At 41.7% G+C, this 57,671-nt stretch carries 49 protein-coding genes and 1 tRNA gene (1 of these 50 running past the window's edge); 25 read left to right on the top strand and 25 right to left on the bottom strand.

What is annotated here, in order from left to right; all coding sequences use genetic code 11:
- Positions 1-1,474 carry the 5' portion of an excinuclease ABC subunit UvrC gene (gene uvrC / locus AC5JM2_RS00250; protein WP_495832914.1) on the bottom strand. It extends 404 nt beyond the left edge of the window, so 1,474 of the gene's 1,878 nt are visible here — the first part of the coding sequence; it begins with the start codon at positions 1,472-1,474; the stop codon falls past the left edge of the window.
- 442 nt (positions 1,475-1,916) lie between these two features.
- Here uvrC and AC5JM2_RS00245 point away from each other — a divergent pair, with 442 nt between their 5' ends.
- The 6 genes from AC5JM2_RS00245 to AC5JM2_RS00220 all read left to right on the top strand — a co-directional run bounded on the left by AC5JM2_RS00245 (position 1,917) and on the right by AC5JM2_RS00220 (position 11,841).
- On the top strand, positions 1,917-2,114 hold the full coding sequence (locus AC5JM2_RS00245) for a hypothetical protein (RefSeq protein ID WP_495832913.1): 198 nt from the start codon (positions 1,917-1,919) through the stop codon (positions 2,112-2,114).
- Positions 2,115-2,621: 507 nt separating this feature from the next.
- The gene (locus tag AC5JM2_RS00240; RefSeq protein ID WP_495832912.1) at positions 2,622-4,361 is read left to right on the top strand and encodes a DUF1565 domain-containing protein; all 1,740 of its coding nucleotides are present in this window, start codon (positions 2,622-2,624) and stop codon (positions 4,359-4,361) included.
- A gap of 1,493 nt (positions 4,362-5,854) precedes the next feature.
- Positions 5,855-6,454, top strand: coding sequence for a GUN4 domain-containing protein (locus AC5JM2_RS00235; RefSeq protein ID WP_210613910.1), 600 nt, complete (start codon positions 5,855-5,857; stop codon positions 6,452-6,454).
- A 141-nt stretch (positions 6,455-6,595) separates the two neighbouring features.
- Positions 6,596-7,840 carry an efflux RND transporter periplasmic adaptor subunit gene (locus tag AC5JM2_RS00230; RefSeq protein WP_495832911.1) on the top strand — a complete coding sequence of 415 codons (1,245 nt, stop codon included), beginning with the start codon at positions 6,596-6,598 and terminating at the stop codon, positions 7,838-7,840.
- A 121-nt stretch (positions 7,841-7,961) separates the two neighbouring features.
- Positions 7,962-11,318 (top strand): efflux RND transporter permease subunit, encoded by a 3,357-nt coding sequence (locus tag AC5JM2_RS00225; RefSeq protein ID WP_495832910.1) that lies wholly within the window; start codon positions 7,962-7,964, stop codon positions 11,316-11,318.
- A 289-nt stretch (positions 11,319-11,607) separates the two neighbouring features.
- On the top strand, positions 11,608-11,841 hold the full coding sequence (locus AC5JM2_RS00220) for a hypothetical protein (RefSeq protein WP_495832909.1): 234 nt from the start codon (positions 11,608-11,610) through the stop codon (positions 11,839-11,841).
- Between the two features lie 419 nt (positions 11,842-12,260).
- Here AC5JM2_RS00220 and AC5JM2_RS00215 read toward each other — a convergent pair whose 3' ends face one another.
- Positions 12,261-12,533 carry a DUF3493 domain-containing protein gene (locus AC5JM2_RS00215; protein ID WP_495832908.1) on the bottom strand — a complete coding sequence of 91 codons (273 nt, stop codon included), beginning with the start codon at positions 12,531-12,533 and terminating at the stop codon, positions 12,261-12,263.
- A 24-nt stretch (positions 12,534-12,557) separates the two neighbouring features.
- On the opposite strand from AC5JM2_RS00215, the gene AC5JM2_RS00210 reads away from it, so the two are divergent.
- Positions 12,558-12,629: transfer RNA gene (locus AC5JM2_RS00210), tRNA-Thr, on the top strand.
- Positions 12,630-12,717: 88 nt separating this feature from the next.
- Here AC5JM2_RS00210 and AC5JM2_RS00205 read toward each other — a convergent pair.
- Entirely contained in the window at positions 12,718-13,752 is a 1,035-nt protein-coding gene (locus AC5JM2_RS00205) for a GGDEF domain-containing response regulator (protein ID WP_495832907.1), read from the bottom strand.
- Between the two features lie 751 nt (positions 13,753-14,503).
- Between AC5JM2_RS00205 and AC5JM2_RS00200 the strand changes: the two genes are divergently transcribed.
- Positions 14,504-14,764 (top strand): CRR7 family NDH-1 assembly protein, encoded by a 261-nt coding sequence (locus AC5JM2_RS00200; protein WP_495832906.1) that lies wholly within the window; start codon positions 14,504-14,506, stop codon positions 14,762-14,764.
- A 56-nt stretch (positions 14,765-14,820) separates the two neighbouring features.
- On the opposite strand, the gene AC5JM2_RS00195 is transcribed toward AC5JM2_RS00200, so the two are convergent.
- Positions 14,821-15,369, bottom strand: a complete 549-nt coding sequence (locus AC5JM2_RS00195) for a DUF2854 domain-containing protein (RefSeq protein WP_495832905.1) — start codon at positions 15,367-15,369, stop codon at positions 14,821-14,823.
- Positions 15,370-15,816: 447 nt separating this feature from the next.
- Between AC5JM2_RS00195 and AC5JM2_RS00190 the strand changes: the two genes are divergently transcribed.
- Positions 15,817-15,996 (top strand): hypothetical protein, encoded by a 180-nt coding sequence (locus AC5JM2_RS00190; RefSeq protein WP_495832904.1) that lies wholly within the window; start codon positions 15,817-15,819, stop codon positions 15,994-15,996.
- A 153-nt stretch (positions 15,997-16,149) separates the two neighbouring features.
- Here the strand turns inward: AC5JM2_RS00190 and AC5JM2_RS00185 are convergent, their stop codons facing one another.
- The 4 genes from AC5JM2_RS00185 to mgtE form a co-directional block, all read right to left on the bottom strand.
- Entirely contained in the window at positions 16,150-16,557 is a 408-nt protein-coding gene (locus AC5JM2_RS00185) for a response regulator (RefSeq protein ID WP_495832903.1), read from the bottom strand.
- Between the two features lie 557 nt (positions 16,558-17,114).
- Positions 17,115-17,453: a photosystem II reaction center protein Psb28 gene (gene psb28 / locus AC5JM2_RS00180; protein ID WP_495832902.1), complete on the bottom strand. Its 339-nt coding sequence runs from the start codon at positions 17,451-17,453 to the stop codon at positions 17,115-17,117.
- A gap of 104 nt (positions 17,454-17,557) precedes the next feature.
- On the bottom strand, positions 17,558-18,010 hold the full coding sequence (dtd, locus tag AC5JM2_RS00175) for a D-aminoacyl-tRNA deacylase (RefSeq protein ID WP_495832901.1): 453 nt from the start codon (positions 18,008-18,010) through the stop codon (positions 17,558-17,560).
- 101 nt (positions 18,011-18,111) lie between these two features.
- Positions 18,112-19,512 carry a magnesium transporter gene (gene mgtE, locus AC5JM2_RS00170; protein ID WP_495832900.1) on the bottom strand — a complete coding sequence of 467 codons (1,401 nt, stop codon included), beginning with the start codon at positions 19,510-19,512 and terminating at the stop codon, positions 18,112-18,114.
- Between the two features lie 543 nt (positions 19,513-20,055).
- Between mgtE and AC5JM2_RS00165 the strand changes: the two genes are divergently transcribed.
- On the top strand, positions 20,056-21,255 hold the full coding sequence (locus tag AC5JM2_RS00165; protein WP_495832899.1) for a PAS domain S-box protein: 1,200 nt from the start codon (positions 20,056-20,058) through the stop codon (positions 21,253-21,255).
- Between the two features lie 2 nt (positions 21,256-21,257).
- Here AC5JM2_RS00165 and AC5JM2_RS00160 read toward each other — a convergent pair whose 3' ends face one another.
- Positions 21,258-22,802 (bottom strand): mercuric reductase, encoded by a 1,545-nt coding sequence (locus tag AC5JM2_RS00160; RefSeq protein ID WP_495832898.1) that lies wholly within the window; start codon positions 22,800-22,802, stop codon positions 21,258-21,260.
- Between the two features lie 1,072 nt (positions 22,803-23,874).
- Here AC5JM2_RS00160 and AC5JM2_RS00155 point away from each other — a divergent pair.
- Positions 23,875-24,063, top strand: coding sequence for a DDE transposase family protein (locus AC5JM2_RS00155; RefSeq protein WP_495832897.1), 189 nt, complete (start codon positions 23,875-23,877; stop codon positions 24,061-24,063).
- 179 nt (positions 24,064-24,242) lie between these two features.
- Here AC5JM2_RS00155 and ctpC read toward each other — a convergent pair whose 3' ends face one another.
- Both ctpC and ispG read right to left on the bottom strand, forming a co-directional pair.
- Complete coding sequence (gene ctpC, locus AC5JM2_RS00150; RefSeq protein ID WP_495832896.1) at positions 24,243-25,529, bottom strand: carboxyl-terminal processing protease CtpC; 1,287 nt, start codon at positions 25,527-25,529, stop codon at positions 24,243-24,245.
- A 163-nt stretch (positions 25,530-25,692) separates the two neighbouring features.
- The gene (gene ispG, locus AC5JM2_RS00145) at positions 25,693-26,919 is read right to left on the bottom strand and encodes a (E)-4-hydroxy-3-methylbut-2-enyl-diphosphate synthase (RefSeq protein ID WP_495832895.1); all 1,227 of its coding nucleotides are present in this window, start codon (positions 26,917-26,919) and stop codon (positions 25,693-25,695) included.
- Between the two features lie 89 nt (positions 26,920-27,008).
- Here ispG and AC5JM2_RS00140 point away from each other — a divergent pair, with 89 nt between their 5' ends.
- Both AC5JM2_RS00140 and AC5JM2_RS00135 read left to right on the top strand, forming a co-directional pair.
- Positions 27,009-27,152, top strand: a complete 144-nt coding sequence (locus tag AC5JM2_RS00140; protein ID WP_495832894.1) for a hypothetical protein — start codon at positions 27,009-27,011, stop codon at positions 27,150-27,152.
- Between the two features lie 16 nt (positions 27,153-27,168).
- Positions 27,169-27,687: a phosphotransferase gene (locus tag AC5JM2_RS00135; protein WP_495832893.1), complete on the top strand. Its 519-nt coding sequence runs from the start codon at positions 27,169-27,171 to the stop codon at positions 27,685-27,687.
- Between the two features lie 374 nt (positions 27,688-28,061).
- Here AC5JM2_RS00135 and AC5JM2_RS00130 read toward each other — a convergent pair whose 3' ends face one another.
- Positions 28,062-28,442 carry an SNF2-related protein gene (locus AC5JM2_RS00130; protein ID WP_495832892.1) on the bottom strand — a complete coding sequence of 127 codons (381 nt, stop codon included), beginning with the start codon at positions 28,440-28,442 and terminating at the stop codon, positions 28,062-28,064.
- Here AC5JM2_RS00130 and AC5JM2_RS00125 point away from each other — a divergent pair.
- The 3 genes from AC5JM2_RS00125 to AC5JM2_RS00115 all read left to right on the top strand — a co-directional run bounded on the left by AC5JM2_RS00125 (position 28,403) and on the right by AC5JM2_RS00115 (position 32,464).
- Positions 28,403-28,744, top strand: coding sequence for an aromatic-ring hydroxylase C-terminal domain-containing protein (locus AC5JM2_RS00125; RefSeq protein ID WP_495832891.1), 342 nt, complete (start codon positions 28,403-28,405; stop codon positions 28,742-28,744). The genes AC5JM2_RS00130 and AC5JM2_RS00125 overlap by 40 nt on opposite strands.
- A 1,050-nt stretch (positions 28,745-29,794) precedes the next feature.
- Positions 29,795-31,237 (top strand): hypothetical protein, encoded by a 1,443-nt coding sequence (locus AC5JM2_RS00120; protein WP_495832890.1) that lies wholly within the window; start codon positions 29,795-29,797, stop codon positions 31,235-31,237.
- A gap of 114 nt (positions 31,238-31,351) precedes the next feature.
- Positions 31,352-32,464, top strand: a complete 1,113-nt coding sequence (locus AC5JM2_RS00115) for a cysteine hydrolase family protein (RefSeq protein WP_495832889.1) — start codon at positions 31,352-31,354, stop codon at positions 32,462-32,464.
- 134 nt (positions 32,465-32,598) lie between these two features.
- Here AC5JM2_RS00115 and AC5JM2_RS00110 read toward each other — a convergent pair whose 3' ends face one another.
- Positions 32,599-33,483: a peptidoglycan DD-metalloendopeptidase family protein gene (locus AC5JM2_RS00110; protein ID WP_495832888.1), complete on the bottom strand. Its 885-nt coding sequence runs from the start codon at positions 33,481-33,483 to the stop codon at positions 32,599-32,601.
- Positions 33,484-33,883: 400 nt separating this feature from the next.
- Between AC5JM2_RS00110 and AC5JM2_RS00105 the strand changes: the two genes are divergently transcribed.
- A complete protein-coding gene (locus AC5JM2_RS00105; RefSeq protein ID WP_495832887.1) occupies positions 33,884-35,101 on the top strand; it encodes an HhoA/HhoB/HtrA family serine endopeptidase in 1,218 nt (405 codons plus the stop codon).
- A gap of 45 nt (positions 35,102-35,146) precedes the next feature.
- On the opposite strand, the gene AC5JM2_RS00100 is transcribed toward AC5JM2_RS00105, so the two are convergent.
- The 3 genes from AC5JM2_RS00100 to ispD all read right to left on the bottom strand — a co-directional run bounded on the left by AC5JM2_RS00100 (position 35,147) and on the right by ispD (position 37,119).
- The gene (locus AC5JM2_RS00100) at positions 35,147-35,494 is read right to left on the bottom strand and encodes a DUF760 domain-containing protein (protein WP_495832886.1); all 348 of its coding nucleotides are present in this window, start codon (positions 35,492-35,494) and stop codon (positions 35,147-35,149) included.
- An 83-nt stretch (positions 35,495-35,577) separates the two neighbouring features.
- Entirely contained in the window at positions 35,578-36,132 is a 555-nt protein-coding gene (scpB, locus tag AC5JM2_RS00095) for an SMC-Scp complex subunit ScpB (protein ID WP_495832938.1), read from the bottom strand.
- Between the two features lie 297 nt (positions 36,133-36,429).
- Positions 36,430-37,119, bottom strand: coding sequence for a 2-C-methyl-D-erythritol 4-phosphate cytidylyltransferase (ispD, locus tag AC5JM2_RS00090; protein ID WP_495832885.1), 690 nt, complete (start codon positions 37,117-37,119; stop codon positions 36,430-36,432).
- A 286-nt stretch (positions 37,120-37,405) separates the two neighbouring features.
- Between ispD and AC5JM2_RS00085 the strand changes: the two genes are divergently transcribed.
- The 3 genes from AC5JM2_RS00085 to AC5JM2_RS00075 all read left to right on the top strand — a co-directional run bounded on the left by AC5JM2_RS00085 (position 37,406) and on the right by AC5JM2_RS00075 (position 40,353).
- Entirely contained in the window at positions 37,406-38,365 is a 960-nt protein-coding gene (locus AC5JM2_RS00085) for a glycosyltransferase family 9 protein (protein ID WP_495832884.1), read from the top strand.
- A complete protein-coding gene (locus tag AC5JM2_RS00080; RefSeq protein ID WP_495832883.1) occupies positions 38,358-38,939 on the top strand; it encodes a D-glycero-alpha-D-manno-heptose-1,7-bisphosphate 7-phosphatase in 582 nt (193 codons plus the stop codon). Before AC5JM2_RS00085 ends, AC5JM2_RS00080 begins: the two co-directional genes overlap by 8 nt.
- A 646-nt stretch (positions 38,940-39,585) precedes the next feature.
- Positions 39,586-40,353 (top strand): hypothetical protein, encoded by a 768-nt coding sequence (locus AC5JM2_RS00075; protein ID WP_495832882.1) that lies wholly within the window; start codon positions 39,586-39,588, stop codon positions 40,351-40,353.
- 615 nt (positions 40,354-40,968) lie between these two features.
- Here the strand turns inward: AC5JM2_RS00075 and AC5JM2_RS00070 are convergent.
- Entirely contained in the window at positions 40,969-41,442 is a 474-nt protein-coding gene (locus AC5JM2_RS00070) for a CRR6 family NdhI maturation factor (RefSeq protein ID WP_495832881.1), read from the bottom strand.
- Between the two features lie 433 nt (positions 41,443-41,875).
- Here AC5JM2_RS00070 and AC5JM2_RS00065 point away from each other — a divergent pair, with 433 nt between their 5' ends.
- The 3 genes from AC5JM2_RS00065 to AC5JM2_RS00055 all read left to right on the top strand — a co-directional run bounded on the left by AC5JM2_RS00065 (position 41,876) and on the right by AC5JM2_RS00055 (position 45,437).
- Positions 41,876-42,325 carry a Fur family transcriptional regulator gene (locus AC5JM2_RS00065; RefSeq protein WP_169268337.1) on the top strand — a complete coding sequence of 150 codons (450 nt, stop codon included), beginning with the start codon at positions 41,876-41,878 and terminating at the stop codon, positions 42,323-42,325.
- A 187-nt stretch (positions 42,326-42,512) separates the two neighbouring features.
- Positions 42,513-44,312 carry a DUF3685 domain-containing protein gene (locus AC5JM2_RS00060; RefSeq protein ID WP_495832880.1) on the top strand — a complete coding sequence of 600 codons (1,800 nt, stop codon included), beginning with the start codon at positions 42,513-42,515 and terminating at the stop codon, positions 44,310-44,312.
- Positions 44,313-44,621: 309 nt separating this feature from the next.
- Positions 44,622-45,437 carry a class I SAM-dependent methyltransferase gene (locus AC5JM2_RS00055; RefSeq protein WP_495832879.1) on the top strand — a complete coding sequence of 272 codons (816 nt, stop codon included), beginning with the start codon at positions 44,622-44,624 and terminating at the stop codon, positions 45,435-45,437.
- Between the two features lie 103 nt (positions 45,438-45,540).
- On the opposite strand, the gene AC5JM2_RS00050 is transcribed toward AC5JM2_RS00055, so the two are convergent.
- From AC5JM2_RS00050 to hpsA, 7 genes are all read right to left on the bottom strand, one after another.
- Entirely contained in the window at positions 45,541-46,422 is an 882-nt protein-coding gene (locus AC5JM2_RS00050) for a glycosyltransferase family 2 protein (protein ID WP_495832878.1), read from the bottom strand.
- 145 nt (positions 46,423-46,567) lie between these two features.
- The gene (hpsJ-B, locus tag AC5JM2_RS00045) at positions 46,568-47,401 is read right to left on the bottom strand and encodes a hormogonium polysaccharide biosynthesis protein HpsJ (protein WP_495832877.1); all 834 of its coding nucleotides are present in this window, start codon (positions 47,399-47,401) and stop codon (positions 46,568-46,570) included.
- 329 nt (positions 47,402-47,730) lie between these two features.
- Positions 47,731-48,372 carry a TIGR04282 family arsenosugar biosynthesis glycosyltransferase gene (locus AC5JM2_RS00040; RefSeq protein WP_495832876.1) on the bottom strand — a complete coding sequence of 214 codons (642 nt, stop codon included), beginning with the start codon at positions 48,370-48,372 and terminating at the stop codon, positions 47,731-47,733.
- Positions 48,373-48,404: 32 nt separating this feature from the next.
- Positions 48,405-48,956: a GspH/FimT family pseudopilin gene (locus AC5JM2_RS00035; protein WP_495832875.1), complete on the bottom strand. Its 552-nt coding sequence runs from the start codon at positions 48,954-48,956 to the stop codon at positions 48,405-48,407.
- The gene (gene hpsC / locus AC5JM2_RS00030; protein WP_495832874.1) at positions 48,934-49,863 is read right to left on the bottom strand and encodes a hormogonium polysaccharide secretion pseudopilin HpsC; all 930 of its coding nucleotides are present in this window, start codon (positions 49,861-49,863) and stop codon (positions 48,934-48,936) included. Before hpsC ends, AC5JM2_RS00035 begins: the two co-directional genes overlap by 23 nt.
- A 32-nt stretch (positions 49,864-49,895) precedes the next feature.
- Positions 49,896-50,603 carry a hormogonium polysaccharide secretion pseudopilin HpsB gene (gene hpsB, locus AC5JM2_RS00025; protein WP_495832873.1) on the bottom strand — a complete coding sequence of 236 codons (708 nt, stop codon included), beginning with the start codon at positions 50,601-50,603 and terminating at the stop codon, positions 49,896-49,898.
- A 36-nt stretch (positions 50,604-50,639) separates the two neighbouring features.
- Positions 50,640-54,260: a hormogonium polysaccharide biosynthesis protein HpsA gene (hpsA, locus tag AC5JM2_RS00020; RefSeq protein ID WP_495832872.1), complete on the bottom strand. Its 3,621-nt coding sequence runs from the start codon at positions 54,258-54,260 to the stop codon at positions 50,640-50,642.
- 1,050 nt (positions 54,261-55,310) lie between these two features.
- Here hpsA and AC5JM2_RS00015 point away from each other — a divergent pair.
- Both AC5JM2_RS00015 and AC5JM2_RS00010 read left to right on the top strand, forming a co-directional pair.
- Complete coding sequence (locus tag AC5JM2_RS00015) at positions 55,311-56,231, top strand: hypothetical protein (RefSeq protein WP_495832871.1); 921 nt, start codon at positions 55,311-55,313, stop codon at positions 56,229-56,231.
- A 695-nt stretch (positions 56,232-56,926) separates the two neighbouring features.
- Complete coding sequence (locus tag AC5JM2_RS00010; RefSeq protein WP_495832870.1) at positions 56,927-57,481, top strand: hypothetical protein; 555 nt, start codon at positions 56,927-56,929, stop codon at positions 57,479-57,481.
- On the opposite strand, the gene AC5JM2_RS00005 is transcribed toward AC5JM2_RS00010, so the two are convergent.
- Positions 57,478-57,671: hypothetical protein (locus AC5JM2_RS00005; RefSeq protein ID WP_495832869.1), on the bottom strand; the 194-nt coding region annotated here is incomplete at its 5' end. The two genes, AC5JM2_RS00010 and AC5JM2_RS00005, sit on opposite strands and share 4 nt — an antisense overlap.

The following is a 57,671-nucleotide window of genomic DNA, read 5'->3' as shown; positions in this document are numbered from 1 at the left end:
TACCACCATCTATCATGATAAGGTCGGGCCAATCAGGATTTCCCATTCGCGCTAAGTGCGGCTCTTCGATATACTTGCGAAAGCGACGCTGGATCACTTCAGCAAGACTGGCAAAATCGTCTGAGTGTCCTGTTGTGACTGTAGGATTTTTGATTTTGTAATGGCGATAGTGCTGCTTGGCGGGTAAACCGTCAATAAACACAACTTGGGAAGCAACGGCGTTTGAACCTTGGATATGGGAAATGTCGTAACCTTCGATGCGGTGAGGTAACTCGGGTAAATCAAGGATGGTGGCTAAATCGTGCATCGCTTGTTGGTTGCGATCGCTTAATTTTTGCGTTCGTTGCAACTCATATTGAGCATTTCGCTCCACCATATCAATCAATTCTGCCTTGACTTGTCGCTGTGGATTAAAAATCGTGACTTTTCTTCCCTTACGCGTAGTCAGGACATCCGCTAATATCTCCCCATCTGGCAATTCGTGTTGTACCAAAATCTCTGTGGGAATTTCTACAGAGTCAGCAGTTTGATAATGCTCTTCCAACACTCTTTGTAAGATAGCACCTGATTCCGCGTGAGCATCCGCGACAAATGCTAAACGTCCTACCAATTGTCCAGCGCGAATCTGAAATAATTGAATGCAGGCGAGTTGTTCGTCACTAAAGAGCGCAATCGCATCACGGGAAACTGTATCATCTGGTAGAGACACTTTTTGATCAGCACTCAGGGACTTTAATCCAGTGATTTGATCGCGAATCCGTGCTGCTGACTCAAAGTTTTCATATTCAGCGGCTTTGTACATTTGCTCAGTTAAAGTCTCGATCAGTTCTTGACTTCGACCTTGAAAAACCATCGCCACTTTTTGCACAGTTTTGCGGTATTCTTCTGGTGAAACCAGCAACTGACATACACCCGGACAGCGTCCTAAATCGTAATTCAAGCAAGGACGATCTTTAAACAATGGCTGAGGACGTTGTCGCAAAGGAAAGATACGCTTACACAAGCGCAATATCTCCCGCAATAAGCCAGAATCAGTATAAGGTCCGTAGAATTTATCTTTTTCTTTCCCTATTTGGCGTTTGCGAGTGATAAAAATACGCGGATAATCTTCTGACCATGTAATACACACGTAAGGATATTTTTTATCATCCTTGAGTAATACGTTGAAATAGGGTAGGTGCTGCTTGATCAGGTTGGCTTCTAACGCCAAAGCTTCAGTTTCGGTATCGGTGACAATGAATTCAATTTCTGTCACCTGCTTAACCATTGTAGCGATGCGTTCGCTCAGTCTTTGTGAGTCTCGAAAATAAGAACGAACACGCGATCGCAACTTCCGCGATTTGCCTATATAGATGATGCGATCGCTTGCATCTCGCATCAAATAAACTCCAGGTTCTGGCGGAATTTCTTGTAGTCGGAGTTCTAGGCGTTCAGGTTCTCTGACGAGTGGTACTATTTGAGCAGATGTTGTCACAACCAGTGTTTGGTCATTCTACGAATTTATCTATCTCTATTTTAAGTAAAATTACTGTTTGTTTTCTAAATTTAAGATTGAATAAACAAGATTTACGACTTCTGGTGAAAAGTCGGGGATCGGAATCTAAGTTAATTTTTACAATACTTTTTGATCCAAATCAGCGTTACACAGAATTGGTATTAACCCAAAGACTGATTTGCGCCGCTATCATCAAGATAACTAGGTTTCGCCTTTGCCATAGCCACTTGAATTTTTTCTATAATCTTTTGGGCTATTTCCGTGAGTATAACTCAATCTTTTAGTGTCGAATAACACAGAATTTGCTGCAAGATAGATACTACCCTGATAAAGAATTAGTAAAATGTAACAGTTACAAGAGCTACAGCTTAATTAAACTTAGCTCTAAAGATTCATATTTGAAACTAAGGAACAAGGAATTATGGCTGGAATGAAAACTTCTAAGGATTACCAATCTAGTCCTAATACTGAAATTTGGAATAACTTAAAGTCGGCGATCGCAGCAAGTTCTGGTTTCAAGCGCTGGCTACTAGAACGCGATACTCAATTTCAGAAGCTACGCCTTGAGGAACAAGTACAAGGTTATTTGCGCGAAACCTTAGAAACATTAGCTTACTAATACAGGGGACGCATCAATAAACATACCATTTAAGGAGAAGCGAAAAGCTTGCGATATAACCTAGGTTTTTGACTTTTGCTCCTTACGGGTATGCTTATTGATAACGCCCCTACACCCTTATACCCTTACACCCTTACACCCTGCCCGTAGGGCATTGACTTGCACCTTTGTTTTTACAATACATAACTTAACCTCAAAAATCAGGTTTCTTGAAGAAATCTGATTTCTTTTTGATCTGTATACGGATGAGTGGTATTAAGTGTAGAAGAAAGAATGTAGGATAAGAGTTGCTTGGTGTAGGGAAGTATGAAATACCCCGACACCGCAAAATTCGCATCGATGTGCAAACTATATGTAAAAGAATGTAAAAATTTCTGTTTTTAACGCAGGAACCCAGATGTCAATATACAGGTCTTCAGCTATAGTTTGCATGAGTTTTACAGCAACGCCTGCTGTTAGAGACACCTTATTCAACTAACACTATTTCCGCAGATCATTAATAATAAAATGGCACCTCAGGGATTTGATACTCGGCAAAGGCAAAATTTTCGCATTCAAACTGGTAAATCCCTTGCATTTACCTTGTCTTTTCCAGCAAGACTAACCGCTTTATTAGTCGTTTCTGGTGGGTTCATAATACCAGTATCTGAGGTTAACGCTGGTGCGATCGACACTAAAGGTATCGCCTCAACTGTTACGGCGCAAGCTCCTTCAGTGCAAGATCCTTCAGTGCAAACTCCTCCAGTGCAAGCCCCAACTACCGCGAGCGTTATTTACGTCAATCCACAAACTGGTACAGACAGCACTAGTGCTAGTAACTCGGAAGCTGCTCCATATAAAACCATTACTTACGCTCTTAATCAAGCCCAGCCAGGTACAGTTATTCAACTTGCTCCTGGTACTTATAACCAAGAAAGTGGAGAAACTTTTCCACTTTTGATCAAACAAAGCGTGACGTTGCGCGGTGATGAATCGACAAAAGGTCAGGGAGTATTAATTACAGGTAGTGGCGTTTACATTAGTCCTACCTTTGCCCGTCAGAATATGACGATTCGTGCTGATAAAGATAGCACGATCACAGGAGTAACAGTAACCAACCCACAACAACGTGGTACTGGTATATGGGTGGAATCGACTAATCCTATAATCACAAATAGTACGTTTACCAATAGTATACGAGATGGTGTTTTTGTTACAGGTCAAGGTAATCCAAAAATAGAAAATAATGTCTTTGTTCAAAACAAAGGCAATGGGATTTCAGTTGCTAAGTCGGCGACTGGAGAGATTCGGAATAATTTATTTCAGGACACAGGTTTTGGTTTAGCGATCGGTGGTACTTCCACACCCCTAGTAGAAGGAAACCAGATTATTGGAAACCAAGATGGTCTGTTTATTTCCGAATCAGCAAAACCAGTACTCCGTAAAAATGTCATTCAAAAGAATAAACGTGATGGCATAATCGTGATAATGAATGCTTCACCTGATCTTGGCACCGCTGAAAGTCCTGGCGGTAACTTGATCCGCAGTAATACTGCCCATGACGTGAACAACAGCAAGGGTAAGAATACTATTGTTGCGGTCGGCAATGATATTGACCCCAAGCGCATTCTTGGTCAAGTCGAATTTGTCGCCGCCAAGGTTGAACCGTCAGCAGGTGGTCCAGTTGCGTTTAAGGATTTGCCAGCAAATTATTGGGCAAAAAGCTACATCGAAGCTCTAGCCTCTAAGAATATTATTGCTGGATTTCCCGATGGCACTTTTAAACCTGATGAACCTGTCACCCGTGCCCAATTTGCCGCCATTGTGACCAAAGCCTTTGCACCCACAGCTAAGCGCCAACTCACAAACTTCAGCGACGTCGCCAACAATTTCTGGGGTTTCCAAGTCATTCAATCTGCGTACCAAGGTGGCTTTGTTTCTGGGTATCCTGATCGTACCTTTAAACCACAGCAACAAATTCCGCGAGTGCAGGTACTAGTCTCCTTAGCAAGCGGTATGAACTTATCTGTGAATAATCAGAATGTCCTTTCCATATATAACGATGCTTCCCAGATTCCCAACTATGCCACCAATTCAGTAGCCGCAGCCACTGCACAGCAACTGGTGATAAATTACCCCACAGTTAAGGAGTTAAATCCTAATCGTCAAGCTACCAGGGCAGAAGTTGCTGCCTTTGTTTACCAAGCACTAGTTAGTAAAGGAAGCGCTAAAGCAATTCCTTCTCCGTATTTGGTAAGAACCCCATAAGTTGAAAGTTAAAAGCGCCATGACTGACAAGTTGTTCGTCTGGCGCTTTGCATATTGTTATTTAAACTAACATTGGGGTCTTTAAATCTACATGACCCCTTTTTAAAAAACATTTAAAATGTATATTCAGGGTCTTTATATAAGCTGACCCCGTTTGAACTATACTTAGTCTCTCAGTAAATTCGCCCCGTTTGATATTTTCTAATAATTTTTTTATTTTTTATGGTTTTGTGTTTCGCAAAGTGAAGAAAGATTAATCCAACTTAATATTATCTACTAGTCTCTAAAAAGACAGAAAAATATAGGGTGAAAGTGAAAACACACATTTTTTAGCAGAATTTTTGTTGTTCGCCAAGGTCAAAAGGGGACGCTATGGCTAACGCCACGCTCCGCTATCAAATCTGTAACGCCCAAAATTTTCCCAAAGAAATAGCAAGAATCTGAGAAGAACCACAAGAATAGACAAGACAACGAAACACCAAACCTCTACTTTTTAGGGAGAATCAAAAAATAATATAGCAGGGAGCAGGGAGCAGGCGTGTGATTGTCCCGTGGTTTCCGTGTTTTATCATTAGTTGATGTCCTAATCTACCTGGCAACTGCTATACCAATTTGAAAAAAGAATGCGATAGATACACACTCCCAAACCCTTGTGATGTCTGACTTTCTTCATTTTGCGAAAAGTTTGCGCGTCCGGTGAGACCAGTGCTGCGGAGGGAAACCCTACCAAGAGCGCTGGTCTCACCGTAAGGCGTGGCGTTAGCCATAGGGGTTTCCCGGCGCAAAACTTTTCAAGACGAATTTTTAATTTTGAATTGGTATAAAATGTCCCGCCGTAGTCGTTAATCGGTGTGCAAACCCGTTGATAGTGTAGATGCCGAGCCTTTCAGGCGCTTGTGACGGTGGGACATTTTATCAGTGGTAAGTGCCTTATGTTTAGGTATGGAGCGCCCAAGGGGCGCGACTACACACCCCCAACGAATGAAAGAAACACCATTTCCCTGTTAAGCGTTCCCTGTTCCCTGTGTTTCTTGAAAGCGTCCGACTGGCGGCATTCGCCACCCGTTATGGATGAAAGAAACACCTGTTTCCCCTTACAACGCCCTTCGGGTTCGCCAGTCGCCTACGGAGGGAAACCCTCCTGCAGCGCTGGTCTCACCAGATGCCTCAAGTCGGGGAACCCGGACGCCAGATACCTACGGAGGGAGACCCTCATCAAGTACTGGCTCCCCTTACACCCCCACACCCCTACACCCCTGTGTTTCTTGAAAGAAATAAAGTTCCCTTACTCGCCCATAAACACACTACAACCACAACTGAATTCTTAAGGAGTAGTCAACAAACAGGTGCGATCAGGAGTAGACCTCTTGCACGAATAGTGTGAAGATGGAAACAAGTTAATCAAAAAAATTGGTAGTTGACAAGGCTTGTAGCAAAATTCTCTGTACAGGATTGGAAAATTTGAAAATGTTCCCTTTTTAGTGAGGAATTCAATGTCTAATGAAGTGCATGAATCAGAAGTCACGACTCGCTTAAGCGCGATAGAAGTGCAGCTACAACAACTCAATCAGCTGTTATCAAATCTAGGCGATCGCATTGCTCGCTCAGAAGAAAATTTCTTAATGGTTGCTGATATCCATAAATATAAGAAGCTGCGCGAGTTGTTAGCGACAGGAAACCTACGAGAAGCAGACTGGGAAACAATCCGGGTCATCCAAGCCATAACAGGAGAGCCAGAGTTGGGAGATATCACTCCGGATGACATGAGACAGTTTTCTTGTGATGAACTACGAGTGATAGACAACCTGTGGAAAAACTATAGCCAAGGTCGCTTTGGTTTCAGTGTGCAAATACAGATTTATCAAAGTGTTGGTGGTTCACTCGATACCACCATTAATCAAGATACTGGAGTCATTGAGCGATTTGGCGAGCGTGTAGGCTGGCGAGCAGACAATAAATGGATAAAGTGCGATGACCTAGACTACACGCTGGCTGCACCAATTGGTTGTCATCCCTCACGCTGGTGGAATTCTCCTTTTGGTTCAAAAATGACGAATTATTTCTTCAATCGCTTGCTTGTGTGCGGTATTTGAGCAAAACACAGCTATTATGTCAAAATATTGCCAAAAAGCAAGTAGAGTTCTCCTGACAGACTTGAACATTCAGAATTCAAATACTTGTAAGAAATATTCATTTTTTGACTTCATCAGAGTGAAATTCTTCGGTTAGAAATAATGTCTAAAAAAGCTGACGCCCTAATAGCAACTAAACTATTATTTCCAGTGCTTGTTGCCTCTATGTTCACCAGCGCCTGCGGTCGGAGCAAACCCTCTGCCACAGCCACCGAACCGCCACCAACTCCGGTCAAGTTGCAGTTATTGAAATCTAGTCAGGTGCAAGAGGTCTCAGAGTTTTTGGGTAGACTGGAAGCTCAGCAGAGAGTTTCGTTGCAACCAGAAATCCAAGGTCGGATAGAGTCGATCCCCGTTTCCTCAGGAGATCAAGTCAAGCAGGGAACGCCAATTGTGCTGCTGCGTCCTGATCGCACTGGTTCGGATCTCAATAGCGCCATTGCCAAAGTTAACTCATATAAATCTGCTTATGGCACAGCCCGGGCGCAAGTGAAGGCACAAGAGGCACAACGGGCCAAGGATGCGGCAGACGTAGAACTTCAACAGGTTCAGTTCCAAAGGGCGCAGCGACTGGTGTCTGCTGGGGCACAAGCAAAACAGGAGTTAGACATTGCCCGGAAAAACTTAAACCAGGCGATCGCAACGCTGCGCGCCGATGAGGAACAGGTACAAGCTGCCAAAGCTAGCGTAAATCAAGCACAAGCGAACATCCGACAAGGTGAGGCAGATGTAGCTAGTACTCGCGTGTCTTTTCAGTATAAACAGGTACTGGCACCCATTAACGGAGCTGTGGGTGACTTCGCAGTCAAAGTTGGAGACTACGTTAGCACTGGTCAAACGCTAACCACGATTACCCAAAACGACAATCTTTTCCTACGAATTTCAATTCCCACCAACCGCTCTTCACAACTACAACGGGGGTTACCAGTGGAACTCATTGACCCCAAGACAAAAAAACGCTTGGTGACTGGGAGTATCAACTTTATCTCCGCAGAGGCAGATACAGGTACCCAAGCTGTCTTAACCAAAGCTGCGTTTCCCAACTCTAGCGGCAACTTACGCGAGGGACAGTTTGTCAGCGCACGAGTCATTTGGAGTCAACGTCCAGGTGTTTTAATTCCCACAGTTGCTGTATCTCCTATCGGGGCGCAAAACTTTGTCTATGTAGCTCAGACAGTAAGGTCAAAACAAGGGTCAAAACTAACTGTGCGGAAGCAGCCCGTGAATCTAGGAGCCATTCAAGGTCAAAACTACCAGGTAGTTGATGGACTCAAGCCAGGCGATCAAATTGCGGTCACGCAAATTCTTACCCTCAAGGATGGTTCTCCCATTAAACCTGAGTCCTAGTCCACCACAGTAGGGAATTCAAAATTCAAAAATAATTTTGAATTTTGAACTTTAAACTTTGAATTTTGAATGTTTGAGCAGTGAGCACGCACCATCAACTCAATCATCTAACTCCTGGGCTATGAATATTGCCGATCTTTTCATCAAGCGACCAGTCTTAACTACAGTTTGCACGGTACTGATTCTCTTGCTCGGAGGAATCTGCATTCCCCTGTTGGCTTTAGATAAGCTACCAGAATTGGCTCTCAAGCAGGTGAGTGTCACTGCTAACTATCTTGGTACTGATGCCAAAACAGCAGAAGAAAACGTTACCACTGTGCTAGAGCGGGAAATCAACGGCACAGAGCGAGTGGTGTATATGTCGTCGCAGACGACAAATAATGGCGACACCACCGTTAACGTCTCTTTTCCTACAGACATGGATAGGAACACTGCCCAAGTTCTCGTGCAAAATAATGTGGCGGTCGCCAACGCCTCTTTACCAGAACAAGTCACCCGCATTGGCGTGACAACCAAAAAGCAATCTCCAACTATTACTCTTGCCTATAGCTTTTATTCGGAAAAAGACAAGAATGGAAACTTCATCTACGACACTGTGTTCCTCAGCAACTACGTTGACCGACTAATCTTTGATGAAATCAAACGAATTGAGGGCGTAGGTTCAATCAGAATTGTGGGGGAGCGCAAATATGCCATGCGTATTTGGCTTGATCCCGATGCCTTGGCTGCCAGGAATTTGACATCACAGGATGTCATCGATGCCATTTCCGAACAAAATATCCAGGTTGGCGCAGGGAGAATTGGTCAGCAGCCTACTCCCAATGAGCAGCAGTATGAAATTGCTCTACGAGCAAGTGGTCGGTTTACCACTCCTGCAGAAGCAGAAGACATTGTGGTGCAAACAGGCACTGATGGTACGCTCATCCGGTTAAAAGATGTTGGTCGAGCGGTAGTTGGGGCGGAAGATTATAGTGCGACGACGTTATTTGACGGTTCACCAGCAGTCATTTTGTTAGCTTATCAACTCCCAGGTACAAATGCTTGGAATACGGCAAAGGCAATCAAAGAGAAAATGGCGGAGTTACAACCTAATTTTCCGCCAGGATTAAAGGCAGCGATCGGCTTGGACAATACTTTGTTCGTAGCAGCTTCTCTCGATGAAGCCTTCAAAACCCTAACAGAGGCGATCGCCCTGGTATTCCTCGTCATCTTCATCTTTTTACAAGATTGGCGCACCGCAATCATTCCCGCCATTGCCATTCCTGTATCCCTAATTGGCGCGATGGCATTTGCGTTTGTGTTTGGGTTTACTCTCAATCAGTTGACAATATTCGGTATTATCCTGGCAACAGGTTTGGTGGTGGATGATGGGATTGTCGTTGTGGAGGCGATCGCTGCCAAACTCGAACAGGGCATGAAACCACTGCAAGCAGCCCTAGATGCAATGGAAGAACTCACCGGGGCAGTGATTGCGACATCAGTGGTACTGATGGCGGTGTTTATCCCCGTGACTTTCTTCCCTGGCACGACTGGTATCGTTTACAAACAATTCGCCTTAATTATTGCTTTTTCCATTGCCATTTCTGTCTTCAACGCTCTGACTTTCTCTCCCAGTATGTCAGCTATCATCATGCGGCAACAGCAGGAAGTCCACGGCCCATTGGGCATATTTTTTCGCTGGTTTAATAAGATTTTTGATTGGTTCAAGGGAGGATACATCAAAATTGTAGAATTCCTGATCCGGCTTCGATGGATCGTGATTCCAGTGTTTATTGCGGGTTTAGTCTTGACAGGTTGGATTTACCAGACGACTCCCCAAGGGTTTATCCCCGAAGAGGATCAGGGTTATTTCTTTGCAATTGTCGAAGCGCCACCAGGCGTGTCTCTCAACTACAGCCTTGATATCGTCAAGAAGATTACTGAAGAAGTCGTAAAGCCACTGCCAGAAGTTGAGCATGTTGTCGGGAACGCTGGCTTCGGGTTTGAGGGGAACGCGAGTAACAAGTCCCTGTTTTTCGTCAAGCTTAAAGATTGGAAAGAGCGTCCTGGTGTTGACCATTCAGTCTTTGGAATTCTGCAAAAAATTAATAAAGGGTTGCAACAAAAAATTCCTGGAGCGAGGGCGATCGCTGTTAATGCGCCACCCGTCGATGGCTTAGGTAGTACAGGTGGCTTGGAGATGTATATCCAAAACAAACAAGCCCTGCCTATGGAAGTGCTCATTGACAACACCCAAAAGGTGATGGCAGCAGCCCAGAAGCGACCGGAACTAGGAGGTGTCTTTTCTCAATTCACCTTCAATGCCCCGATGATGCAGATTTCCATTGATCGCAACCAAGCCAAGGCACAAAACGTCAAAATCAGTGATATTTTTAACACCATGCAGACCTACCTGGGTGCAAGCTATGTCAACCAATACGTGCTTGGCGGGCGACTGTATCGGGTTTACGCCCAAGCAGAGGGGACAGTGCGCTCTAATCCTGAAGACCTCAGTCGTCTGTACGTACGCTCCCAAAGTAGTAATTCCCAAAGTAGTAATTCCCAAAGTAGTAATTCCCAAAGTAGTAATTCCCAAAATGGTAATTCCCAAAATGGTAATCTGGTTCAACTGAGTTCTTTGGTGCAATTAGAAAGAATTACTTATCCGCCTGTTATCACTCACTACAACGTCTATCCGTCAATCAAAATTCAAGGAGCTCCAGCACCGGGCTATAGTACCGGACAGGCAATTCAAGCAATGGAAGCAGTCGCCAACGAAGTTTTACAACCGGGATTTGGCTTTGCTTGGACAGGAACTGCTCTTCAGGAGAAATCCTCTGGCGGTGCAGCACCCATCATTTTTGGCTTAGCTTTTGTCATGGTTTTCTTGGTGTTAGCGGCGCAGTACGAAAGCTACGTCGATCCCATAATCATCATGATTACCGTACCTCTGGCAATCTTGGGTGCACTTGGTGCAGTTGTGTTTCGTGCCAATGTTTTCCAAGCAGGCGGCGTTTGGCCTGTGGTTAACAATAATATCTATGCTCAAGTCGCGCTCGTCATGCTCATTGGTTTGGCGAGTAAGAACGCAATTCTGATTGTAGAGTTTGCTAACCAATCAGCGGCGTTAGGGATGAATTCCACAAGAGCTGCTATCCGTGCTGCTGAGGAACGCTTGCGACCAATTCTTATGACTGCTTTTGCTGGTTTAGTCGGTTTCTGGCCCCTGGTGATCGCTTCTGGCGCTGGCGCTATGAGCCGTTGGTCTTTGGGAACAGCGCTGTTTGGCGGTTATCTGATTTCAACAATCTTAAGTTTGTTTTTAGTGCCAGTGCTGTACGTTGTTATTAAAAACCTAGAAGAGCGCTTCTTGAAACCAGGTAAACCTAACAAGCCCAGTTCGCCACAGCATCCAGAGCAAAGTCAGCCGCCTCAGGTTCAACCAGACCAAAAAGAACAACCGCTCCCTAGATTTAAGACGACTCCACAAAATGAGTGATCCCAAGTTGCAGTTATAAAGTTTGTCTATAGAGGTTACACAAATGTTCAAACAATGGAATGCAAACGATTGGATAAATCACATTTTGTTTACGATCACTGTTGTGTATCTGTTTTACTCTTTCTTCTTGCACCACTAGTCCAATCAGTTAGCAGTGAGCAGTTACCAGTTATCAGTAAATAACCAGCTGTTCACTGTTTACTGGTAACTGGTAACTGTTTTCCTCAGACAATTTATTCCAGCGCTAGTTGTATAGTTTTATCTGATCACAATCTGAGTTTGAGAAATTATGAATATTAAGCTCATCATCTTCTCAGGTACTATAACTGCTCTCCTCGGCGCAGTTATTGGCTTAGCTGCTGCTCAAATTGGTCAACGTAACTTTAATCAACTTATATATGAAACTCAGTACTACAAAGATTTGCACAACAGATATGCTTTAATTGGTGCCAGCTTAGGATTCATTATCGGTGTTGGGCAAGAATGCGTACGTGAGCTGAAAGCTGATGGAGAGGAGAAATAAAAGCCTATAAAATCAGCCTGAGTTAGGAGGACTTCTCTTTTTAACTCGTGGAGCAAAAGAAAGTTCTCCAAAACGGATTGTTCCTAAAGATGAGTTTAGCCGGAAAAATTTTTAAGATTTGGTTTGTAAAAAGTGAGGATGAATGAAGATTAAATACAGCTTACTCTGCTTGCTACTTATCGGCACTAGTATACTAGCAATGACTAACTGGAACTTAGCTATGATGGAGATATCAACATTTTTATTAGCTTACTTATCTAAAGGTATGAGACGCTATCGCAAAAGCTTGTAATTCATTCTTTTAAAAATAAATTATGATAATTTTGTGCTCATAATATTTTCCAATTGATTTTGAAAAATAATGAATCACCAAGAAAGATAAGCCTCAGACACCAGCAGAAGTAAACTATAATCAATTGCTATTTGGGGCGTTGTTGTCTACGCTGCTCCCAACGCCAAAGAAAAACCATTAAAGCAACCACTCCTATTTGAAGTGCTAAATTCGGCAACGCACTCTCAACATCACGTCCTGCAAGTACCTTAGAAAGAAAGATGACCACACCAATAAAACCAGAAGCACCACAAGTAATGTAGATAAATTGCCTTAAGCCCCGATAGGGTGCTGTGGCTTCTGCCTTGAGACGGGCGTATTGTTCTGAATTAATACGACTTTTGTTATTTTGTTGTGTCATAAGCTATAATAATGCGTGAGGTATGCCGATGTGGCTCAGTGGTAGAGCAGCTGATTCGTAATCAGCAGGCCACGGGTTCAAATCCCGTCATCGGCTTTTGTAGTAAGGAATGTGCAAAATTTTAGTGAAACTAATTGTTATCTTAACCACAGTTTGACTATTTCTAGTGTAAAGCTTAAAGCACTCAACAGTTCAATTGCTTGAGTATAATGCGATTGCGTCCTTCTGCTTTTGCTTGGTAAAGCGCCTTATCTGCTGCAACAACTAAACTTGTTGAAGAAGATTCAAAACTGGGGAGTGTCGTCGCTACCCCTAAGCTCAAAGTGAGGTAACGGCTAACCTCAGATTCAGAATGATCCATTTGTAATTCCCTGACTCCAGCTTGTATGCTAGCTGCAACGTGAACAGCACCAGCAGCATGAGTGTTAGGCATAATCACTGCAAATTCTTCACCACCATAACGCGCTACTAAATCCTCATTTCTCTGAGCCAAACGGTTCAAGACAGCAGCCACCTTTTGCAAACAGGCATCTCCAGCAGGGTGACCATATCTATCGTTATAAAGTTTAAAATAGTCAATATCGCATAAAATCAGTGATAAAGGCAGTTGCTCCTGTGCTAAGTTCAACCACTTAATACTTAAATAGTGGTCAAAGCGGCGACGATTAGCCACTCCAGTTAATCCATCTATATTGGCAAGTTCCTGTAAAGCATGGGTAGCAGCCTCAAACTGTTTGTATAGTTGCGCTTGTTGGAGTAGTCTTCGTACGCGCTGACGCAAAACAGCCCAGTGAATAGGCTTGGTGACATAGTCGCTTGCTCCTGCTTCAAAGGCGCGATCCACTGACTCAGGATCGTCCAAGCCAGTAATCATTAATATGGGAGTACTATTCGAAAGTACTGAAATAGCACTATGGTTCAATGAAGATTCTATCACTGGATTAGCAAGTGTTGAGTTACCAAAATTGCTGGATATTTTGCTCAGTTGCTTACAGCATGTAAAGCCATCCATAATTGGCATAACAGCATCTAGTAAAACTAAATCAGGTTTGACAGATGCGTATACATCTAGACACTGTTTCCCATCACTGACTTCGACTACTCGATAGCCTTCCTTTTCCATAGCATCACGCAACATTATTCGCGTTGACTTGTCGTCATCAGCCACGAGAATCACAGGAGTTTCTTTGGTCATCAAGAATGGGCTTATGCCTGACATGAGTTGCATTCCATAAGAGCCAAAAATACTAAACAACATATACATCACGGTGTGAAATCATTACGCAATTATCCAACACCGTGACTTATATAAGTAAGTCAACATTGAAAAACATAAAATAGAGTCTTTGCGATTACACCAGTCCCAAAAGGACACGCTACGCATGAACGTTGAAGACGTACTATAGGCATGCCCAAAGGTGTCATGACATTTCCCACGGTTGTTTGGATTTGACAAAAATGCAAGAAAAAATCTGGATTTGGTGCGTTGGCAACTAGGGCGATACGTCGAAGGCGTCTGCGCTGAGTTATGTCCCTTGTAGCGTGTCCGGAGGACATAGGGACACGCTACAAGGGACGCGCAATAGCCCTAGTTGGATTTTTAGAGAGGTTTTCCCAGAAGTTAACCCGGTAAACAAGGGCAGACGCGAGGAGCGCGTATTGCACGAGCACTTGTTGCTTAAAATGAGATATTGTTTAGGTGATCATATCCTTCATAGACCTCATACTTTTTTCAAATCTAGATTTTTCCAATGGTTCTGACTTTCCTAAAAAAGAGCGAACCGGGAGTCATTTGTTACGACTTTGGACAAACCATAGCCAAGATCAAAGATTTCACGTGTGCGCTTTGCGCTTACGGCGCAGCCATAATGTTAGCCATAGGGCAAATCAATTAGGATTGTTATATAGAACACTTCTTTGACGAATCTATACCTATCTTTTATCCTATCCTTGATTTGAGTCACCTAGTTATGCCAGATTCATTAATGTATCAACAAGATTATTTTGTCGTTTTAGAAACAAAGCAACCCGAACAATTTCTTTCTGCTTTAGAGTTATTAGAGAAGCTCAAGGAAATTTTACACAAACTTAAATTTGAGGATTTGCCACCCGATTTGCAATCTCTTGATTCAGTAGAAGCACAAGCAAAATATTTAATCGATACGAGTTGCGAGTTAGATGTTGGTTCTGGCCAGTATTTACAGTGGTATGCTGTCCGTTTAGAAAAATAAATATTATTCATTAGCTCTTAGTCATTACCAAAAAACTCAGAACTAATGAATAATCACTATTTTTTCGTAGCAATTAGCGTCAAATCAATTTTCTCAGATTCTGGCTGTGTCACTTTTACTTCTACTCCAGGACCAAAAAAACTAGTCATTTTTTCCTGCTTTTGTTGCCAAACTTCGATTGGTACCGCTGGCGAATCAAATTTCAAAATCAAAGCATAAGCTCCATTGATTTCTGTTTCTTGTAATTCTGTGACAGTTGGTATATCATCATCTCTAGAACCAAGCTTCAGAAACGAGAGCGCTTCGTATAAATGCACGTCTTGACCGTAGCGATATCGAGTAATGTCTTGGCGAATTTTATTCTGAGTAGAAGTTGCTTGATCGTTTCTAAGTGTCAACACTTGTGGCGTCGTGAGTTGACTCAAAGGCACAGGTTTAAGCTCGTTAGCTTTGAGTGCTAATCCTCCTAGTAAAAGAGGAATCCCATAAAAAAATCCGATAAGATTCAGTGTGGCATTGTCAGCAGCGTAGGCAGCAAAACCAATAATAGTCAAAACACCACCGATGCTTATACCTAGCGTTCCCAAGGAAATTTGACGTAACATGATTATAGTTCGTTATGTATTCCTAGTACCTTAGTTTTTCTATCATCGGTGATAATGAACAAGTTAGGGAAGAGTAGCAGTCCATTATCGTAGATTGAAGTAAAACACAGGTGAGATTTGAACGCTAAAAGCTAGCACAAGCGGTAAAAAATGGTATTATAGTTAAAAATTGCAACAAAATGCCTATCTAGCTTGTTAATATGGAATGCGGTCTTATCCCCCAACTCCACTTACACAGCAAAGACAGCTTGGGTTGTAGCTAACTTAAAGATTGAACTGTTTTTCTAGCCCCAAGACTGCAAGGTTTTGGCTTCAAGGTATGAGAACTGTTAAACAACAGATACCTCTTGTGTAACCTGAAACAGTGATAGCGCTATTTGTACCTTTTCAAATGTTGTGCGCAATTGTATTATTGTAAATCTATCAGTTGAAGACAGGAGGATAGCAATGGATACACAAATTATCAAAGAACGAGTGATTAAGGTTCAAAGTCAACGAGACTATTTATTGACTCTGTTGGAACAGCCAAACTTGGGAACTTTAAGAATTGACGTGAATCAGGCTCTCGAAGAAATGGATGAGCTTATTGATGAGTATAGACGCACCTTTCCACAATCAGAAATTTAGTTAAGTCATAACAAGAGATACAAATTACAAAAAATAGCGTCGTAAAACTCTAACTTACAGTTAGATCGACGCTCTTCAAAACCCCCATATTTTTCAGTTTCCATATACGCAGTTTTACATTTCCCAAGTTTGTTTGTTGTATCATTTATCCAGCTACCAATGATTAGGTAGACTTTGTCCCAATTTTCTAACCAGGGCAATAAGTTCGCCTGTTGGTGTCTCTTTTTTACAAAAAGCATCCAAGCAAGCCAATTCCCTTGTTTCCTGAGATTTGTTATCTTCAACTGAGGAGTAAGCAATGATTTGGGTATTTGGAGCAATAGCTTTAATATGACCAGAAGCACGCCAACCATCCATAACTGGCATATGTAAATCTAGTACTATCACATCAGGGTGATAGCGTTTAACCATTTCTACAGCTTCTTGACCATTGCTGGCTAAACCAACAACTTGAAGATTTTTTTGAGCAGAAAAGGCTAATTTTAGGGTTAGACGAGTGAGTTCGTGATCGTCAACCACTAGAACACGCAATGTAGAAGGCTCACAGGACAACATTAACATCCACGTTAAAGTAAAGACGACTTATAATGACCTCTACAGTTTATGAAAATAGTTGGTTACACTTACTCTATCTAATGGTTGAATAACTTCATATTTCTCCATAGCAAAAAATTTAATTATTAAGAAATATAAAAGTTTTTCAGACAATTTAGAATGAGTTATATCAATAAAAAAATAATCCGACACTATCTGCGTTGACTCACAAAAACTTTAGGAAGACATCGATGCACAGTTTTAGATGGTTAAGATGACCAAAAAAGAGCAATTGATGGGGTTGTGGAGTTGAGAACAAGCCCAGAATAGGCATGGGTGATACCAAACTGGGCAGTATCAAGTATTAACAAACAACTCAAGTAGCCCGAAAGTGGATTCCTGCGGTAGACACAAATCCAACACTGATAAGTGGGATTTGAGAACTTTCAAAAAAGGAAAAATGGCTGAAAACCTCTGTGGACAAAGCAAATACGTCCAGAGGGGTAGAAGTGTCTAAAACGCAGTTACGGTATTTTTTCTTCTGGCTTTATTAGAGTCTGAGTTTGTGTTTGACTCATGACAGTTTAAGATTTTCCGCTGAATTCCAGACCCTTTTCTTCAGCATACCTTTCCATAAACCGCATAAAGCGGTCCCACTCATCTTTGGATTTCATTAGATAAATAGCTTCTAATGCTTCTGGCTTACCGTTGACGAATTTACCCTTGACTTCGCGGGTGACGATTTCTCCCTCTTCGTCAATCATGTACATCCCAGTGATTTCTTCAGTACTCTTACTATCCAAAGCTTGGGGATTTTGGAAGATAAACGTTGCTGTTGAACTGTCACCACTCTTTGATCGTGTTAGGCGCACCTCTGGAATGCCTTCTTCGTTTTTACCTCTGGAGAACTGAATTTGAGCCATGATGAGTGAATTTAAACTTTTGTTATCGTTTGTTTAATATTCTCTCATCATTTCGTACATAGGAGTCTAGCGGCTGCTGAGATTTTATTTTTCCGTATAAACTCTTATGCTATTTCTCGCTCTAGTAACAAAGTGACAGGTCCGTCATTTTCTATCGAGACTTGCATCATTGCCCCAAATTCACCTGTTTCGACTCGCAAACCGCTTTCGCGTAACTTTTCAACAAAACGATTATACAATTCTTGAGCGACTTTGGGAGCTGCTGAACGGTCAAAGGAGGGACGGCGACCTTTGCGACAATCACCGTAAAGCGTAAACTGACTAATGACTAGTAACTCGCCGCCTATTTCTTGTACAGATTTTTCCCAGCGCGATCCGTCTTGTTGATCACCAAACAGTCGCAGTTCTAAACATTTACGCACCATCCAATCAAGTTCAGCATCAGTGTCAGTATCGGCAATGCCCACAAGCAAGTTTAACCCTCGACCAATTTTACCAATAATTTCACTGTTAACTGTCACTTGAGATGATTTGACTCGTTGGATAATAACGCGCATATCTATTTTTGATTTTGGAGTTCTCAAAGAAGAATCCAGGAGTCAGAAGCCAGAATATGATATGTTGATTTTTTCTTCTTCTCCTGAGTGCTGACTTATTCTCACATTTTTAAAATAATCCGTGCCAAGTTAAAGTAAATTAACACACCCAAAACATCCACAGCTGTCGTGATAAAGGGTGCTGACATCAATGCTGGATCTAAACGGAGTCGGCGGAACAAAAACGGGAGTGCAGAACCAGAGACGGAGGCTAAAATAGAAATAGCTACAAGACTAGTTCCAACTGCGATCGCCACCTCTAAATTATTTTGCAAAAAGAAAGCCCATACCGTGGCGATCGTTCCCAATATTCCTCCCAGCAACGCACCTGCGAGTGCTTCGCGTCCAACAACTTGCAATGGTCCCAAAGCACCCATTTCATCCGTGTTCATTCCACGAATCACCACTGTTGAAGACTGCGCCCCAACATTCCCACCAGTACCTGTGAGCAAGGGGATAAACGCCGCCAACGTTACCACTTTCGACAAAATATCTTCTTGTGACTTAATAATACTTCCTGTAACAGTGTTGGTTACAAGTAAGACTAACAACCACACAACTCGCTTGCGAGCGACTGAAATTAAATTCGATTGAAAATAGTTGTCGCCTCCAGATTGCACCCCACCACCCAAGGTGTAGATATCTTCAGTTGTTTCCTCTTGTAGGATATCTATGACATCATCAACGGTAATAATACCAACAAGACGCTGTTCTCGATCCACCACAGGCACAGCAAGAAAGTCATATCGTTGTATCAACATAGCGACTTCTTCTTGGTCTGTATCGGTGTAGACAAACACCGCTTCTTGAGTCATAACATTGCCAATCTTTTCCTCTGGTTGAGAAGTCACCAAATCCCGTAAAGACAAAATTCCAGTCAACCGCTTTGCTGCATTAGTAATATAGAGATAATAAATCATCTCGCTCGCATTATTGACGCTGCGAATCCGCTCCAAAGTTTGAGCCACTGTAAAATCTTCTTGGAGCAAGATTAACTCTGGCGTCATGATCCGTCCAGCTGTTCCTGCTTCATAACCCAACAGTAAAGATGTTGCTTGGCGTTCGTTGGGGCTGAGTTGTTCTAGCAATCGATTAACAATTGTTGCTGGTAATTCGTCAAATAACCTCGCTCGGTCATCTGGCGACATTTTGTCAACAATATCAAGAACTTCCTGACTTTTCAATTCCTCGATCAGCCCTTCTTGGACGCTATAGTCAAGATATTCATAAACAACGATCGCTTCTTGTTTAGAAAGCAAGCGAAATGCCAAAGCATGCATTGCTTTTGGTAAGCCTTCAATCGCCTGGGCGATATCTGGAGCCTGTACAGGTATCAAAATCGCTTTTGCTCCCTGCAAGTCCCCCGCTTCCAAGAGCATTTGCAATTGAACTCTCACTATCTCTGGCAATTCTCTGCGTGATACGTCTTGGAAGGTAGATGTCACACCGTTTGGAGTTTGCATAAGATACAACGAGGGTAATGCGAAGTAGTATATTTTACTAATTTTATAAATGACAACAGGTCTTGTATGAATCTCCGATAAGAGAGGTTTACAATTAGGAGTTTAATGAAAAGGTCTTGTCATAAATCTTAGGATGAAGTGGATCAATAAACCGTAAAATCTGTTATTTTTATAATAATACAGTGGAATTTTTTGCGTTTTATCACCAGAGTGTACTACTGTTTTGATTAAAGAATTATATCAATAATGTCTGACCAATTTTTAAAAAATGGGCTTTAGGAAATGCTACAGACCTACACTATTTTTTCAAAATCTTGTCAATGCTTAGGCTCTGCCGAAAATTCTTAACTCTGACTTGAACAAGTAAAATTTAGTAACAATTATCGAATATTAAAATATGATTATATCATTTCGTTAGCGCGACAGAGCAATTTTTAGAAGCAATTGCTCTGTCTATATCTTTGACTAACATTGTGTCCTTTGTATCTTTTACTTCGTTAGATTTTTTGTTTAACCTTGAAAGCTGTGGAGAATAAATTAAGAGTGAATATAGACAAATTAGAAATAGACAAATTTACCAAACGCGTACACGGAATGCACACGCGTTTAACAAATTTATATCAAGATCTAAGTACAGTTCCTGTTATACCAGATGTACTACCGCAAACTCTTGTCGAACTTGGTAGCACCTCGGAAATTGTCAATGTGGCTGTAGAGGAACTTTATCAGCAGAATGAAGAACTGTTGCTAACACGAAACTTGTTAGAAACGGAACGCCAACGCTACCAGGATTTATTTGAGTTTGCACCAGACGCCTATTTAGTGACAGATACCTTAGGCATAATTCTAGAAGCCAACCATACTGCGGCGACACTACTGAACCTCTCACAGCAGTTTATGCTGGGTATACCAATGGCTAACTTCGTAGCGCTTGGAGATCGTCAAAACTTTCGCAGCTACCTCAGCCAACTACGGGAATGCAAAAAACCAAAAGAGTTAGTCCTACATATTCAAAAACACAATGGCGAGTTATTTGACGCCGCCATAACAGTGGCAGTGATCCATAATCAGCAGCATCAGCCAATAGGACTCCGCTGGCTAGTGCGTAACATAAGCGATCGCAAGCAAGTAGAATTAGCACTGTTGAACTATGACTCCGATGTAACTCAAAACAAGCTTTGGCACAATTGTAGCAAAGGAGACTTTCTCCCTCTCAACCAATGCATGATTTGGTATATATGTCAAGGTTATGTTAAGCTAAGTACACTGTATGAAACCGGAGAGGAACTCATCGTTGGGTTGGCAGGAGTTGGAATGGTTTTTGGTTCAAATCTGACCTCGCTACAAACTTACCAAGCAACTGCTCTATCGGATGTAAAATTAGTGTCAATTTCCCTTGCGGAAATTGCAGGTTCACCAACGTTGAGTCATATGCTGTTACCAAAAATCAATCAACGGTTACGGCAAACAGAATCTTTTTTGCTGATTGCTGGTAGACGACGGGTACAAGACCGCTTTGAGCAATTGTTACTGCTTCTAAAACAGGAAATTGGTCAACCAATCCTAGAAGGAACTCGCTTGAATATTCGCCTGACTCATGAAGAACTTGCCAGCGCCTGCTGCACAACCAGGGTAACGATTACACGACTTATGGGTAAGTTACAACAACAAGGCAAGATTGGTTTTGATTCCAAACACCACATTATTTTGAAAGATATATACTTTGAAACTGAAGATGAATAAAGTCAGGAAAACTTTCTCACCCACGCTAATAATCTTTTGGTATTTGGTGTGAATGCAGTGGAGAGATAATAGGCATCTGCAGCCTTCCTAATGGCTTCAGCCTGAGTTGGATAAGGATGAATCACTTGAGCGAGTTTATTCAAGCCAATATTACCGACAATTGCCGTTGTAATTTGTGAAATCATCTCACCTGCATGACGGGCAACAATAGTAGCGCCCAAAATTTTATCAGACCCCTTTCGATGGTGAATTTTGACAAATCCTTCCTCTTCTCCATCCGCAACTGCACGATCTATATCAGTAAAAGGAATTTTAATCGTCGCTACATCAATACCCATCTGTTGCGCCTCATGTTCATACATTCCCACATGGGCAATTTCAGGATCAGTATAAGTCACCCAAGGCATGATTAAACTGCTGAGTTTCTGGCGTCCCAAACCAAACGGAGAAAACAGTGCATTTCTAATTACTATTCGGGCAGCAGCATCAGCAGCATGGGTGAACTTCCAACTCATGCAGATATCACCCGCCGCATAAATTCTAGGATTTGTGGTTTGAAGGTAATCATTCACCTTCACACCCTGGCGCTGATCGTAATCTACCCCGACGACGTCTAAATTCAGACCTTCCACATTTGGGGTGCGTCCCGTACCGACTAAAATTTCATCCACTGTGACAACATCTTGTTTACCATCGCAGGTAAAGTAAATTGTTTTGCCGTCCTCGGTTTTTTCCACCTTTTGTATCTGGCTATTTAGCACCAAGCGAATGCCTTCTTGGATAAAGACTTTTTGGACAATATCGGCGACGTCAGTATCTTCTTTATTCAACAGATGAGAATTTTTGTGGAAAAGTATCACCTCACAACCCAGGCGTCGAAAAGCCTGTGCTAACTCGCAGCCAATTGGACCACCACCAATCACGACTAAACTGAGTGGTTTTTGAATCAAAGAAAAAACTGTTTCATTAGTCAGATAACCCGCCTCTTCAATTCCTGGGATGGAAGGTTGTATGGCTCTGGTTCCTGTTGCAATAACTGCTTTTTTAAAGCGGAGAGTCTGGTCATCAACTTTTATAGTATCACTGCTAGAAAACTCAGCGTTTCCTAAGAAAACATCCACTCCCATGTTTTGGAAACGTTTTGCTGAGTCATTATGGCTGATTTGGGCTCTAACTCGTCGCATCCGTTCCATAACTTCAGAAAAATCAACATCAACATATTTGGGCGCGCGAATTCCATATGTTTTGGCATTCCACATTTCACCAACTACGCGAGAAGACCGGATCAGGCACTTGGATGGTACGCAACCAAAATTCAAACAATCCCCACCCATAAGGTGCTTTTCAATCAAAGCTACTTTTAAACCCCCACCCACAAGCGCTGCACCTCCAGCCGCCACTAATCCGGCTGTACCTGCACCAATAACCACTAAATCATAACAATCAGCAGGTTGAGGATTGACCCAATCCAGTGGATGTACGTAAGAAACTAATGTCTGGTTATACTCATCTACAGGGCGAATTGTCACTCTTTGGAGTTCTGACATTGGTGTATCTCCTTAAACAATCGATCAAGCAAAAGTCTTATGGGTGTTGCTTTTGCGTGGTAAAAATTAGACTGCTAACTTCACAAGGATGACAACCTTTGCAATTGTTTGTCAGTTATAGAATTGACAACCACTTACTAAGCATTTCCCTGCTAGACAAGGGAGGATGCAATTTTAACACTCTGATTCTAATTTAACTGATGGGGAGTTTGAGGGGCTATATAGCAGGGAGCAGGAAGCAGGAAGCAGGAAGCAGGAAGCAGGAAGCAGGAAGCAGGAAGCAGGCGTGTGATTGTCCCGTGGTTTCCGTATTTTCTCATTAGTTGATGTCCTAATCTACCTGGCAACTGCTATAAGTCCCCCACCATAACGGTACACCGGAAAGGTGGTGGTTGTTGGAGCCCTTCTAAGCTAGAGAGTCCAGATCGTCGCAAAATTAACCCGCCTCTCCGGGGCGGGAACAGGGAATAGGGAACAGGCAACAGCAAAAAATTAGCCCCGGATATTGGATTCAAGCCCCTTAATTTATTAATGGAAGAATTCAAAAAAATTGTTGACAGATGCGTAGCACGATTCAACAAGACGTCCTTGTTTAAATCCCCTAATTTTAATTATGGGGATTCCCCTGTTGCCTGTTGCCCGTTCCCTGTTCCCTTTTTAAAGTGCATTTGCTGATGCCGAGGAAGAGGTAACTCATCTCCCGGCTTTTTATGAAATTTTCACTCCGTTTAATTTCATAAAAAGCCGAGATAAATCGAAGTCATTAGTCATTAGTCCTCTGTCATTAGTATGTTTTATGCCTACGGCACGCTAGCCCCCTCCGGGGCTAGCGCAAACGCGAACACGAAAATCGTGCTTTTTCTTACTAATTGACCAATGACTAATAACCAAGACGACGTGGCGACGATTCCTCCCACCCCGCGCGTGGGATGGGAGGATTTGAATTTTGAATTTTGAATTCCCCGAAGGGGCTAGGGGTTGACCTAGCCTCATTGAGATTCACACGACCTACTGCCAAAAAGCTTGTATCATTAGGCATATATAGACTAGACTGGTGATACTCACATCAACCATGACTGATACACAAACTTGGTATATTGTCAAGCTTTCGGCTGGTCATTGCGAAATTATCCCCAGTGACGAAGCGACTGAGGAAAATAATCCAGAAATTATTGAGCAATGGGGGCCGTTTAGTTCCCAAGGAGAAGCCATTGCCCGCCGCGTAGGACTGATTAGATCTCTTAAGTGCCAACCAGTCTGAAGTCAAAAGTTAAAGGTCGAAAAAACTCTTTTGACCCTTGACCCCTTCGGGGGAAGACCTCCGGTCTCGCTGCGCTAACGCCAGTCGCTTTATGCCGGGGAACCCTTTCAGCAGTCGCCTGCGGAGGGAAACCCTCCTGCAGCGCTGCTTCACCCCCGCGCTGGCTCACTTTTGACTTTTTAATTTTTTTCTGCCCTGCTGTTTCCTTTCTGTGCAATTTCTTTGCCGATCACTTCTACAGCTTTGGCAAACTGGGGATCTTGTAAGGTGGCAATTTTATCGCGCTGTTTGAGCCATAGCTCCTCTCGCTGAGCAGTCGTCAACTCCACCTTGACATCTGGGTCAATTCCATGATGATTGATATCACGATTATTAGGAGTGTAGTATTTAGCAATTGTCACGGCCATTCCAGAACCATCGTCCAGAGGACGCACTGATTGCACTAAGCCTTTGCCAAAGGTCTGAGTACCAACTAAAACAGCACGCTTGTTATCCTGTAAAGCTCCGGAGAGGATTTCACTGGCACTTGCTGAACCTTTATCTACTAATACCACGAGCGGTTTGTTTGTCAAAGCACGTCCTTTTGCCACTTCTCGCTCTACTTCTGCAAAGCGGTCTTTCGTGGAGACTATCGTACCATTACTGATCCACATTCGGGCAATTTCGACGCTAGAGAAAAGTAAGCCACCAGGATTATTACGTAAATCCAGGACATAACCAGCGACTTGCTTACTCTCTAAATTTGTGATTGCTTGTTGCATTTCTTTACCAGCGTTGGCGCTAAACTGCTTCAAGCGAATATAACCAAGATTGCCTGCTGGAGTTTGTTTTTGAGAGTACTCTACTGGATGAATTTCAATCTTAGCTCTTGCAATGTTGAATTGTTTTTCCTGACCATTCCGCAGAACTGTCAAGTTGACCGCTGTTCCTGCCTCACCTCGGATTAAGGAAACTGCCTGATTGGTATCCATACCCTCGGTACTTTTTCCGTTGATTTTGGTGATGACATCTTTTGCCAGGACACCAGCTTTTGCAGCAGGTGTATCCTCAATCGGCGCAATCACAGTCAACTTTTTCGTTTTCTCATCTATGCCAATTTGGATACCAATACCTATCAGTTCTCCAGAGGTATCCACTTGCATATTTTTGAACTCCTGTGGATCCATAAACCGAGTGTAAGGATCACCCAGCTTCTTCAACATTTCGCGGATGGACTTGTAAGCCTGCTGCTTGTCGCTGTAGGACTTGTTCAGGTACTCACGACGAACAGCCGCCCAATCTAATTTATTAAAAGTACCATCTACATATTGGCGGTTAATAACTTGCCAAACTTCATCTATTAATTCCTTAGGACTTTCTTTAAATAAAGCCTGTCCTTGTGAGTGAATACCCAGGCCAGTGACTGCTATTGTTGTCAGTGTCACCGCTGTAGCACCCAAAACAAGTCCACTTCTTGTAATCACCATAATGACAGCTGTGCAAGACGCAAAATTTTCTAATCAGTATGCTCAATCTAACACAGGGTTTTGCACTAAAGACTGAGCATATTTTTTTATTTCATAAAAATGCTTTGTCATCCGGCGACTACCTGTGTCGGCGGTACAAAATTTGTCGAAAATTTGGAAAATTTTATGGATCTATCCAACGTCCATCTATCTTAATTAAGTTGATCAATTCTTCTACTCCTTTATCTTCTGGAACTTTTTTAATTTCTTCTCTTCCACGGTAAAGAGAAATGTATCCAGGCGTTTTGCCAACATAACCGTAATCAGCATCAGCCATTTCCCCAGGTCCATTGACTATACACCCCATGACTGCCACATCGAGTCCAGTGAGATGTTTAGTCGCTTCGCGGACTTTGTGCAGAACTTCTTCTAGGTTAAACAATGTCCGTCCACAAGAAGGACAAGCAACGTACTCCACCATTGTTTTGCGCAATCCCAAAGCTTGCAAAATACTGTAGCAGACAGGGATTTCTTTCTCTGGTGATTCCGTTAGTGACACGCGAATTGTATCGCCAATACCATCAGCTAAGAGAGTGGCAATACCAGCGGTTGATTTAATCCGTCCATACTCGCCATCACCTGCTTCGGTGACACCCAAGTGCAGAGGATAATCCATACCCAGTTCATCCATCCGCTGTGCCATGAGACGATAGGCGGCTAACATCACTGGCACTCGTGAAGCTTTCATAGAAATCACCAAATTGTGGAAATCTAAAGATTCACAAATGCGAATGAATTCTATTGCTGATTCCACCATACCTTCTGGGGTATCGCCGTAGGTGAACAGCATTCTTTCACCAAGAGAACCGTGATTTACCCCAATTCGCATAGCTTTGCCTTGATCACGTAAGGAAATCACCAACGGTGCCAAAGTTTCACGAATTTTTTCGCCAATTTCGTTAAACTCAGCCTTAGTGTATTCGGTTCTGTTGGGGTTTGGCTTTTCAAACACGTACAACCCTGGATTAATCCGCACTTTTTCTATGTGTTTGGCGACTTCCAAGGCGATTTTCATACCATTATGATGCACATCCGCAACAATAGGCACATCCTGGTAGGTTTTGATTAATTTTTGTTTAATCTCTGCCAGCGCTCTGGCATGAGCCATACTAGGTACAGTAACGCGGACGATTTCGCAGCCAATTTCATGAAGACGGCGAATTGCTGCGACTGAACCGTTTATATCTAGGGTGTCTTCGTTAATCATTGACTGCACTACCACAGGGTAGCCACCCCCAATGATGACATCGCCTACTTTGACTGGACGGGTTTTGCGCCGTTTGATCGTGGTGTCAAAGGTGGGTTGAAGATTTGCAGTGTTGGAAGTTGTTAGCGTAGGCAGGGTTTGCATATCCTGTTAAGTAAAATTTTGGTAGCAAAGATATCCAGTTGGAAAACATTCTGTTTCCCAGATTGCCACATGAAGGGGTAGTTTGAGTAATGAAGTTGAAAAAAAAGCAGGAAAAAAGTGAAAAAATGAGTGGGGGAGGAGGGGAAGTGGAGAAACAGGTAAAAATGACTATTGAATCATCTAAAATCCAAAATTCAAAATCTCAAATTGCAATAAGTAACAAATATTATTAGCAGCACCAATGATTTTATGAGTCAATTATTAATTTCTGTCATTCATTCTATTCCTGACGGTGAGGCTTTAATTGACACTGTACTGCGCCACTACCCCATCAGCGATATCCGTAACTGCAAACTATACAAGCGAGGGTTAAACGATACGTATTTGGTGGAAACTGAGCAACAAAGATATATTCTACGAGTTTATCGGCGTGGGTGGAGAAATAAGCAAGAAATTGATTTTGAACTGGAACTGTTAGCGTTTCTACATGAGCAAAAACAGTCGGTTGCATACCCCATTGTAAGAAAAGATGGCGTTTTTACAACAGAAATTGCCGCACCAGAAGGAACACGTTACGTGGCTGTGTTTTTCTATGCACCAGGACATGCAGTCAATGAAAAGCTTGATGGGACACAAAGCTATCGTTTAGCAGAAGCACTGGCAAAAATTCACCAGACACTAGACAAGTTCAAAAGTAGTTTGATTCGCCCTGCTTTGAAAAGTGAATACTTCCTAGATTGGTCATTGGAAGCAATTGCACCTCTGTAGCAATACAGAGAAAGCGATATGAACTATCTGCAAAAACAGGTAGATAAAATAAAAAAGCAGTTAGAGGATGTCTGATATCACGTCCTGCGAATTACTTACGATTAAGCACCAATTTGAGTCCACCAATGAAAGCCTGTTAACCCTCGAATCAAATCTTGCTGTTGAAGTAAAGCTTGGCAACGATCAAATAAAACTTCCTCTCAAAATTACAATATTTTGCTGGACTGGCTATCAATAAATCAATGACAACTTCCAAAATAGGAGATGGAAGTTGTTTGGCACAAGTGCAAATTTGAGCTAATAAAAGTGACGGCAATAAACTCACGCTTTTACCTCTAGGAAGAATGCCAAATCCGTTGATAGTACAGTGGGAATCAATACCGCGCGGTCAAGATACTTATTGCCGCGTTCACAAGAAGTTTCCGGAAGTTACTGTCCACAACGCGGAAATCCAAACCAAACTTATCGCGCATTTGGTCTCGCCACTGAATTTGCACTAAAGATGGACAAACTATCAAAATGGGCCGACAGCGATGACGGATAATTAATTCTTGAGCAACTAACCCCGCCTCAATGGTTTTACCCAATCCCACATCATCTGCAATCAGCAAATTAACGCGAGGCATTTGAATTGCTCGCACTACTGGATCAAGCTGATAATCTTCAGCACGGAGGTAGCCTTCATGCTGGCGATCGCATTCCTGACTTACCTCTGGTGGTTGTTCGACCCGACGGTGTAAAGGAAAACCGGACACTTTTTAATCTGCTCAATCCCTGCCAGTTTACGCTCCTTTTCGTCAGCATCAGTGATGCTCCAACTCTGCATGCACAAATTTCAGAAAAGCTGGCGCTATGGCACGAGCTGATCGAAGGCATACAAATAGAGCCACCGAACAGTGAACAAGAACACAAGCGCTTCCAAGATCACCTCGGCTCTAAGCCTGTTTTGCTGTTAATTCGTCCAGACGGTTACATCGCCTTCCGGGGAGGAGATCACTCCCTGTCGGAATTGATTGAATATTGCTCCTCATGGCTATTGCCTTCATCCCTCAAGTAAAGAGAAACATCATGCTCGATCACAATCAAGTACAAGTCCTTTTCGCAGACTTACAGCGTTGGGAGCAGAAAGCCCACGGTTTCTAGCCGTATGGATGCCAGACACCTACGGAGGGAGACCCCTTCGGGGAGAACCTCCGGTTCCACTAGCCCCTAAGGGGGCCGGAGCTAACGCGCTCCGCCAGATGCCTGGCTGTCGGGAAACCCTCCCGCAGCACTGGTCTCACCTCCTGGATGGCTAGCGCTCATGAATGCGTTTTTTATATTTTTTTATGTTGACCTACTTAGTAGCTGAATTTGTACTCTCATTTAGTAGTTTTAAAATTTTTCTAAACGCTCTATACTTTTTGTTTATACCTCAATTTATACTTACGATATATTGTAGCTCTTAGAAAGAATCCTATAATCCTTAGTATGAATAATAAAAATATGAAACAATTCTGTTGTGTCTAATAACCAGGCTTTGAGAAAGCCAAAATTAGTCGAAATTAAAATTGCGTGGATAGCGTTTCTGCAGCGTTGCTTTTACCAATACTCAAGTGCCTGAATTCTGTGTTGAACTGGCATGTTTTCGAAAAGGGGAGGCAATTCTAGTTAATGCTGAAACGAGAATTTATTGCGTGGCTTATGTGATAGCGATCTGCGCGGAGCACAGCAGCGAAGCTATCGCCCTAATATCCATGCTAAGTAAACTGCTCAAAGTTGCAAATCAACCAGGAAACTAGCCAGACAACCATCGTTTTCTCAATTCTGTAATTATTGCGATTTACAAAAATTGAGATTCAGACATTTCATGACTCATTGAGATGTCTGAAGAAGCTTTTAGGTTCTCTTGTTGGACAACCGAATCAAGCAATACAGTTCAGAGCAGACCAAAACCGTTACCACGAAGACAATGTAGAGATGTAGCATCCACTCTCACTACACATCAGCAAATCTCACAAAAAATCCTTAACTGAACCGTATTGCCTAATCAAAGGGGATTTTAACATCAAAAAAATCCCTATTTTTGCTTTCTAGTTTTGAACATTTTGAGACAATTAAACCCATTATGAAACCGAAAGAGACAATCTTTGTTATCCCGACTTATCGACTAAGAGATGTAGCAGAAACGATTGAAAAGTACGATGATAATTTCTGGGTGAACGGGCATGCTCCAAAAATCATTGTTTTTGATGATTCAAGTGTTGCTAACTACGAAAAATACTATCAACTTCTAGAGCAGACTAAAACCGTCAACGATGTATTTTATGTTGGCCCTCGTGAGAAGGAACAGTTTATCAATTTCTTAAACCAGAGACTTCGCGATAAGAAGCTTGAGTCACTCGTCAGAAACCTGTTTCGACCCAGTTATGGCGGAAATCGGAATTTTACCTTAATGTACACGCTTGGACATTTAATGGTAAGTTCAGATGATGATATGAGACCGGATGCATTAATCGAAAATAGCCCGGAATCTTTATCAGCAGATGAAATCTGTCGAGGCAAACTACTCAAGTCTAACCAGGATGGTTTCGTCCATCGTTCCTTTGACTTACTCACCTCTTTTGAGGATGTTCTGGGCCACAAAGTCAACCTGGTACCGGACAATTTTGAGAAAGGGGAACTAGTCGTTGATACAGCAATGGAGTTAGAAACCAATACGACAAAAGGTTTTTTCAAAGAAAACTCTCTATTGCTGCAAAGGGGCAAAGTTTCTAATAGTGCTGTTGTCAAAATTGCCCAGACTTTTCGGACAGGAACTCACGATATTGATACGCTCGATTTTATTCACATGTATCTGAATGATGAAAACCAAATTAGTCTAGACGAACTCAATGATATTTATGTTCTCGTAAATTTCAGACCAGTCGTTACCAACAAAAATTGGAGGATGGATTGTGGGGTCGCGGGGTATGATAATCAGTTTGGTTTGCCACCCTTTTTTCCGACTCGACTGAGGTTCGAGGATTACATCTATCGGCTTTGGATACAGCAAGAAGGGATAGTAGCTGCACACGTAGATGCTGCACAGAACCATATTCGGAATAACTATATGCGTAATCCGATTGCAAGTGAAATTTTCAATGAGGAGATATGTAATTTACTCAAAAAGAAGATCAAGAACGGTATTTATGAACTTGAAGATCTTACGATCAAGTTTGACTATTCCGGCGAAGTAACTTCACAAGACTCTGAAGAAATCTTGGAAAGAGTCGGCGACATCTATAATCAAGTGGTCAAAGCTTCAATATCCACTCAGAATGAAGAACGTAGACAATCTCTCCAGTTCTTTGCTGACAACCTATCGCGCGTATTTTATGGGTTTGAACCCGATTTCTTTCAGCAAAATGTCTCTCGGATTGTTGATGACGTTATCAGTCAATTTCAGGCATCTTTAGAGATATGGCCCACTCTCGTCGAAATCTGCTACTTTCAGAAGGATAAGAAAGATTTACCGCAAACCAGAGTCAGGAATAAAAAGTTAAAGTCTAGAAATGGCAATCGATTTTAATAACGACAAAATCCGTCACTAAAATAGAGTAATCCACCCACCACAAACCTATCCAAGCCACCCAGACATGGCAAGCTTTGGATTGCGGTTTAGATAGAGGTTGCAATTTAACTTATGAACACCCCAACAAAAACCCAACTACCTATTCCCCCGCATTTCAACCCTGAAGAAGTCGGCTATGTCTGGCGCGTACCTTACCAACAACGTGCAAAAGAAGCGAGAGAATGGGCAAATAAATATAATATTAAACCATCTTCAGAAGATAAAACACGCATTTGTTTACTTCTGATTGATGTACAAAACACCTTTTGTATTCCCGAGTTTGAATTATTTGTAGGTGGTAAATCTGGAACAGGTGCGGTAGATGATAACGTCCGCTTGTGTGAGTTTCTCTATGGCAATTTGGGGAAAATTACTAAAATTATCCCGACTATGGATACTCATACAGCAATGCAGATTTTTCATCCCATTTTTTGGGTAAATGCTGCAGGTGAACACCCAACTCCTTCTGCTACCAATATTACACCAGCAGATATTGAAAAAGGTGTTTGGAAAGTCAACCCAGGAGTCGCACGCCAGGTGCTACAACGGGGGGAACCCCAACGCCAGATGCCTACGGAGGGAAACCCTCCTGCAGCACTGGCTCCGCAACGCACTGGCTCCTCAAGTCTTGGATACAACTATGAATTTTTAGAAAAACACGCTTATCACTACGTTAAGCAGCTGAGTCAAGATGGCAAATATCCTTTGACTGTGTGGCCTTATCATTCTATGCTAGGTGGTATCGGTCATGCATTAGTTTCTGCTGTAGAAGAAGCAGTATTTTTCCACAGCATTGCTCGTCAGACTCAGACACAATTTGAAATCAAAGGTAATCACCCTTTAACAGAAAATTATTCTGTCTTACGTCCAGAAGTGTTAGAAAGTTTTGATCAACGTCAGATTGGACAAAAGAATACGCACTTAATTCAACAATTATTAGATTTTGATTGTGTGATAATCGCAGGACAAGCAAAAAGTCACTGTGTTGCTTGGACAGTGGATGATTTACTAACAGAAATTCAACAGATAGATTCTAATTTAGCGAAAAAAGTTTATTTGCTGGAAGATTGTACTTCCCCGGTTGTTGTTCCTGGTGTTGTGGATTATTCGGAAGCCGCAGAAGCTGCATTTGAAAGATTTGCAGCTTCTGGGATGCATCTGGTTCAATCGACTCAGTCTATTTAGAGTTGGTTTGAAGAATAATTATTGAGTGCTTTATCTACATCTTAGCGGAGAATGTGAGGCGGAGCCTGAAGGTCGGCATCCCCAGGCAGAGCCTGGGAACGAGAGAACGACGAGGGAATGAGAGAATAAGAGTTTCACTGCTGTAAATATCCTCTAGGATCTTGAGCCGCCCAACCTAGGGATGAGCTAGAACGCACTTCAAAATGGAGATGGGGTTGGTTTGTGCTAGGTGTTCCAGTTGTACCCACAGTTGCGACGATGTCTCCTTTATTCACTTGTTGACTAACGGAGACTTTGATATTTTCAAGATGGGCGTAGCGGCTTTGCAATCCCCCACTGTGATTGATAATGACTAAATTACCATAAGTCCCTTGCTCACTGGCAAAAGCGACTGTCCCATCAGCGATCGCTTGCACAGGCGTTCCTTTTGCTGCTAACAAATCCACACCACTATGAAAAAAAACTTTACCGTTGGTAGGATTAGTCTGCCAGCCATAAGGTAAAGCCACTGTTGCGACTTCCGCTAACGGATATCCAGCTAATTTACTCGGAGTAGAAGTTGATGTAAAAGACTCTGTTATGGGACGATTGGGTGAGCGTTTTAGCTGTGGGACAAACACAAATCTGGAATTTTTCTGACACCCATTCACCTCAAATAAGACATCAGGACGGATTTTATATTTTGCCGCTATTTGTCGCCAGTTTTGACCAGGAGGTACTTCAACAACAATCCCATTGTAGGGAGGTATTTGAATCTCGCGACCAACAGCAACTTTATTATTTCTTAAGGTCGGATTCATGGCGATAATAGTAGCTGGTGTGAGATTATAACGCTGGGCTATACTCTCCACAGTTTCTCCTGGTGCAATTTTGTGTCGTCCGAAGCGTTCAAGGGCTGAACTCTGACAACCAGTGATAGTCTGTTGTGCAAGTACAGAGTATGGGCTAGTGTGTATAAGCCCAAGGGTGCTGGTGACTATGCTAATACAGAGAAAGAGTAAACGATAGCAAACAGTCATGTATACAAAGGAGGCACTCAATTACTCTAGATTTTAAATCGCAATAGCAGGCGACAGAGGTAGTGAGTCCTTAAGCGGTGCTTATTTGTAACGAAAACTTACTGATCAGCAATGAATCTTTGAGAAGAATTCAGAATGCAGAACACAAAACCCAGTTGGAACTCTAAAGGATGAATCAGTTATCAGTTATCAGTTACCAGTTATCAGTTACCAGTTATCAGTTATCAGGTTGGAAACGGACTCGTCCACCCCTTGTTCACTGTTCACTGTTCACTGTTTACTGTTCACTGTTCACTGTCCTGAGTTCTGACTCTACCAGTTCCGGGTTTTTGCTTAGTCAACTATCCCCTAACTTGACTACACTTAGAAGTTAGCATCTGCATTGCTGTCCTTAAATATAATGATTATGAAATTATCTTTATCTTTAAAGCAACTGGTTATTTATCTATCTTTATTGACTATCGGCGGCGGTGCAGGCTTGTTTGGTAGTCGCTATTTTATACCACAAAATACTTGGTTTAAAGAGTTAAGAAATGTAACAGCATCTTCATCTTCGGAAACCCCAGTTTCAAATCCTGTCCGAAGTCAAGTTGGGGCTAATATTGGCGATAACATGAATTTTATTGCTAGTGCTGTTCAAAAAACTGGACCAGCAGTCGTCCGAATTAATGCAACCCGCAAAGTGGCGAATCCTATTTCTGATGCTTTAAAGAATCCTCTGTTGCGGCGGTTTTTTGGAGAAGAAGAGCAACCATTCCCCCGAGAACGAATAGAGCGTGGTACCGGTTCTGGGTTTATTTTGAGTGAAAATGGACAAATACTAACTAACGCTCATGTGGTTGCAGATACTGACACAGTATTAGTAACCCTCAAAGATGGTCGGACTTTTGACGGTACGGTAGTGGGAGTTGATTCTATAACAGATGTTGCTGTTGTCAAAATTTCGGCTTCTGATCTGCCAACAGTAAAAATAGGTAATTCACAAAACTTAATACCCGGTGAATGGGCGATCGCTATTGGTAATCCCTTGGGGTTAGACAATACTGTGACAATCGGTATTATCAGCGCTACAGATCGCACTAGCGCTCAAGTTGGTGTTCCAGATAAGCGAGTCAGTTTTATCCAAACAGATGCGGCTATTAACCCTGGTAACTCTGGCGGACCATTGTTAAACGCTCAAGGCGATGTTATTGGTGTTAACACTGCTATCCGCGCCGATGCTCAAGGGCTAGGTTTTGCCATCCCAATTGAAACCGCAGCCCGTATTGCTAACGAGCTTTTCACTAAAGGGCGTGTACAACATCCTTTCTTGGGGATTGAAATGTCAGATCTTTCTCCTGCCAAAAAACAGCAGATAAATCAAGACAAAAATCTCAATATTAAGGAGAATGTTGGTGTTGCAATTACAGGAGTTTTAGAAAAGTCTCCAGCACAACGAGCCGGACTCCTTCCTGAGGACATGATTCAAAAAGTTAACGCTAAGCCGGTTAAAACATCTGCTCAAGTACAGAAACTAGTAGAGTCTAGTACTGTAGGCAAGATTCTGGAAATTGAGGTCAACCGTAACGGGGAATTTAAAACATTTCAAGTACAGTTAGGAACCTATCCCCAGAAGTAGTCCATAGTCTAGGAGTCTAATAATTTTTGACACTTGACACTTGACTTACGGATTGTTACTCAAATGATCCAACTGCATCCGTTGTTCCATTTGGCGAAGAAAATAACCCGTCATCATAGCCGACGCTAAAAGACCCGCCAGATTGTCTCGATCTGTTGTAATTTGCACGTTAAAATTTTCAGCGGGTAACATTCCGACTAGCCCTTGGACGTTTTGGGAAATAATTTGTTTAATTTCCGGGCTGACGGACTGAGCGACGCGGGCTAGAACCTCAGGGGACTGGTGCTGTAGATACTTGAGTAAGTGATTGGGGTGTTCCTCAAAGCTATCAGAGATAAGCTGATTGGGATGTTCCTCAGGGTAGTCATTCAAAAAGTTAGGATCAAACACCATTGGCTGTTTTTGTAGCTGAGTTTCTTATTCTACTTTAAACCATAGTAGAAGGGTCGGACATATTACCACCTCTTTCTGAGGTACTAGGATTGTTCCACAGTAACAGAACTGCTGTTGGATTCTGCTGCTGTGAGTTCTAGCTCTAGTTGTTTTTGCTCCTGTCCGTTGGAGAATAATGGCGGAAGTTGCTCGATTTGGAAATACTGGTGAAATTTAGAGGTGATTTGTAATGAATACGAGCGAGATTCGCTGTCTCGGCGTTTTCTGACAAAACCAAGTTCGACAAGTTCTTGAACGTGTTGATATGCACCAGAACCGCGCAGGTTAATCAAGTCGCTTTGGAGTATTGGACTATTTAGGGCGATACCTGCCAAAGTCCGCAATGCTCCCACGCCCAATTCTACTGGAATCAGAGTTTGCACTAGGTCATGAAAATCTGACCGCAGTTGCAAACTATAACCATTTGGAGTTTCAACAACTTCTAGGGCGCTATCTCGGTGGGCATACTCATCAATGAGTTCTATGATGCCTTCCTCAGCTGTCGCGCGATCGCAAGCGGCATACTCAGTAATTTCACTGATAGACAGGGGCTTACCCTTCAAATAGAGAATTGCTTCTATTTTGGTCGCTGCATTTATCACGGCATTAGTCATTGGTCATTAGGCCTTAAGTATTAGGCATTAGTCAGAAGTTACTGGTATAGCAGGGAACGCTTAACAGGGAACGCTTAACAGGTCTGAAAGCTCGTGGTGTCTGTATTTCCTCATCAGTTCATGTCCTCATTTACCTGGCAACTGCTATACAAAGAAAAAATGACAAATCACAAAAGAGAATCACAGGTGTTTGGAAAGGTATCATATTTAATGACATAAGTCAAGGTGCTCATTGAGCTCACCAAAGAGGAACCTTGGGCAATACCCAAAAATTGTTATGACTTACTGCTCACCCAGCCTAGTTTTGAGAATAAATTCAGCGATCGCCAAATCTTGTGGAGTTGTTAGCTTCAAATTCGTTTCCTCTCCCTCGACAACTCGCACAGCAAAGCCGCACTTTTCAAACAAAGCAGCATCATCTGTCACTTCCCACCCTTGACGGAGACCTTCGGCGTGACACTGCTTGAGCAACTTAACATCAAATCCTTGAGGAGTTTGGGCTGCCCATAACTGTCGTCGGTCAGGTGTGCTTTGAATAATGCCATTTTCATTTACGACTTTAATCGTGTCTTTAACCGGGACGGCAGCAATCAAACCAGGACAGTCTCGAATTGCTTGAGCACAAGAGTTAAACAAATCTGGTGTGGCGAGGCATCTAGCTCCATCATGAATCAATACTTCCCTAGCGGAGTCGCTTAACGCCTGTAATCCATTGTAAACCGATTCTTGACGCGTAGAACCCCCTTGAATGAGTTCCACTGGCTTAGAGAGCTTTAATTGAGTAATAATGGTCTGAAAATCTTGCCAATCATAAGGTTGGGAGATAATGCCTATCCAACTGATTTGACTTGCCGCTTCAGCAGCCAGAAGAGTCCACGCGATAATAGGCTTAGAGCGCACCACAAGTAGAAGTTTATTGCGGTCACTCCCCATTCTTCTTCCGCTTCCAGCGGCTGGAATTAATAAATGCACAGAATCCCTCAGTTTCACTATAGGGGATAGGTTAGTGGTTAGTAGTATGATTTGACAACTAACAACTTTGAACGCTTAACAGGGAATAGGGAACGCTTAACAGGGAACGCTTAACAGGGAATAGGGAACGCTTAACAGGGAAAAGGTGTTTCTTTCATTCGTAGCGGGTGGTGAGCCGCCTGTGGGGCTGCTCACAACTGACCAGTTCTAATCCTTAATTTCTAATTCCTAATTACTAAGCCAAATCTCCCCTAAAATAATTAGCGAGTAAGCGTCAATATATATTATGCGAATAGTAGCCCTTGTCCCTGGCGGAATTGGCGACCAAATTCTGTTTTTCCCGACCTTAGATGACCTGAAGCACTATTACCCCAATGCTCAGGTAGATGTTGTTGTGGAACCCCGCTCAAAGACTGCTTACCGGGTGAGTAAGTCAGTCCATGATGTACTGGCGTTTGACTACAAAGACCGTAACAGTATGGCAGATTGGGGCAACTTGATAGGCACGATTCGCGATCGCGAGTACGATGTTGCCATTGCTTTAGGGCAAAGCGCTTTAGTGGGCGTTTTGCTGTGGCTGACTGGAATCCCCACGCGAATTGGCTACAAGAGCAAAGGATCTATTTTTCTCACCAATTCAGTTCCTTTGAAAACAGAACAGTATGCTGCTTGCATGTATCATGACTTGCTGCAAGGGTTAGGTATTAATTCCCCAACTCCTGAGTTAGCAGTAAATGTACCAGTACCAGATATTGACTGGGCAACTAAGGAGCAACAGCGCCTGGGGATCAAGGAAACCGGCTACGTTTTAATTCACGGTGGTTCTAGCGCACTTGCCAAAACCAAAGGTTTGGATAAAGTTTACCCTGTGGCAAATTGGCGGCAGATTATTCAAGACTTCCAACAAAAGCAGCCAGAAATGCCCGTGGTAGTCATCCAAGGACCAGAGGATGAAGAATTTGTCCGCAGTCTCAAACAATCCGTACCCAATATCAAAATCAGTAGTCCTGATGATATTGGCAAATTGACAGCGATGATTGCTGGAGCAAATTTAATGCTGTGTACCGACAGCGCCCCGATGCATTTGAGTGTGGCGGTACAGACTTATACCATTGCCTTGTTTGGTCCGACAAACCCAGCAAAGTTGTTACCCACGAGTGATAAATTCCTCGCCATTAAATCTTCTACAGGTAAAATGGCAGATATCTCGCCTCAACTCGTGTTGGAGAAAATTTGGGGTGGGTAAACCTGCTGTATTCCTAGACCGCGATGGAGTATTAAATGTTGAGGCTGGCTACATTCACCAACTAGAAAATTTACATTTAATTCCTGGGGTTGCCAAGTCCCTGCGCCAGCTCAATGACCGAGGTATTTTTTGCTGTCTGGTTTCAAATCAATCGGGACCTGCCAGAGGTTATTATCCAGATAGTCACGTACAAGCGTTACATCAGCGACTTTGCCGACTCTTGGCACAGCAGGCTGGAGCAAAATTAGACGCTTTGTATTATTGTCCCTACCTCAGCCCACCAGAAGGAGGAATAGACCCAGCCTACACCCAGTGGTCTACTTGGCGCAAACCCAATACAGGAATGTTGGTTGCAGCAGCCTGGGAACACGATTTAGACCTCAAGCACAGTTTTATGGTAGGGGACAAAGCAACTGATGTGGATATGGCACACAATGCTGGCTGTGTGGGTATTTTGGTACAAACAGGTTTTGGCGATCGCGTTTTGGTGGGTGATTACCAGCACCACACAAAACCGGATTACATCGCCAAAGATTTAGCTGTAGCTGTTGAATGGATTTTACAGCAGTTATAGATTAAAAAAAAATACAAAAATACAAGTGCTACCGAGCTTCACTTCGGCACAGCTTGTCTCAAAAACTTTTGTTACTATCTAAAATCCGCCTTTAAAAGGTGGATTTTAGCTTATTGACTTTCCTAACGGGTCAATAGCATTATTAGACGCATAATAGCTTGATATTTTATTCTTTTGCAAAATTTTTTTGCAAAAGGCTAGTAGAAATAAGATATTTTCGGTAGATTTTTGATAGAGCAAATTTTTTCGGTAATCTACTACACATTTATCGTGTTTTGTCATTATTGGGCATAAGTTAGAAGTTTAGCTTGGGTATAGCTTCTAGCCTAATTTATGAAGATAACACTGAGTTATCTTATTAAAAACCTTGAAATGACAAAGAAAATTAAAGAAGTAACGAGTTTTTTATCTTGTTACGAAACTAATTCACGGGAACCAAAAATTTACGCTAGAACAAAGAATAGTAACCTTAGTGCAGCAAGCTCAGGATTCTCGGCTGCATGGCAACAAATACTTGCCATTCTTATCAGGTGTGGATAGCTTACCGATAGATCTAACGCGCCATGTTATGTGTTCCTTAACTTCCCTCTTGCTGTCAGGCTGGTGCATCTAACAAGAATGTGACGAAAAATACAAGGAAAAACAGATGGCGATTCGATTACATGGTTTCATGAGCAGTGGAAAACGTTACATCCAAGTAGAAAACCAACCTCACCACATCACTGGGATTTTCAAAACGCTCATGCACTCTTCAAAAAATATGCATCACTGTACGCTAAAAGATGCGGAAAATGCCTATTTTAAATATGAGGAAGATGGAACAATTACTTTCTATCAACGTGAAAACTCTGAAATTTGTGATTCAGTAGGAATTTGGACATATCTTGTCTATGAATGTCCAGAGGGTGAAGAAAAAGTTTTCCCTGACTTATCTATTGATACAAGTGCAAAATCTTTGAAGCAATTGTTTGCTGGTTACAAAATTGTTCAAGTAACTGTAGACATAAAGGATTATCTCAAGTATCAATATATTCAAGATGAATATCTAGATGTTCAACTACCCTGTGATTGGAATACTTCAGAAGGTAGAAAAATTGCCAACCTTCTTTTAGAAGAATTTAAGGCCTTTAAATCATCTACTATTTTTACAGAACGTGCTGGCCAAGAATACGGAAAAACCGTTTTAGACGGTTTTATCAAAGCTGCACAAGAAGTTTTGGAAAACGGTGGAACTCTTAGAGACTTTGAATCTGCTCAATACGATGTGCTAAAGAAAATTAGAATTGATGACATGGCAAATTTAATTCTTGAGTATAACGATTATCGCATCTGGCAAGCGGCATTACCGAGTAAATCGAAAGCAGTTGAATATGCTTTTAGTACAGCATTAAGACTGATATGCCGTATTAAGTAAGTTAGTGGACAAAAGTGTTTCATGTGTGTTGTAAGCGAAAGGAAGCGAACGCAGCAGTTTGCGATTGCTTCAGTCTGCCCAACGGCAGATCTGTGTGCCAGCAGCACGGGGCTCCTGCCGTATGCGCTTTGCGCCCGCCCACAGGGCGTTGCAAGAGCGTAGGCGTGCAGGAGATAAGAGTTTGCCAGTGGCATAAGGATGGAGATGTCAGTGCAGCACTGGCTGACTACGTTCCGTATGTTCACAGGGCACGCTACGCAAACGCAATTGCCTTGATTACGATTATTTATGTCCACTGACTTAGTCTTGATTTAAAGCACTTACAAGTAATAGAATACCCAGCCGTCATGGTTCACCAATGCTTTCTTGCAGAAAACATGAAGCCAAGATGCAATCGTCATTTACGTTGAGCGAAGTCGAAACGTTGTCCGCCGCCTCTCCCGACACCAAACTGAATACAGTTATGGTGCGGGGCTTACGGCGAAGAAGCTAAAGATGAGAAAACATTAGTCATAGTTACTAGTGATTTTAAGATTCCCGACAAGTTTGGCGAAGTCGGGAATCTTGTTATTCACGTTCATGGGTAGGATGCCCGTAGGGCTTATGATTGAATGATTAAAACATTTCAAACAAGGCATCATCTAACTCATAACCTAGGAGTTGTGCCATCGACTGGAGGCGAGATTTACTAGGAATACCCTGCTGTTGTAACCAATCGTTTAAAGCAAACAGCTTGTGCATTAAAAAGATTTCTAAAGCTTCAGGATTATACTGAATACCTTCTTTGGTACTGAACTGGTGCGGGACAAGCATTGCTGCATAACGGGCAAATTCGCCAGTTTTCCAATCAAGTAAAAATACTAACCAGGGATAGCGAGTATCTAGACGGATAAACCAGAGCCGCACCTCTGGAATTTCTGAAAGTTCCCGTGGATCGCCTGGTTCCAGAGTATAGTCGATATCAAAATGCAGTTGCTGCTCGTAGGATGCGATCGCCCCCTCTTGCAGCAATTTTTCAATCTCTGTGACTACGGGGGACAGATCCAAGGAGTTAATGCAGTCGGTGTTGAGTGGGATAGTGATTGTCATTGAAAGAGCAGCAGTGGTGCTCAAGAGTATGATCGAGAATCCACAGTAGCAGCTTTCGACTATTCACGCTACATATACTGTCCGAAATAGCTGAAGACAAAAGACTATTACAACAAGACAAAAATAAAAAGATGTGATTTTACTTATTTGGTGATGGTAGCTTTATTTGGTGCGCCCCACGTACTAGCAGTAAAGTAGACGTTTGCAGCCATTTTAAGCTAAAGTTGTAATGAGTTCATTTTATATTGAGAGGGTGAAAAACCATTACTCAACCAGCACAAAAACTCTTCACCCTCACCTGTGATGTCCGCACTCATCAACAGCAAAAACACTGCTAAAGCGGAGCTAACAGGGTGCAAAATGTTGGATATATAAAATAACAAATAAACACTTCCCAGGGAAAATTAACCCATCAGTTAATAAACTTTAAAATATGCAAAAGCAAACGATATCAACAAAACCTATTCGTTCACTGGAAGATGCTCTTGAGCAGTGTCAGGTACTGGGTATGCGCGTTAGTCGTCAGCGTCGCTTTATCCTAGAACTACTTTGGGAAGCAAGAGAGCATCTTTCTGCCAGAGAAATTTATGATCGCCTGAATCATGAAGGTAAAGAGATTGGGCATACCTCTGTTTATCAAAATTTAGAAGCGTTATCCAGCCAAGGCATCATTGAATGTATTGAACGCTGTGATGGACGTTTATACGGCAATATTAGTGATTCCCACAGTCATGTTAACTGTTTGGATACAAATCAAATCCTGGATGTTCATGTAGAACTACCAGAAGAATTTATCCGTCAAATTGAAGAACAAACAGGAGTGCGGATTACTGAGTATAGTATTAACTTTTATGGTTACCGTAATTCGCAAGAGAGCAAATGACGGTTGATAGTGAGTTGCGCCCAAGTGCAACCACTACCAGTTACCTATTACAACCGTTTTACCATCTGCATTTTCAATGACTCCAGAAGGGAGTGGATTGTGAAATAGTTCCAAGCAAAGAAACTACGCTCATTTGTCAAGCTTATTTACGACTAAAGTAAAAAAAGCTTGCGTTTTTAAGCAGATTATGAGCGATCGCCCTTTAAGATTATTGTTAATAGACCAGGACCCCATCTTCCGATTAGGGCTAAGAGTAGCTTTGGAAGAATTCTCCAATTTACAGGTGGTATCGGAGGCAGAAACAGACACTGCTGCATTGCAGATTTTAGCCAAACTTGCACAAGAAAATCCAAACCAAGTCAATTTAGTCGTTTTGGAATTGGGAAATAGTCGCTTTGTTTCTAGCCAGCAACTGGGTTTACAACTCTGTCGCCATTTGAAAACCCAGTACCCCAATCTGCCATTATTACTTTTAAGTTCTGTTCAAGAACAAGGACTACTTCTAGCAGCAAAAGCTGCTGGAGTCGATGGTTACTGTCCTAAAGGAACTCCTATTTCTGAATTAGTGACCATTATGCACGATGTGGTGGCAGGTGGTTCATCCTGGGATTGGGAGATGGGAAAACAGAACATGAGGATTTACAGAAACGAGGATGCAGGATATGCTCTTGAAAACCTCACGTCTTCTGAACTTCCTTTTGCTCAGTTACGGAAGCGTCTACGGTTATCAGGGATTGGGTACATCAACGTCACTTTGAGTGAAGTGACAGCACAATTACAAGTTCCCGGATTACCATTATTAGATCGGGCAGTGTTAGCTGGGCAAAGACGAGAATTGCTAGCAGCGCGTTGGCTGCTGAATCGATTATTAGCTTCATCACTGGAAAGGCGACAGGAGGTACAGTCGCATTCACGTAATGTTTCTGCAAGCAATAATTTCGCATCTGCACAGTTGCAGTCTCCGATAAATTCTCTCCCAAGTACTTCTGTTTCCAAATCTGACTCACCAGCTTCTGTGCTGAGTCCTAGATCATTACAAGCGGCATTATTTGCATCCTGTCTTACCAAACTTCAGCTTCCTTTACAAAATGTGACAGCTATCCCTTTAGAAATTGATATTTTACGTGAAGACAAAAAACGTGATTTACTTTATCTTATTTTACAAAAAATTGCTGACGTGCTAGATGAAATGCGTGCTTCTGTAGTAGAGATAAGCCAATTATATGAATTAAAAAGTACTGTGTTGCTGGATGTATGGCAATCAGCAACTACGAGCTTTTTTGGCAAATTTTCTCGGGTGCGAGTAGACAATAATAATTTAGAAATAGTTACTTTTCTTCTGCAAGATGCTGCTGTGGTGCGAGCCGAAATCCTCAATAGAATTCCCCTGATTGAAGAGTTATTTTCTTATCTCCTATTTCAAAGAAATTTGCAAATTGATAATACTTCCTATCCAGCAGGTAGCTTTGAAGCAAAAGAATATGCAGAAATGATTCTGGAGAATCTCTTGATTCAGGTAGGCAATGGTGTTATGCAACCGTTGCTCAACTCTTTAGCAGATGTAGAAGAAGTGAAGCAAAATTTTTATGACCGTCAATTGATTTCAATACGAGAAATTGAACGATTTAGAAATAATTTGTCGTGGAGATATCGCCTCAGGAATTATGTGAATGAGCCGAAAGCAATTTTTGAAAGCCGCTATGAGCTATTTGTCTTTGCACCTCGCGGTATTGCCACAACTTCGATTTATGCGCCACGTGGACAAGAGTTAACGCAACTTTCTGGAATTCCGTTAGTTGTCACTTTAGCAATAGAATTTCGTGATGCGATCGCTCCTCGTATACAATCGCTCTTATCCTTGTTTGGCAGTGGTGTTGTCTTTGTTCTCACGCAAGTTATTGGTCGTGGTATCGGTTTGATTGGTCGTGGTATTCTTCAAGGAATTGGCAGTGTTTCTTTAAGGGAAAGAAAGAATAAAAAGTTATAAAAGGGAACAGCCAACAGGAGGTAATGTGTGGAGATTGAAACCCCACCCTATGCGCGAATTATACGCTACGTGCAGGCACTTTCACATAAATCAGAAATCAGATAAGATTGCTAATATATCCCTCTTTTATAACTCTGAGGAGAAAAATAATAAAAGGCAACACGCCGATGTTAAAGACTAATTGTTAACTAAAATTTTAAATAAGAGCAATTTTCAAACATTAATGCAGCAAATTTTCAGAAGATAAAAGTGCTTATAACTCCTTAATCTCAGCTTAGTAATAAAGTAAACTGAAGGAGACTTGCTCCCATGACTGCCCATGTAGATATTGACAAGTACAAGCAGCTAGTAGTTGATGATTTCAATTCCAGACCTAACTATGATGAAGGAAATCAATTTCACCTAAGTTTAGCTAATCGTCTGATTGAAATCGCTCAACCTCAGCCAGGACAGAAAATCCTCGATATTGCTACTGGTACAGGATTAGTGGCAATTACTGCAGCACAAATTGTTGGTTCTTCAGGTCGAGTCGTGGGAGTAGATATCGCCAAAGGTATGCTAGAGCAAGCACAGAGGAAGATTAAGACGATTGGACTCAAAAATATTGAACTCATAGAAGCAGACGCTGATTATCTCAATTTCAATGACAGCAGCTTCGATATCATTTTTTGCTCTAGTGCGATCGTGTATTTGACGAACATTCAGAACTCTCTACAGCAGTGGCATCGCTTTCTCAAACCAGGTGGATTAGTTGCTTTTTCTTGCTTTGCTGAAACTGCCCATACAGCAGCTGTCATGTTTAGACAAAAAGCCCAGACTTATGGAATTTTAATTCCCAATCCGAACGAGCCATTAGGAACTCCTCAAAAGTGTCAAAATTTGCTTACAGACCTAGGTTTTCAAGATATCAAAGTCATAACCGAACAGTTTGGTTCTTATCTGAGTAATGTTGAAAAAGCTTGGTACGCAAATGCGAGAAGCGCTTTTGGCTCTCAAGTAAAAGAACTCCCTCCAGAGAGATTAGAACAACTCAAAGCTGAATACATTGCACAACTCGAAGCAACTGCAACATACAAAGGTATTTGGAACGATGTAACAACTTTCTTTGTATTGGGGAGTAAGTAAATAACCTGTTAGTGTTGAGTTAGGTCGAGGGTGAGTATTATCTATGGCTTGACCTAACTCGATACCAAGCACTGGCTCAATATCTAAGTAGAGAGCGATATGACTAATCAACGGAATTTGATACTAACTGCGTAGCTTTGCTTCCAGACACTTCTGCATCCAACTTGGGTGTTGGCATATGCTTCATTTCCCAAACTTTTAGCAGAATTAGGTATTCGTAGAAAGCTTGCAATGTACACCAAGTAAACCCAGCGCGTCCGTCTAAGCAGCCACCTAAGATAAAATACATATACAAAAAACGTATGATTGGTCTAGCTGGTAAGCGCAAGGACAAATTTTTTAAGGCGCGGCGTCGTTCGACTTCTGACTTCCCAAAAAATAAATCTTTCCACCTAACTGTTCCGTTTTGTAACTGATGAAGGGTTTCTCTGGCTTCATCTGTGGAGTAACGGTTGTGTTTATCAATCCAGCGGCTGAACCCCTTGCCAGAAGTATAATGAGGGTATGTTTCTTTCAAAAAGCTTGTTGGACCGTCACAAACTTCTCGTTCTGTATGACCATAGTCTGTAAACCAGACTTTACCGTGGCGGAAAAGGCGCAGTTGGTAACGAGGATATTGAGTACTGCGGCGAATCCAAGAATTCATGAACATGACGCGTTCAGCGGCATAGTAGCCGATGTAATCTGGATTACGACTCACTTTTTGGCATTCCGCGAACAGTTCTGGCGTCATGCGTTCGTCAGCTTCTAGAATATAAACCCATTCATACTTGGGAGATATATTTTCTAGCATCCAAGTACGTTGACGACCATGGCTTTCAAAAGCGTGCTGAACCACACGAACTGGATAGCGGTTGGCTATTTCGACGGTGCGATCGCTGCTGCATGAGTCTACAACAATAATGTCATCTGATAGCATCGCCGATTCAATACAAGCGGCGATGTCTATTTCTTCGTTATAAGTCAATATGTAAATTGAAAACATTCGCAATCTTAAATTGATATGACTTGTCTTGTGCGGAATTTTACTTTGTTCTGGTAAATATATGCAAGTCAACTAAGATCATCTTCATCAGGAATTCATAAAAAAGTGGCAGTATGATGCATCGTACTGCCTTCAAAATAATGGACTAGCGTGCAGGCATTTTGCGTTTACCACCTATAACATTCATAGCTTTTAAACCTGACCAGCCGATAATAATGTAAGCAATAGACAACAGCAAACTGCCTATAACAATTCTCAAACCGGGCTTCCAATTGTCTTCAGCTTGTTTTATCAGCTCATCCCGGCGGGCGCGAATTTGCCCTAATCTTTGATCTGCAAGTTGGTCTGGATTACTTTGTTGGGCTATGAATTTGTCAAGTTCTTGAGGATTGGCTTTGAATTTCTTGAGCAAATCTTTTGTAGCTTGGGGAATATTGGGGTTATTCAGTGCTTGCTGATAACGCTGATCATCTTGAAGAAGTTCAGTATATTGTGCTTTGACTTGGGCTTTCTGCTTCTCTACAGATGCTTTGACTTGATCGTTACCCAATTGAGCTTTCACTTGGTTAAGCTGACCTTTCAATTGGTTTTCTGCTAGTTGTGCATCTCTGGTGATTTGATCCACTGTTTGAGTTCTTTGATTAATGATATTCCCAGCATGGACAGGAGCAATAATCAAAAAGAGTAATCCCAAGATACTTGATATCACAAGAGCTGGCATTCTCAAGTCTATAGACTGGGGTTGAGTGCCATCATCAAAACTGTCAATCCAATAGCCAGTAAATAGCATACCCAATGCGACTAATGGCACGACTCCTCGATCAACCAAACTTGCTGCCCATCTGAGTTGCAACAGCCTATCGGTTGGGCTGAAGTCAAGGCTTATAATCAAAAAATCAATCAAAAAGGACAATATTAAAATTATCCCAATCACTTTGAGTGTGCGGGCTGCGATCGCAGCACCTAAACGGTTATTCATAGTTTTTCGTCTTGTAGTTGACTGAAGTCAATATTTTATATAAAGGTACTGGAATATTGTTCCTATTCGGCTACCTATTATTTCTGTTTGAGAGATTCTTTTTTGGGTGATATATTTTCTACCCTTTAATGTCAGCCACACCACGGTAGCATCTCGATTCTAGGTTGTCTTCAGAAAAACCCTTGTGTAAAAAAAAACAAAAGTAACACTGGGAACGTTGATAGCTGTAGTAAATATTCCATTAGAGGGGTTTGAGATACATTTTTATGGTGTGATGAGTAGGGTGTAAGGGGAAAAATCACTACACACCATCGTCACAACAAACCAGTTTAGTGCGTAAATCTGAGAATCTCTTCCCAAATTGGCAAATCCTCTGGGCGATCAATATCAGCCAAGTGAGGTAAGTCAGCGACTGATAAATTTAACGTTTGAGCAATACTTATAGTCTGATGGAAGACTTGAGAGGTTCCCCAGTCTATATTGATAAATAATTCTGGCACAGGACGTTGCAAACCAATTAAGTAATACCCACCATCAACTGCTGGACCAAGCACAAGCTCGCATTGCTGAAGTTGTGCAAAAGCTTCTGCTAAAATCTGGTTATTCACACCAGGGCAGTCAGTACCGATAGTCACGACTTTTTCTGCACCTGATTGAAAGGCATTGAAGAAAGATTGTGTCATCCGCAAACCCAAATCTCCCTCTCCTTGAGGTTGGTAAATTAAGTCATATCCTAGCCACTCTTGCATAAGTTGCAAATCACCACCTGCAAACCGCACTTCAAAAGATATGGCGGAAGTCTTTTGCAACTGTTTCACTTGAGATAATGTGTGTTCTGTCATTTGACGCTGAAGATTTGCTGCACCTTCAGTTCCCAAAGCAGGTATCAGTCGAGTTTTTGTCTTGCCTGGTTCTGGATAGCGAGTGAAAATTATCAGATGCTGTTTTGCTGTTTCTGGTAGATTGAGCACGAGATACCTTCTTGAAATAAATTAAAATTATATTAATAGCAATACTTATTTTTGTCAGGTTCATCGTGTTCTTTTCCCGTTCGCATTGCACCTAAAATCGTAGAAATGTAGACACAACGTTTAGCTTTTCCACCAGACTTACTAGATAAAGTTATTCGTCCCAACGGTGGTTTCCTAATATTTCCTCTATCATCAAATTGGATTTGCCCAACACCATTTGACTGTTGTAAAGTTGTTTCCGCATCCAAGCGCACATTTGGATCTAAATTATTCCAAATAGCGTTAACTGGGTTTTTTGTGGCAAGATGAACTGCCCATTGCACAATATCGTTTTGTTCCCGAAAACTAACTTGCCAAGTTAATTTGTTTTTGATAGCTTGGCTTTGAGCTTGGCGTATAGCAAGATAAACTTCGTTTTGAGCAGTGTTGAGGCGCTGAGTATCGACAAAAGCTAGCCAACTTGGAACTGATATGGCAGCTAAGATACCAATTATGACAATACTTACTAAAAGCTCTAGTAGTGTGAAGCCATTGCTAGAACAATTCTGCTTATCCTTAAAGTTATTTAGCAGATAAGAATCCATTGCCTTGGACTCGTATACTTGCTTGAGGAAAATATGTTTTATAACTCTCATTAAAATCTATATTATTGTTTTGAAGACGAGCGAGGGCATTACCACGTAAATAAAGTTCTGCTACGGTATTTTCGGAATCCACACAAACGTAAAAGCCACGTGTTCTAACATTTTTAGTGGCAACAGCATCTCCACTCCCAGAAAATTGTGGCAACTGTTGACCTATTTTGCAATTATAAGGTGCTGGATTGGTATTATCATTTATTGTAGTTTGATCAATGTAATCAACTAAAGGTATAATTTTTTGTGTGTAATTGTCGCTGTTTTTTGTCCATTGATTCATCTTACTCTTAAGATTGCCTGAAGCTTGCAGATTAAACATCTGAAAACCTTTGTCTCGGGTTTCGTTTTTCTCGGTTTCAGTAGCTCCATAACCGTCTTTGATTTGAAATTTACCGATTCTAGCAGCATTAGACCATGTAGGGTCATTATCTTGAATTAAATAATAGGCAACTAAAGAGTAAACAAACAAATTTCCTTTTTGTGTAGCAGAAAGTTCTTTGGAAATAGACTCCCGCTTCCAAAAGACAAGAACAGGAAAATAATTATTTTTATAACCATACCTTGGTAGTTGCTGCCTAATTGCATTAATGCCATCAGCATCATATATATAGACTGACTGCTGTAAATCCCGCGCAATATAATCAAGTGCTGCTTTGATTTCTTGCTCGGTATCTGCCTTTGCTTGCTCTTGTCGATCAGTTGTCATAATGTTAATCATGAATCCTAGCAAAGGTGTGATAACAAGAGTAGCGATGATGATGCCTACCAGTAACTCAATCAAGGTAAAGCCATCACATTTATTTTTCTGGCGAAAAAGCTTTAACTGCTTAATGAAAAGCCATAATAAATTCATAATATTGATTTGCTCGGAATAGTTACCGAGACTTAGCAATGAGACTTAGGATTAGGATTAGTAGCAGGAGGTTTCAGGCGCTGACAGAAATCACTAAATGTTGTTACTTTACTTGATATTTCTGTTGTCATTTCTACTAAAGGTGCTTGGATGGATATTAAACCTGTCCCTTTAGTGAAAGTTTGTGCTTGTTTAATGTCTGGGTCTTTCAATGCCTTCAATGTGATGCTAGGCTTATTGAAAGCGTCTGCTCTGTACACTCGTAACCCCAATCTATAGCCATCCTCGGCATTATTGGAAGTTGGGTTATACCCAAATCCCTGAACAATCATGTCTTTGAAGTTATCACTTGTACAACCTCCCGTATCTCCATCTACGCAATATAACTGAGATGATGGAGTTGCAGGAGAGATTTCGCATAAGCCAGTTCCAGTTGTAGGACAAGTTAGGGTTCCTGATGGTGCATCTGGCGAAGGTGAATCGGTCGTTGTTGCCGCGCTGTTCGTTATGATGGGTGGTGGTGGAATTGTGCTTGATTTAATGCCATCAATATAAGTTTGAGCAGCGTTAGTTGCTAACTCAATACGTCTTGCTTGTAACCGTGTTGCGACAGAGAAGATAATAAGAGGTGCGATCGCCACTAGTAATATGCCAACAACAACGACTGCTATTAATGATTCAATGATGGTAAAACCTGACTGACTAGATAAAGATGCTTGTTGCTGTTTTCGGTGAATCATAACATTAACAGTTATCAGTTATCACTATTCACTGATTTAAGAACACGTACCGCGTTGATCTTGGGTAATGGTGTAGTTACCATTAGGATCTTGAGCACACAACAAAGTTTTTACCCAAGCATCGTCTCGTCCGACTTCTCTGTAAAACTCATTCGGCTTGTTTGTTGCGGGTGTTGTAAAGTGTAGAGAGAATAAGTCAGGTGGCTGATTCAGCAAAGCGGTATCATAACTCCATAAACGGTTGGGTGGAGTAAAGAAGGATGTACGACTTAGATTTGAATTGGAAGGATTGCTTCCATCAATAACTGTTTGCCAAGGAGCAGTGGCATAGTTACTGTGTTTAAATTGGATAAAAGAACCAGCTACTGTGTGGCTTATCCCTTTCCAGTTTTCTAAGTAACGTACAAAGTTTTCCAAACCACCATTGCTTTCTGTTGGGCGTCCCGGCGTGTTACCTTGAGCAAATATGAGATTTGTTTCTGTATTTGTGGCGGTTTGCATCTTGTAGTCCCCCTTTCTCTCTTCGCGAAAACCGAAGCGGAAATTATCAGATAAAACTGTAATTGCATCAGCAACAACTAATGCTGAACGCCAAGTTTCACCAGTGTTGCAATCAGGAAACTGATTCGGGCGACAGCCGAAGTTAGAATTCAGTGATTGACGCGCGTAGAATTTATTACTCCAGTCCTTTTCTCCTTTTAAGGAGTTGTCTGTGAACTCTTCTTGGGTGTGAATATTGAAATTTCCTTTGATGTAAACTGGCAGGTTAGATACTAAAATGAGTCCCTTTTCTTCTGGCTTATAGGTAGCATTACGGCTTAAGTCTCTGCCGTTAATCAGCATAATGGCATTTGGTCGGCGAGTTGAATCTAATTTGAAGTCAGTAGCACTAACATCTAAATTGTTGGGTTCACTATCGTCGGGGAGTGCATCATCACGAGTGGTGTAAATAATTCCACTATTTGGAAATAGAAACTCACCACCACTTTTTGATTTTCTGCGTAACAAATCCAAATCTAAGATAGTGGCGCGAATTTCTAACGGTTCACGCGATTCAACTGTTTTAATCTCTCTTGCATCAAGAAAAGCAGTTTCCATAATAGCGCCATGAGGAATAACAGTATCTGTGGGATTACCAATAGTACCGTCTAAAATCTTCAAGGCGCAAATCGCAGAGTCAACTGTTGATTGTTCTGCAAGGGTAAGAGGCTGACTAGTTGTGATTTTTTTCCAAGCATCCTGTAGTGGTTTATTCACCAAGCGTCCATTTGAGTATTTCAGCTTTGCTTGGTAATTCAGCACATTCTCGTAACCTGTGGTTGACAAAGATGAAGCTGAGTAGACAACACCGTTGTTAGAGTCACCCGGATTATTACTAACATTCGGTAGCCCAGTTAAGTCTCTGTTTGTATTTCTTAAGCTAACGTCTGGTAAATCTTTCTGGTTTCTGGCTGTTGTGCTATTTGTGGGGTTGTAATAGCTGCTGACACAAGCAATTGGTTTTTGATAGTCGGTTGGAATCTTTGGATTATAGGAATCATCTTGGTAGTGATAAACAGCTGTAGCCCGCATTCGTAGATAAGGTGTCTTCTCATCGGGCATAGTATCTGGTGGATCTGCTATGGTATCTAGTTTTGGATCTGCGATCGCATTAGCAAATTGAGCACTACCGCCACCAGAAGTGTAACGGCTAGATAAGTAAATTCCTGCACCTGTGACAACTCGCAAACCCCCGACGACATCCAGAGAACTTTGGGGTTTTTGTGCTGCTGACTTTTCCCAAAATTCGTCTCGGTTTGTCGCTCCTAAATCCTCTAACTGGTATGCTTGAGAGAAGCGCTTACGAGTAACAGTGCTATTCTTTCCGTTCTTATCAACATCCCATTCCTTACCAGTAATAGTCTGTCCTTCGTCTGGTGAACTGAGAAATTTGCCTTTGGTTGTGTCATACCATAATTGAGGTAAATTATTGCCAACTAAAATGCGATCGCCTATTTTTTGCTCTTTATCTGCTTTTGCTTGTTCTACTGGTTCTGTTGCAGGTAGATAAAGTTTACTTCCGTTATCTTTTATTCCTATTTCGGCATAATTCGTAGCCGTTTTACCATCAGCAGGATTGAAGGTAAACACCCATTCATCCACTGGCCTTAAAGAGTTTCTATTTCCTTGAAGAGGACTATTTGTTTCATAGTCGTAACTTCGATATTTTAGTGGATTACTACCTTGTGGTATTTCGGCGTATGGAACACGACGTGTCCTTTTTTTAAAGTAAGCTTTTAGCTTTTTATCACGAACTTTAACAGCATCTAAAGTGTAGTCCTCTGCTAAATCTCGTTCTATTTCCTGTTGCACTTCATCAGGAAGGTCTGCGTTATTTGGATATGCACTATTTGTTGCTTGCACTAACCGGTCAATTCGTTTTGCATACCCCTCATCATTATAAGCTGCCGTGTTTCCGTAAACAGATGTAGGTACAGTTTTCTTTGTGTTATTGATCACATCACTTTCAATTGTGCTGTTAGGTACATAAGATTGGTCAAATAAATCTACTTGCACATCACCATGACTGGAATTGTCTGTTACTCTACTATCTATTACATTTCCAGCGACAATAATTTTGCTATTTACCTCTTTGAAATAGCATGATGTAGGACTACTAACTAGATATAACTTGATAGGCTGAGCCAGTCTTGTTGTTAGCAAATTACCATTTGTGAAGACACGTCCATTTAGACTGATGCCTTCTTCAGAAGCAATTTCTAAATCATCTTCATAGACAACCGCATTGTTAGTGAGGGGTATTCTTTCTTGCTCTCGGTCTTGCTGATATTCTAGAGCGACAAAGCCTTTATTACCTCTAAATGTTTCATATTTATTAGTATTTAATATTGTTAAATCTGTGATTGGCACAGTTGTAGTATAAACAAAAATACTTTTTTTTAGCTTTTCACCGACTTGATACCAACCATTGGCACTTACTAAGTTCGCGCTAGTGGTAGCTAAATTTTGACATTCGTTACCAACAGTACCTGTGTCCATCGGTTGCGTTCTTGCTTTTAAGAAATTTCCGGGTTGATTACTAGTTGGAGTCCGAAAGTAAATACCATAGAGAGTGTAACTATCAAACTTACCGTTATTGTCCGTATCTACAGGATATTTCCAAACAGTTTGTAGAGTATCGTCGCCTTGAACAAGTTTTAACTGTATCTCATCACCAAAAGTAAATTGGTTAAGGTTATTATTGATAACTTGTTCAAGTGAAAAATCTGAAGGAATTGAGGACTCTAACCTAGAATCTCTAAATAACTGTTCTATTTTTGCTTTTGCTCTTTCAATAGCAGGGTTAGCTGCATTCAGAACAGCCTCATTCACTCGGACATTACTAGCATTTTTTGCCCTTTCAAAAGACCGAAATAAAATAGCAGTTGTTATTAACACAACCACCAATGCTACCATTGCGACAGTTGGTAACACAAAACCAGCATTCACACTTGACTGTTGTTTTTTATTATTGACTAGTATTGCCCGTAATAGCCGAAGAATTTGTTTTTTAATTGTAGATACAAATATTTTACGAATTTGTCTATAAAACCTCTTGATTTTCTTTAATCTCCAACCATAGTGAAACATAAGTAGTTGACTGCTAAAACTTCTCATAAAAAAACCGCAGATGCACGAACTTTGCACACAGATAATTTATCTGCATACTCTGCGGAAAGTCGCCCAGAGAGCGTCTACATCTGCGGTTCCAAATACCTCTAAACCAGTATTTCAACTTCAGCTAACTTTGTAAAAATACTATGAGAGCAAGCTTATATTACCCACTTTTAGAGAAAACATACCAATCTCGCAAAAATGATTACTTATACGATTTCTCAGGAAGCTTGCAATTGAGACAGACCCCCCGTAACAGAGATTTTGCACCATTCTCAAGAATCCAACCTCGTCCGCCTCGGAATCAATTCCGAGGCTCACAGTCCAAGTCTACTAAAGTAGACTCATATCAAGTCCGGTTGATTAGTTATTATTAGTGAGGATGTGTGCGAAAATCGTAAAAGCCTCTCTCCCTGCTCCCTGCTGAAAGCGATTTTAATGATAAGTCTTTAACCGGACATGATATCAAAGGCTTATGCAGTCGTCTTTAGACGACTTTTACTATCAGACTGGGGTTTAAACCCTAGGCGGTTGTTGCCAGGAGTACAAGATATGAGCCTTAAACTCCTGCGGCGCGGAGTCCGCTAGTGATATATGAGGTAACAGAAGATGTTATAAACACTGCTCAAAATCGACTGAAGCTGAATAAATAGCCTATGTTAATGCATGCCTTATGAGCAGAAGTATACGTAAGATAACAAAAATTAGAAAAGCACTGGAGTATCCCTGTTCTCCAGTGCTTAAAGGCAACAACTCTTACTCAAAATTAGAATACCCAGGAAAATATAATTAGAATTGGATAAATAAAAAAGCACTGGGTACGGATAAACCCCAGTGCTCAAGGACGACTTACACGATTTACTATCAATCCAGAATTAGAATACCCATACAAATGCACGGGTGAAATCAACACCGAATCAAGGCTTGAACCTGTTGACACGTTAGGGCTAGCCTTTGCCTCTACCGCAGGCGTGTATTTTATGCAAGTCAGAAGCGTGATCCAAAGCTTATGTCTTTGGCTAAAATAATTTAAGAAGCTTGCTACCACAGTGTATGGACTCTTTAAACGGCGACTCCAAGTCAAGATCCCTAGAAGATTTACAATCAGGGGCAAATAATAGCGAAGATGAGAACATTCTGGAACTGAGCGTATTATCCGATACTATAGAACTTATAGAAAAAATTATTACCAAAATCAGTCAATCTGCTCAGACAGGTGCTCAAAGCGAAAATACTCAACACAAAGCTAGTGTGACAATAAGATCCCTTGAGCTTAACTATAGTGAAAGACCAGAAATGGAAGAGACACTAGAGCTTTTGTGCGAGCAAGTAGAAAGTTTCAAGCAACTGCTGTACTACAAAGAATTAGAACTGCAAGAGATACAGCAAGAGTTGCGTGATACAAACGAGGATTTGTTAACTGCACTTAATTCACCGTGCCTAACACTTAATTCGGCGAAAAAATTAGTTAAAGAAATTTTGGTCAGTAAAAAGCCGATAATTGGTGAAACTTTAGCAACACTCCTTAGCGCTATTTATAATTCGACTGTCGAACCACAAGAGTTAGAGCAGAAAGAAAAATCAAATTCTCCAAAACTTTTGATAAGCGCTCCAGGCAATTGTATGCCTACCAATAATCAGGCATATCAAATTCAGAGCGTAGCGCTGAGAAAGCAAGCTACTGAAAATAGGGCTAAATCTCAAATGGTGAGAGAGCAATCTCCTGAAATTCGGGCGAAATCTAGAAAGTTGCAAGCTCAGTTCAGTGAAAATCTCGCGAAATCTATAGAGTTGAAAGCTCAGTTCATGGAACTGGGAACTAAATTTATTGGCTCTCAAGCTTCATTCATGCTGCGTGAGCAGAATTTTAGGCACACACAAAAGCCGAAAGCAATTGATCTGGCGGACGTTAGTCCGCCAGATCAATTGCTCGATTTTGGAGATAGTTCTTGTAAGTGTACTTTTGTGTGGTAACTAGGGTGACGCGCGCGGTGAGCGATAGCTAGCCCCTAAGGGGGCGCTGCGCAAACGCTGCTGCCCTTGGCAGATCGCCCGAAGGGGGGTGGGGTCAAATCAACGTGGAATAAAGACGTGAACGTTAAGTTGACACATATGAGCTAGGTTAAAATCCCGGTACTGCCACTACCTAAGTTACCAATCAGGGAATTCTAAATCTGAGTAGAATCAGCAGAAGCTGAAAATGTTTTAAAAGTAAAGTCCATCATCAAAATTCAAGTGTGGAATAATAAACAAGCAAAAAATAGACAAGATTGCAAAAGTTACTTTTGCACTTCTTAGGGAAAGGGGAAAGGTTAAAAGAGAAAGGTTTTTTTATATTCTTTTCCCCTTACCCCTTACCCTACAACTGACACGAAGTCTAACGTGTCACGGTAATTTGTAGAGATTATCCGTGAACATGAAATAACAGAATAAACAATCAATCACTACTTTTGTAGTGCTTTTGTACTGTTATCACATATATTTATTAGGACTTACGCACTACTAAAAATAGTGGGTTGCGATCTGCGCTTTGCGCAGCAGCGTTTGCGCAGCGCCCCCAAAGGGGCTAGCTATCACTTCCCAAAGGTCGCTGCGGACTATGGTTACGTTGTTCGTGCGTAAACCCTATTAATGTAGAATTTTCCATGCTTAGGAGTTAGAAAATATTTATGTTTATCATAGTCGAAAAAGAGATGTATCAGATAGAAAATCAGGAGCAGGCGGTTATGAATTTAGAAAATATGCACGAAACACTTAATGAACTAGAAGCCCAGAAAAGCCAAATTGAAAGGACTATAGCAAGTATACGACTGGATATTAGTGAAAGAAAAGAAAAACTCCGCAAAGTCGAATATGATATATTTGGTGATATCGATGAACGCGCCAGAAAGTGTCTTGAACTCGAAAAATCTATATCACTACTCAATTTCAATTTATCGAAATATCAAGCAATGCTTGTAGATGTAGAAATAAAGATACCTCCGCTACAAAAGCGGATACAAGATTTAAATCAGCATCTGCAATTACTACAAAATACCAATGAGATAAGACAGGCTTTAGAGCCATTTATCGAACTTGAACAGCAGTATTTAGAAAAGCGTGATGAAATTGACCAAATGCTTAGAAGCAAAGGTCATTATTTAGGACTTAAAGCGCTGCCGGCGACGCAGAAACTCATTAGGAAAGGGACTGAATACGAGCTACGAAGCACATTGCACGGTTAAATAAAAGAAGCATTTTTCTTAACCAATGGTATGCACAAAACCCCACCTACGGCGTGTGTAGGTGGATTTTTATCGTCTTTTGACGAGAAGTCTGCTGTTGTCAGCCCCTTTCCTAGTAAGAAAGAGGTTGACTTAGATCTTGCACCATACTTTTCGTCCGCCAAGAAATAAATTTCTTGGCTCAAAGTCT

The organism is Brasilonema angustatum, from assembly GCF_059505445.1.
The sequence above is the reverse complement of the archived record's forward strand: the minus strand, read 5'-3'. Positions and strand labels throughout refer to the sequence as shown.

Bases quoted from the DNA above. Each gene is read 5' to 3' on its own strand.
- hpsA (WP_495832872.1), bottom strand. From the start codon at position 54,260: ATGAGAAGTTTTAGCAGTCAACTACTTATGTTTCACTATGGTTGGAGA.
- AC5JM2_RS00230 (WP_495832911.1), top strand. From the start codon at position 6,596: ATGTCTAAAAAAGCTGACGCCCTAATAGCAACTAAACTATTATTTCCA.
- AC5JM2_RS00225 (WP_495832910.1), top strand. From the start codon at position 7,962: ATGAATATTGCCGATCTTTTCATCAAGCGACCAGTCTTAACTACAGTT.
- dtd (WP_495832901.1), bottom strand. From the start codon at position 18,010: ATGCGCGTTATTATCCAACGAGTCAAATCATCTCAAGTGACAGTTAAC.
- hpsJ-B (WP_495832877.1), bottom strand. From the start codon at position 47,401: ATGAATAACCGTTTAGGTGCTGCGATCGCAGCCCGCACACTCAAAGTG.
- AC5JM2_RS00245 (WP_495832913.1), top strand. From the start codon at position 1,917: ATGGCTGGAATGAAAACTTCTAAGGATTACCAATCTAGTCCTAATACT.
- AC5JM2_RS00205 (WP_495832907.1), bottom strand. From the start codon at position 13,752: ATGTCAGGCATAAGCCCATTCTTGATGACCAAAGAAACTCCTGTGATT.
- hpsB (WP_495832873.1), bottom strand. From the start codon at position 50,603: ATGATTCACCGAAAACAGCAACAAGCATCTTTATCTAGTCAGTCAGGT.
- AC5JM2_RS00190 (WP_495832904.1), top strand. From the start codon at position 15,817: ATGGATACACAAATTATCAAAGAACGAGTGATTAAGGTTCAAAGTCAA.
- AC5JM2_RS00140 (WP_495832894.1), top strand. From the start codon at position 27,009: ATGAAGTTGAAAAAAAAGCAGGAAAAAAGTGAAAAAATGAGTGGGGGA.
- AC5JM2_RS00185 (WP_495832903.1), bottom strand. From the start codon at position 16,557: ATGTTAATGTTGTCCTGTGAGCCTTCTACATTGCGTGTTCTAGTGGTT.
- AC5JM2_RS00055 (WP_495832879.1), top strand. From the start codon at position 44,622: ATGACTGCCCATGTAGATATTGACAAGTACAAGCAGCTAGTAGTTGAT.
- AC5JM2_RS00235 (WP_210613910.1), top strand. From the start codon at position 5,855: ATGTCTAATGAAGTGCATGAATCAGAAGTCACGACTCGCTTAAGCGCG.
- AC5JM2_RS00120 (WP_495832890.1), top strand. From the start codon at position 29,795: ATGAAACCGAAAGAGACAATCTTTGTTATCCCGACTTATCGACTAAGA.
- AC5JM2_RS00160 (WP_495832898.1), bottom strand. From the start codon at position 22,802: ATGTCAGAACTCCAAAGAGTGACAATTCGCCCTGTAGATGAGTATAAC.
- AC5JM2_RS00110 (WP_495832888.1), bottom strand. From the start codon at position 33,483: ATGACTGTTTGCTATCGTTTACTCTTTCTCTGTATTAGCATAGTCACC.
- AC5JM2_RS00215 (WP_495832908.1), bottom strand. From the start codon at position 12,533: ATGACACAACAAAATAACAAAAGTCGTATTAATTCAGAACAATACGCC.
- AC5JM2_RS00100 (WP_495832886.1), bottom strand. From the start codon at position 35,494: ATGGTGTTTGATCCTAACTTTTTGAATGACTACCCTGAGGAACATCCC.
- AC5JM2_RS00115 (WP_495832889.1), top strand. From the start codon at position 31,352: ATGAACACCCCAACAAAAACCCAACTACCTATTCCCCCGCATTTCAAC.
- AC5JM2_RS00155 (WP_495832897.1), top strand. From the start codon at position 23,875: ATGACTGATACACAAACTTGGTATATTGTCAAGCTTTCGGCTGGTCAT.
- AC5JM2_RS00200 (WP_495832906.1), top strand. From the start codon at position 14,504: ATGCCAGATTCATTAATGTATCAACAAGATTATTTTGTCGTTTTAGAA.
- AC5JM2_RS00015 (WP_495832871.1), top strand. From the start codon at position 55,311: ATGGACTCTTTAAACGGCGACTCCAAGTCAAGATCCCTAGAAGATTTA.
- hpsC (WP_495832874.1), bottom strand. From the start codon at position 49,863: ATGAATTTATTATGGCTTTTCATTAAGCAGTTAAAGCTTTTTCGCCAG.
- AC5JM2_RS00035 (WP_495832875.1), bottom strand. From the start codon at position 48,956: ATGGATTCTTATCTGCTAAATAACTTTAAGGATAAGCAGAATTGTTCT.
- AC5JM2_RS00220 (WP_495832909.1), top strand. From the start codon at position 11,608: ATGAATATTAAGCTCATCATCTTCTCAGGTACTATAACTGCTCTCCTC.
- ctpC (WP_495832896.1), bottom strand. From the start codon at position 25,529: ATGGTGATTACAAGAAGTGGACTTGTTTTGGGTGCTACAGCGGTGACA.
- AC5JM2_RS00135 (WP_495832893.1), top strand. From the start codon at position 27,169: ATGAGTCAATTATTAATTTCTGTCATTCATTCTATTCCTGACGGTGAG.
- AC5JM2_RS00075 (WP_495832882.1), top strand. From the start codon at position 39,586: ATGGCGATTCGATTACATGGTTTCATGAGCAGTGGAAAACGTTACATC.
- AC5JM2_RS00085 (WP_495832884.1), top strand. From the start codon at position 37,406: ATGCGAATAGTAGCCCTTGTCCCTGGCGGAATTGGCGACCAAATTCTG.
- AC5JM2_RS00240 (WP_495832912.1), top strand. From the start codon at position 2,622: ATGGCACCTCAGGGATTTGATACTCGGCAAAGGCAAAATTTTCGCATT.
- AC5JM2_RS00070 (WP_495832881.1), bottom strand. From the start codon at position 41,442: ATGACAATCACTATCCCACTCAACACCGACTGCATTAACTCCTTGGAT.
- AC5JM2_RS00060 (WP_495832880.1), top strand. From the start codon at position 42,513: ATGAGCGATCGCCCTTTAAGATTATTGTTAATAGACCAGGACCCCATC.
- AC5JM2_RS00195 (WP_495832905.1), bottom strand. From the start codon at position 15,369: ATGTTACGTCAAATTTCCTTGGGAACGCTAGGTATAAGCATCGGTGGT.
- AC5JM2_RS00105 (WP_495832887.1), top strand. From the start codon at position 33,884: ATGATTATGAAATTATCTTTATCTTTAAAGCAACTGGTTATTTATCTA.
- AC5JM2_RS00050 (WP_495832878.1), bottom strand. From the start codon at position 46,422: ATGTTTTCAATTTACATATTGACTTATAACGAAGAAATAGACATCGCC.
- psb28 (WP_495832902.1), bottom strand. From the start codon at position 17,453: ATGGCTCAAATTCAGTTCTCCAGAGGTAAAAACGAAGAAGGCATTCCA.
- ispG (WP_495832895.1), bottom strand. From the start codon at position 26,919: ATGCAAACCCTGCCTACGCTAACAACTTCCAACACTGCAAATCTTCAA.
- AC5JM2_RS00010 (WP_495832870.1), top strand. From the start codon at position 56,927: ATGTTTATCATAGTCGAAAAAGAGATGTATCAGATAGAAAATCAGGAG.
- mgtE (WP_495832900.1), bottom strand. From the start codon at position 19,512: ATGCAAACTCCAAACGGTGTGACATCTACCTTCCAAGACGTATCACGC.
- AC5JM2_RS00065 (WP_169268337.1), top strand. From the start codon at position 41,876: ATGCAAAAGCAAACGATATCAACAAAACCTATTCGTTCACTGGAAGAT.